At 69.5% G+C, this 47,597-nt stretch carries 42 protein-coding genes, 1 rRNA gene, 1 riboswitch and 1 other annotated feature (2 of these 45 cut by a window edge); of the genes, 13 read left to right on the plus strand and 30 right to left on the minus strand.

Translation table 11 applies throughout. From position 1 onward, the window contains the following. Positions 1–1,068, plus strand: partial view of a methyltransferase gene (locus ACZ4SA_RS24890; RefSeq protein WP_468278349.1) — the 3' portion only. The gene continues 87 nt to the left of window position 1, outside the view; 1,068 of the gene's 1,155 nt are visible here — the last part of the coding sequence; its start codon lies off the left edge, out of view; the stop codon is at positions 1,066–1,068. A gap of 39 nt (positions 1,069–1,107) precedes the next feature. Here ACZ4SA_RS24890 and ACZ4SA_RS24895 read toward each other — a convergent pair whose 3' ends face one another. Beyond that, positions 1,108–1,719 (minus strand): flavin reductase family protein, encoded by a 612-nt coding sequence (locus tag ACZ4SA_RS24895; RefSeq protein WP_468278351.1) that lies wholly within the window; start codon positions 1,717–1,719, stop codon positions 1,108–1,110. Positions 1,720–1,808: 89 nt separating this feature from the next. On the opposite strand from ACZ4SA_RS24895, the gene ACZ4SA_RS24900 reads away from it, so the two are divergent. Together ACZ4SA_RS24900 and lnt are read left to right on the plus strand one after the other, a co-directional pair. Then, positions 1,809–2,267 (plus strand): nuclear transport factor 2 family protein, encoded by a 459-nt coding sequence (locus ACZ4SA_RS24900; protein WP_468278354.1) that lies wholly within the window; start codon positions 1,809–1,811, stop codon positions 2,265–2,267. Positions 2,268–2,369: 102 nt separating this feature from the next. Then, the gene (gene lnt / locus ACZ4SA_RS24905) at positions 2,370–4,067 is read left to right on the plus strand and encodes an apolipoprotein N-acyltransferase (protein WP_468278356.1); all 1,698 of its coding nucleotides are present in this window, start codon (positions 2,370–2,372) and stop codon (positions 4,065–4,067) included. On the opposite strand, the gene ACZ4SA_RS24910 is transcribed toward lnt, so the two are convergent. Then, the gene (locus tag ACZ4SA_RS24910) at positions 3,991–4,896 is read right to left on the minus strand and encodes a Gfo/Idh/MocA family protein (protein ID WP_468278359.1); all 906 of its coding nucleotides are present in this window, start codon (positions 4,894–4,896) and stop codon (positions 3,991–3,993) included. The two genes, lnt and ACZ4SA_RS24910, sit on opposite strands and share 77 nt — an antisense overlap. 213 nt (positions 4,897–5,109) lie before the next feature. Between ACZ4SA_RS24910 and ACZ4SA_RS24915 the strand changes: the two genes are divergently transcribed. Beyond that, on the plus strand, positions 5,110–5,631 hold the full coding sequence (locus ACZ4SA_RS24915) for a DinB family protein (RefSeq protein ID WP_468278452.1): 522 nt from the start codon (positions 5,110–5,112) through the stop codon (positions 5,629–5,631). 38 nt (positions 5,632–5,669) lie between these two features. Here the strand turns inward: ACZ4SA_RS24915 and ACZ4SA_RS24920 are convergent, their stop codons facing one another. The 8 genes from ACZ4SA_RS24920 to ACZ4SA_RS24955 form a co-directional block, all read right to left on the minus strand. Beyond that, positions 5,670–6,143 carry a hypothetical protein gene (locus ACZ4SA_RS24920; RefSeq protein WP_468278361.1) on the minus strand — a complete coding sequence of 158 codons (474 nt, stop codon included), beginning with the start codon at positions 6,141–6,143 and terminating at the stop codon, positions 5,670–5,672. A 360-nt stretch (positions 6,144–6,503) separates the two neighbouring features. Further along, entirely contained in the window at positions 6,504–7,187 is a 684-nt protein-coding gene (gene ung, locus ACZ4SA_RS24925; RefSeq protein ID WP_468278363.1) for a uracil-DNA glycosylase, read from the minus strand. An 82-nt stretch (positions 7,188–7,269) separates the two neighbouring features. Further along, positions 7,270–8,844: an ABC transporter substrate-binding protein gene (locus ACZ4SA_RS24930; protein WP_468278366.1), complete on the minus strand. Its 1,575-nt coding sequence runs from the start codon at positions 8,842–8,844 to the stop codon at positions 7,270–7,272. 127 nt (positions 8,845–8,971) lie between these two features. Beyond that, complete coding sequence (locus ACZ4SA_RS24935; RefSeq protein WP_468278368.1) at positions 8,972–9,754, minus strand: SDR family oxidoreductase; 783 nt, start codon at positions 9,752–9,754, stop codon at positions 8,972–8,974. Positions 9,755–9,771: 17 nt separating this feature from the next. Next, positions 9,772–10,533 (minus strand): 3-oxoacyl-ACP reductase FabG, encoded by a 762-nt coding sequence (gene fabG / locus ACZ4SA_RS24940; RefSeq protein ID WP_468278370.1) that lies wholly within the window; start codon positions 10,531–10,533, stop codon positions 9,772–9,774. A gap of 205 nt (positions 10,534–10,738) precedes the next feature. Beyond that, the gene (locus ACZ4SA_RS24945) at positions 10,739–11,122 is read right to left on the minus strand and encodes a DUF3037 domain-containing protein (RefSeq protein ID WP_468278372.1); all 384 of its coding nucleotides are present in this window, start codon (positions 11,120–11,122) and stop codon (positions 10,739–10,741) included. Next, positions 11,119–11,973 (minus strand): HipA family kinase, encoded by an 855-nt coding sequence (locus ACZ4SA_RS24950; protein WP_468278375.1) that lies wholly within the window; start codon positions 11,971–11,973, stop codon positions 11,119–11,121. The genes ACZ4SA_RS24945 and ACZ4SA_RS24950 overlap by 4 nt, the downstream gene beginning before the upstream one ends. 290 nt (positions 11,974–12,263) lie before the next feature. Continuing rightward, a complete protein-coding gene (locus tag ACZ4SA_RS24955) occupies positions 12,264–14,678 on the minus strand; it encodes a SpoIIE family protein phosphatase (RefSeq protein ID WP_468278454.1) in 2,415 nt (804 codons plus the stop codon). Positions 14,679–16,214: 1,536 nt separating this feature from the next. On the opposite strand from ACZ4SA_RS24955, the gene ACZ4SA_RS24960 reads away from it, so the two are divergent. After that, on the plus strand, positions 16,215–16,685 hold the full coding sequence (locus ACZ4SA_RS24960; protein WP_468278378.1) for a Rieske (2Fe-2S) protein: 471 nt from the start codon (positions 16,215–16,217) through the stop codon (positions 16,683–16,685). Here ACZ4SA_RS24960 and ACZ4SA_RS24965 read toward each other — a convergent pair. Continuing rightward, positions 16,672–17,322 carry a cysteine hydrolase family protein gene (locus tag ACZ4SA_RS24965; protein ID WP_468278380.1) on the minus strand — a complete coding sequence of 217 codons (651 nt, stop codon included), beginning with the start codon at positions 17,320–17,322 and terminating at the stop codon, positions 16,672–16,674. The two genes, ACZ4SA_RS24960 and ACZ4SA_RS24965, sit on opposite strands and share 14 nt — an antisense overlap. A gap of 136 nt (positions 17,323–17,458) precedes the next feature. Here ACZ4SA_RS24965 and ACZ4SA_RS24970 point away from each other — a divergent pair, with 136 nt between their 5' ends. After that, entirely contained in the window at positions 17,459–17,926 is a 468-nt protein-coding gene (locus tag ACZ4SA_RS24970; RefSeq protein WP_468278382.1) for a pyridoxamine 5'-phosphate oxidase family protein, read from the plus strand. Here ACZ4SA_RS24970 and ACZ4SA_RS24975 read toward each other — a convergent pair. After that, positions 17,915–18,835 carry a LysR family transcriptional regulator gene (locus tag ACZ4SA_RS24975; protein WP_468278384.1) on the minus strand — a complete coding sequence of 307 codons (921 nt, stop codon included), beginning with the start codon at positions 18,833–18,835 and terminating at the stop codon, positions 17,915–17,917. The genes ACZ4SA_RS24970 and ACZ4SA_RS24975 overlap by 12 nt on opposite strands. 74 nt (positions 18,836–18,909) lie before the next feature. Between ACZ4SA_RS24975 and ACZ4SA_RS24980 the strand changes: the two genes are divergently transcribed. Continuing rightward, on the plus strand, positions 18,910–19,995 hold the full coding sequence (locus ACZ4SA_RS24980; protein WP_468278386.1) for a DMT family transporter: 1,086 nt from the start codon (positions 18,910–18,912) through the stop codon (positions 19,993–19,995). Here the strand turns inward: ACZ4SA_RS24980 and ACZ4SA_RS24985 are convergent. Further along, positions 19,986–21,317: an aminotransferase class I/II-fold pyridoxal phosphate-dependent enzyme gene (locus tag ACZ4SA_RS24985; RefSeq protein ID WP_468278389.1), complete on the minus strand. Its 1,332-nt coding sequence runs from the start codon at positions 21,315–21,317 to the stop codon at positions 19,986–19,988. The genes ACZ4SA_RS24980 and ACZ4SA_RS24985 overlap by 10 nt on opposite strands. Positions 21,318–21,340: 23 nt before the next feature. On the opposite strand from ACZ4SA_RS24985, the gene ACZ4SA_RS24990 reads away from it, so the two are divergent. Further along, complete coding sequence (locus ACZ4SA_RS24990) at positions 21,341–22,009, plus strand: pyridoxamine 5'-phosphate oxidase family protein (protein WP_468278392.1); 669 nt, start codon at positions 21,341–21,343, stop codon at positions 22,007–22,009. A gap of 86 nt (positions 22,010–22,095) precedes the next feature. Here the strand turns inward: ACZ4SA_RS24990 and ACZ4SA_RS24995 are convergent, their stop codons facing one another. Beyond that, positions 22,096–23,103, minus strand: a complete 1,008-nt coding sequence (locus tag ACZ4SA_RS24995) for a DMT family transporter (RefSeq protein WP_468278395.1) — start codon at positions 23,101–23,103, stop codon at positions 22,096–22,098. A gap of 220 nt (positions 23,104–23,323) precedes the next feature. Then, on the minus strand, positions 23,324–24,334 hold the full coding sequence (locus tag ACZ4SA_RS25000; RefSeq protein ID WP_468278397.1) for an EamA family transporter: 1,011 nt from the start codon (positions 24,332–24,334) through the stop codon (positions 23,324–23,326). A 385-nt stretch (positions 24,335–24,719) separates the two neighbouring features. On the opposite strand from ACZ4SA_RS25000, the gene ACZ4SA_RS25005 reads away from it, so the two are divergent. After that, complete coding sequence (locus ACZ4SA_RS25005; protein ID WP_468278399.1) at positions 24,720–25,148, plus strand: type II toxin-antitoxin system Rv0910 family toxin; 429 nt, start codon at positions 24,720–24,722, stop codon at positions 25,146–25,148. 113 nt (positions 25,149–25,261) lie between these two features. On the opposite strand, the gene ACZ4SA_RS25010 is transcribed toward ACZ4SA_RS25005, so the two are convergent. Next, entirely contained in the window at positions 25,262–25,876 is a 615-nt protein-coding gene (locus ACZ4SA_RS25010) for a PadR family transcriptional regulator (RefSeq protein ID WP_468278402.1), read from the minus strand. 139 nt (positions 25,877–26,015) lie between these two features. Here ACZ4SA_RS25010 and ACZ4SA_RS25015 point away from each other — a divergent pair, with 139 nt between their 5' ends. Beyond that, a complete protein-coding gene (locus tag ACZ4SA_RS25015) occupies positions 26,016–26,837 on the plus strand; it encodes a PhzF family phenazine biosynthesis protein (protein WP_468278405.1) in 822 nt (273 codons plus the stop codon). A gap of 98 nt (positions 26,838–26,935) precedes the next feature. Here the strand turns inward: ACZ4SA_RS25015 and ACZ4SA_RS25020 are convergent, their stop codons facing one another. Next, the gene (locus ACZ4SA_RS25020) at positions 26,936–27,688 is read right to left on the minus strand and encodes a CPBP family intramembrane glutamic endopeptidase (protein ID WP_468278456.1); all 753 of its coding nucleotides are present in this window, start codon (positions 27,686–27,688) and stop codon (positions 26,936–26,938) included. A gap of 254 nt (positions 27,689–27,942) precedes the next feature. Further along, entirely contained in the window at positions 27,943–29,451 is a 1,509-nt protein-coding gene (locus tag ACZ4SA_RS25025) for a glutamate-cysteine ligase family protein (RefSeq protein ID WP_468278408.1), read from the minus strand. Positions 29,452–29,926: 475 nt separating this feature from the next. Here ACZ4SA_RS25025 and ACZ4SA_RS25030 point away from each other — a divergent pair, with 475 nt between their 5' ends. Continuing rightward, entirely contained in the window at positions 29,927–30,517 is a 591-nt protein-coding gene (locus ACZ4SA_RS25030) for a hypothetical protein (RefSeq protein WP_468278411.1), read from the plus strand. A gap of 299 nt (positions 30,518–30,816) precedes the next feature. Continuing rightward, positions 30,817–31,020 carry a DUF5999 family protein gene (locus ACZ4SA_RS25035; RefSeq protein WP_468278414.1) on the plus strand — a complete coding sequence of 68 codons (204 nt, stop codon included), beginning with the start codon at positions 30,817–30,819 and terminating at the stop codon, positions 31,018–31,020. An 82-nt stretch (positions 31,021–31,102) separates the two neighbouring features. Here the strand turns inward: ACZ4SA_RS25035 and gcvP are convergent, their stop codons facing one another. Continuing rightward, positions 31,103–33,988, minus strand: coding sequence for an aminomethyl-transferring glycine dehydrogenase (gene gcvP, locus ACZ4SA_RS25040; RefSeq protein WP_468278417.1), 2,886 nt, complete (start codon positions 33,986–33,988; stop codon positions 31,103–31,105). Between the two features lie 180 nt (positions 33,989–34,168). Next, positions 34,169–34,264: riboswitch (glycine riboswitch) on the minus strand. A gap of 114 nt (positions 34,265–34,378) precedes the next feature. Here gcvP and ACZ4SA_RS25045 point away from each other — a divergent pair. Then, a complete protein-coding gene (locus ACZ4SA_RS25045) occupies positions 34,379–34,762 on the plus strand; it encodes a PRC-barrel domain-containing protein (RefSeq protein WP_468278420.1) in 384 nt (127 codons plus the stop codon). On the opposite strand, the gene ACZ4SA_RS25050 is transcribed toward ACZ4SA_RS25045, so the two are convergent. The 11 genes from ACZ4SA_RS25050 to rrf all read right to left on the minus strand — a co-directional run bounded on the left by ACZ4SA_RS25050 (position 34,672) and on the right by rrf (position 45,044). Then, positions 34,672–36,171 (minus strand): DNA polymerase IV, encoded by a 1,500-nt coding sequence (locus tag ACZ4SA_RS25050; protein WP_468278423.1) that lies wholly within the window; start codon positions 36,169–36,171, stop codon positions 34,672–34,674. The two genes, ACZ4SA_RS25045 and ACZ4SA_RS25050, sit on opposite strands and share 91 nt — an antisense overlap. Positions 36,172–36,220: 49 nt before the next feature. Continuing rightward, positions 36,221–36,766: a MerR family transcriptional regulator gene (locus ACZ4SA_RS25055; protein WP_468278426.1), complete on the minus strand. Its 546-nt coding sequence runs from the start codon at positions 36,764–36,766 to the stop codon at positions 36,221–36,223. Between the two features lie 217 nt (positions 36,767–36,983). Then, positions 36,984–37,457 (minus strand): bifunctional nuclease family protein, encoded by a 474-nt coding sequence (locus tag ACZ4SA_RS25060; RefSeq protein ID WP_026281837.1) that lies wholly within the window; start codon positions 37,455–37,457, stop codon positions 36,984–36,986. A 53-nt stretch (positions 37,458–37,510) separates the two neighbouring features. Next, a complete protein-coding gene (gene ftsR, locus ACZ4SA_RS25065; RefSeq protein ID WP_468278429.1) occupies positions 37,511–38,254 on the minus strand; it encodes a transcriptional regulator FtsR in 744 nt (247 codons plus the stop codon). Between the two features lie 43 nt (positions 38,255–38,297). Continuing rightward, on the minus strand, positions 38,298–39,173 hold the full coding sequence (locus tag ACZ4SA_RS25070; RefSeq protein WP_468278459.1) for an FHA domain-containing protein: 876 nt from the start codon (positions 39,171–39,173) through the stop codon (positions 38,298–38,300). 151 nt (positions 39,174–39,324) lie between these two features. Next, positions 39,325–40,206: a DUF881 domain-containing protein gene (locus ACZ4SA_RS25075; RefSeq protein ID WP_468278432.1), complete on the minus strand. Its 882-nt coding sequence runs from the start codon at positions 40,204–40,206 to the stop codon at positions 39,325–39,327. A 3-nt stretch (positions 40,207–40,209) separates the two neighbouring features. Continuing rightward, positions 40,210–40,542: a small basic family protein gene (locus ACZ4SA_RS25080; RefSeq protein ID WP_023543062.1), complete on the minus strand. Its 333-nt coding sequence runs from the start codon at positions 40,540–40,542 to the stop codon at positions 40,210–40,212. Continuing rightward, positions 40,539–41,465, minus strand: a complete 927-nt coding sequence (locus ACZ4SA_RS25085) for a DUF881 domain-containing protein (protein ID WP_468278435.1) — start codon at positions 41,463–41,465, stop codon at positions 40,539–40,541. Before ACZ4SA_RS25085 ends, ACZ4SA_RS25080 begins: the two co-directional genes overlap by 4 nt. A gap of 97 nt (positions 41,466–41,562) precedes the next feature. Next, positions 41,563–44,058 (minus strand): sugar phosphate nucleotidyltransferase, encoded by a 2,496-nt coding sequence (locus ACZ4SA_RS25090; RefSeq protein ID WP_468278438.1) that lies wholly within the window; start codon positions 44,056–44,058, stop codon positions 41,563–41,565. 113 nt (positions 44,059–44,171) lie between these two features. Further along, entirely contained in the window at positions 44,172–44,780 is a 609-nt protein-coding gene (locus ACZ4SA_RS25095) for a CDP-alcohol phosphatidyltransferase family protein (RefSeq protein ID WP_403871131.1), read from the minus strand. A 147-nt stretch (positions 44,781–44,927) separates the two neighbouring features. After that, positions 44,928–45,044: ribosomal RNA gene (gene rrf, locus ACZ4SA_RS25100) — 5S ribosomal RNA — on the minus strand. Between the two features lie 74 nt (positions 45,045–45,118). Beyond that, positions 45,119–47,597 (minus strand) — a sequence feature (most likely nonfunctional fraction of RNA operon); it runs 1,697 nt beyond the window's last position.

Below are 47,597 nucleotides of genomic sequence, written 5' to 3' on the forward strand. Positions count from 1 at the left end.
GCAGACGAGTACCTGCTGCGACACCTGCACGGCACCGACGACTCCGGGCCGACGGACCTGTCCGGCACAGTGACCGTCGTCGGCGACCGGTGGGGCGCCCTCGCCACCTCGCTCGCGGCGCACCACCCCGTGCAGATCACCGACTCGTTCCTCTGCCAGGAGGCGACCCGCGGCAATCTGGCACGCAACGGCCTCGCCGCAGACTGTGTGCGGTTGCTCACGGCGAGGGACATGCCACCGGAGCGCATCGACGTGCTCCTGGTACGGGTGCCCAAGAGTCTCGCCCTGCTCGAGGACCAGCTGCACCGCCTCGCGCCCTCCCTGCACGCCGGCTCCGTGGTCGTCGGCACGGGCATGGTCACAGAGATCCACACGTCCACGCTCAAGCTGTTCGAGCGCATCATCGGGCCGACCAGGACGTCACTCGCGGCGAAGAAGGCCCGGCTGATCTTCTGCACCCCCGACGCGAAGCCCACCCGCGTCCCCAGCCCGTGGCCGCTGCGGTACGCCCTGCCGTCCGACATCGGCACGCTCGCGGGCCGCACGGTGACGAACCACGCGGGCATCTTCTGCGCGGAGCGCCTCGACATCGGCACCCGCTTCTTCCTGCGCCACCTGCCGCAGCACAGGGGCCCGGAGCGGGTCGTCGACCTCGGCTGCGGCAACGGCGTGGTCGGCACCGCCGCGGCACTGGCCAACCCGGACGCGGACCTGACGTTCGTCGACGAGTCGTACTCCGCGGTGGCCTCCGCGAAGGCCACCTTCCACGACAACGTGCCCGACGGCAGGGCCGAGTTCCTCGTGGGCGACGGGCTGTCCGCCCTTCCCGACGGTTCGGTCGACCGCGTGCTGAACAACCCGCCGTTCCACTCGCACCGGGCGACGACCGACACGGCGGCCCGCCGGATGTTCGCGGACGCGCGCCGCGCGCTGCGCGGGGGCGGCGAACTCTGGGTCGTCGGCAACCGCCACCTCGGGTACCACGTGCGGCTGCGGCGGCTCTTCGGCAACTGCGAAGTGGTCGCCGGTGACCCGAAGTTCGTCGTCCTGCGGGCCGTCGGGACCTGAGGCACCTCAAGTCTCCCAGGAAGGGAACCCGCCGGGCGTTCAGTCCTTGCACTCCTGCCACCGGGCGTACGGGATGCGGGAGATCTCGCGCACCTCGCCGAGCGTGCCCCACTCGTCCTTGCCGAGCCGGGCCAGCGGTGCCAGTCGCGTCACCTCCGGGTGGCCGTCCGCCGTGACGTCCGCGTCGACCGTGGCGTGCACCACCCTGCCGAAGACGACGGTCGAGTCGCCCAGCCGTACGGTGCTGTGCAGTTCGCACTCCAGGGCCACAGGTGACGCCGCGACCCGCGGCGGCTTCACCCGAAGGCTCGGCTCCCTCGCGATGCCGACCGCGTCGAACTCGCTGACACCGCGCGGGAAGTCCGTCGCGGTGGCGTTGATCTGCTCGAACAACGGCTCGGGCGCGAAGTTCACGACGAACGAGCCGGTTTCCTCGATGTTGCGCAACGAGTCCTTGCGCCCGACCGAGGTGAACTGCACGACCGGAGGCGCCACGCAGGAGATCGTGAAAAAGGAGTGCGGGGCGAGGTTGTCGGTGCCTTCCGCGGACGTGGTGGACACCCAGGCGATGGGCCTGGGCACGACGGTGGCGGTCATCAGCCGGTAGAAGGCGTCACGGTCGCAGTGGGCGGGGTCGACATCGATGCGCATGGGTGGAGTATGGCCGGTTGCCGACGCCGGGAGGGTGATGGGTGTGCACGGCTCTTGGCCTGGCACCCCGCCTGCCCGAGACTGACCCGATGACGCAGCGCGTGGATCTCGCGACCGTGATGGACAGGCTGGCCGTCGACGACCTCGTCACCAGCTATGCAGTGGCCGTCGACGACGGCGACTGGGACACCTATCGAGCACTGTTCACCAAGGACGGCCGCGCCGACTACCGCGGCTCGGGCGGGATCGAGGGCCCGGCCGCCGAGGTGGCCGAATGGCTTTCGCGCACGATGCGCCTCTTCACCGTTCGTCAGCACCTCATCGTCAACCGGCGGGTACGCATCCAGGATCTCGGCGGATATCCGGGCGACCGCGCCGAGGTAGGGGCCGACTACATCAATCCGATGCGGCTCGAGTCGGGCGACGACTTCGTCTCGGGCGGTCGCTACGGCTTCGGTCTGGAGCGTACGGACACGGGCTGGCGCCTGCGTTCCGTCGTGATCGAGGAGAAGTGGCGACGGACGGGTGGGATGACGGACGACGCCTGAGGCGCGGGAGGCCCGGGAGGCACACTGTTCGCCCGTGCGGATCCTCGCGCACACTGGTGGTGGACGGCTCGTGGCCCCTTGAGCCGGGCGAGGAGGCGCTCCATGCGAATTCCGGTCGGCGAGCGGGTGCGGCGGACGTGGGATGCGCGCCGGCGCGCGCACGGAGCCGGTCCCGGGCAGACACTGCGGCACGAGCAGGGGCCCCGGCAGCATGCCGAGCAGCCGCCGAGGCTTCTTCGCTCGCGGAGATCCCGCGGTGCCGCAGCCGTCGTTGCCGGGGCCCTGCCGGCGCCGGCCTTCCCGGAGCCGTCGCTGTGGTGGTTCGCCTGTCTGGCCCTGGTGCCATGGATGCTTCTGCTGCGCACGGCGCCGTCTGCCCGCCGTGCGGCGGTGGAGGGATGGCTCGGCGGCGCAGGTTTCATGATCGCCGTGCACCACTGGCTGCTGCCGAGCCTGCATGTGTTCCTTCTGGTGCTGGCCGCGCTGCTGGGGATGCTGTGGGCGCCATGGGGCATGCTGGTGCGGTCGATGCTCGGTGGAACACCGTCTGCGGCCCGGGCGGCGGCCGCCGTCGCGGTCGTCCCCGCCGGCTGGCTGGTGATCGAGCTGGCCCGGTCGTGGGAGGGGCTCGGCGGGCCCTGGGGCCTGCTGGGCGCCAGCCAGTGGGAGGTGTCGCCGGCCCTGCGGCTCGCGTCCGTGGGCGGCGTATGGCTGGTGAGCCTGCTGGTGCTCGCGGTCAATACGGTGGCGGTGCTGCTGGCGGCGGTCCGCAGTGCACGGGTGCCGGCGGTGGCGGGCACGGCCCTGTGCGCGACGACGGTGGCCGCCGCCTGGGTCTGGGCCCCTCAGCCGCAGGAGTCGGGGCAGGCCCGGATCGCGGTGGTCCAGCCCGGCGTCGTCGGTGGCATCGGGAGCGTGGAACGGCGCTTCGACCGGGGCGAGCAGCTCACGCGCGAGCTGGCGGGCCGCGAACTCGACCTGGTGGTGTGGGGCGAGAGCAGCATCGGTGCGGATCTCGGGCTGCGGCCGGACCTCGCGGAGCGCCTCTCGGCTCTGTCGCGTGAGGTGGGGGCACCGGTCCTCGTCAACGTGGACGCGCGGAGCGAGGGCGCGTCGGGCCCGGCCGGTATCTACAAGAGCTCGGTGCTCGTCGGCCCGGAGGGCCTGACCGGGGACCGGTACGACAAGATGCGGCTCGTCCCCTTCGGTGAGTACGTCCCGGCCCGTTCCCTGCTGGGCTGGGTCACGTCGGTCGGCAGGGCCGCGGGTGAGGACCGGCTGCGCGGGCGCACGCCCGTGGTGATGACGCTGCCCGGCGACGACACCGCTCTGCGCCTGGGCCCCCTGGTGTGCTTCGAGTCGGCGTTCCCGGACATGAGCAGGCGGCTGACCCGGGACGGCGCCCAAGTGCTGGTCGCCCAGTCGGCGACCTCGTCCTTCCAGGACAGCTGGGCGCCCGAGCAGCACGCGTCGCTGGCGGCGCTGCGAGCGGCGGAGAGCGGCCGGCCGATGGTTCACGCCACGCTGACCGGTGTGAGCACGGTGCACGCGGCGGGCGGCGAACAGGTCGGCAGTCCGCTCGGCACGGACCGCAGCACCGCAGCGGTGTACACGGTCCCGCTCGTGACCGGCACGACGCTGTATGTCAGGTACGGCGACTGGCCGGTCTACGCCTCGTTGGCGCTGCTTCTGGCGGTGGGCGCCGCGGGGGGCGTGCGTTCCCTCAGGCGGCCTGCTCCAGGGCCTGCCGCACCACCCGCTCGCACAGCTCGTGCGTCCGCAGCGCGTCCTGTGCGCTGAGTACCTTGCCGGTGCCTACGGCGTCGAGGAAGGCGTGCACCGACTGCTCGACGCCCCGCTGGCGGGCCACGGGCACCCAGTCTCCGCGCCGTCGGACGCTGGGCTGGCCCTTGTGGTCGAGGATTTCCGCGAGGTTGCGGACCTCGCGTTTCGACTCCTGCCCGGACACCTCGAGGATCTCCTCGTTCGAGCCGCTCATCCGGTTCATGGTGCCGATGGCCGTGAAGCCGTCGCCGGAGAGCTGCAGGACGACGTGATGCATCAGCCCGTCGACGATCCGCGCCCGCACGTCCGTGTGCTCGACAGGTCCGGGGACCAGGAAGCGCAGTGTGTCGACGACGTGGATGAAGTCGTCGAGGACGAGCGTGCGGGGGTCCTCCGGGAGGCCGACGCGGTTCTTCTGCATCAGGATCAGGTCGCGTGGGTGCTCGATGCACTGGGCGTAGCCGGGGGCGAGCCTGCGGTTGAAGCCGACGGCGAGGCTGGTGCCCCGCTCCTCCGCGAGTGCCACAAGCCGCTCGGAGTCGGCCAGTTCGTACGCGAGGGGCTTGTCGACGTAGGTCGCGACGCCCGCCTCGAGCAGCCGGGTGACGATCTCGGCGTGCGCCGAGGTCGGTGCGTGGACGAAGGCCGCGTCGAGGCCCTCGGCGAGGAGCGCGCCGAGGTCGGCGTGACAGCGCCCGGCGGGGACGTGGTAGGTCTCCGCGGTGCGGATCAGGGTGGCCGGCGTCCGGGTCTGCAGGTGCAGCTCGACTCCGGGCAGGGTGGTGAGCACCGGCAGGTACGCCTTCTGTGCGATGTCGCCGAGCCCGATGCAGCCGACCTTCACTGTGTCTCCCTCGCCCACCCGACCGGCTGGTGATGCGCCGGCTGTCCTTCGTGCGCGCCCGGTTGTCGGTTGCGCCGACTGTGCTCCGGCAGCATACGTGCGCTGTGGGGCGCGCCGGCCGGTGATGCCGTCGAAGGTCTGCGGCACCGATCCTCCGGTCTGCTCCTGGGGATACGGACAAGGCATGGCAGCCCGGGGTGCCGGTGCTCCATGATGATCGTCATGACAACCGACGAACGCACCGAGCCGTCCACGACCGCGTCCGAACTCGACATGCTCACGGGCTTCTTGGACTACCACCGCGAAACTTTGATCATGAAGTGCGAGGGCCTCGACGACGGACAGCTGCGCACGCCGTCACTGGCACCGTCCGGGCTCACGCTCATGGGTCTGGTACGCCATCTGGCCGAGGTCGAACGCTATTGGTTCCGCGAGATCATGGACGACGAGGACCTCCCGGACCTCTACTCCACCGAGCAGGACCAGGACGGGGACTTCCACGTCACGGACCAGGACACCTGGGCCGAGGCGCACGCGACCTGGCTCACCCAGGTCGTGGACGCCCGCAAGGTCACCGCCTCCCACGGACTCGACGACGTGAGCGCCTCGCTCAGCCGAAGCGGCAAGAGGTTCAGCCTGCGCTGGATCCTCACTCACATGATCGAGGAGCACGCGCGACACAACGGCCATGCGGACCTGCTGCGCGAGCACATCGACGGCGCGACGGGAGAGTAACGGGGCCCCACCAGGTCAACCGGAGCCCGGCCAGCCGGTCAGCGGGTCCGCAGCGCGCGCTCCAGCCGGTCGATCGCGGCGCGGACGCCGTGGCCGTACCCGTCGTCCTCCAGGGTGTGCGTCGACGCGCGGGCCCGGTCCAGGTGGCGGCGCGCTTCGGCCGGACGGTGCAGCTTGACGTAGTCCGCCGCGAGGTTGAGATGGAGCGAGGGGTAGAGGGCCCGCACCGCCGAAGCCTGCGGATGCCGGCCCAAGCGCTCCTCGCTCAGCCCGTCGGCCGCCGCCAAGGCACGCAGATCCCACGCCAGCTCGTCCGCGGGGTCGTCCTGCACGTCCGCCATGCAGTGGGCGAGGGTGCAGCGGTGCAGGGCGTCCCCCTGCTCCGCGATCTCCGCCCAGAGCAGGGCGAAGCGGTTACGGGCCTCCTCGCGGTCGCCACCGTGCAGCAGCATCATCGCCTGACCGATCCTGGTCATGACGACATCCTCGGACGCCTCCTGCTGCTCCCTCACTGTGGCCTCCTCGTCGACACGGCGAAGCGGGATGTTCTTGAGCCCGACGCTAGCCGCCGGCGAGGACAATCCCCCACAGGCTCGGGCGCCTGCCCGAGCCTGTCAGCCGGGTGCGCGAAAACGACACGCGAAAAAACGACACGCGAAACGGCACGCGCCGACGGCACGCGAAAAGACGCGGCGCCAGGGCGTGTTTCGAAAGTAGCGTCGTCCGCCCGCAGGGCGGGGCCCGCGGCGTCTGGTGCGTGCAATCGCAAGGCGGAGGATCATCCTCGTACTGGACGTACCTGGATGACTCCGACAACGCAGCGAGTGTGCGTGCCAGACGTCGTGGGCCAGGCGGGACTTTCGAAACACGCCCTAGCCGATGTCGGGGATCCGCCAGTCGACGGGCTCGTGCCCCTGCGCCGCCACCGCCTCGTTGATCTGGGTGAACGGACGGGAGCCGAAGAACTTCTTCGCGGACAGCGGCGAGGGGTGCGCACCCTTCACGACCACGTGCCGCTCCTCGTCGATGAGCGGCAGCTTCTTCTGCGCGTAGTTGCCCCAGAGGACGAAGACCGCCGGGTCGGGCCGGGACGCCACCGCGCGGATCACCGCGTCGGTGAACTTCTCCCAGCCCTTGCCCTTGTGGGAGTTGGCCTCGCCGGCCCGGACGGTCAGCACCGCGTTGAGCAGGAGGACGCCCTGCCGCGCCCACGGCATCAGATAGCCGTTGTCCGGGACGGGGTGCCCCAGCTCGCTCTGCATCTCCTTGTAGATGTTCCGCAGGGAGGGCGGGGTCTTGACGCCCGGGCGCACGGAGAAGCAGAGGCCGTGCCCCTGGCCCTCTCCGTGGTACGGGTCCTGTCCGAGGATCAGCACCTTCACCCGGTCGTACGGCGTGGCCTCGAGCGCTGCGAAGACCTCCGCGCCCGGCGGGTACACCGGCCCGTTCGCCCGCTCCTTCTCGACGAACTCGGTGAGCTCCTTGAAGTAGGGCTTCTGCAGCTCCTCGCCGAGTACGCCGCGCCAGGACTCGGGCAGCATGTCGGTGTCGGTCACGTCAACAACCTCCGGTGAATGGTCAGTTCCGAGATCTCGGATCCGAGATCTCAGAACCTACCCGGCGGCACTGACAGCCCGCCTACCAGCTGGCCTTGCGATGCAGCTCCCAGACCTGCATGACGGTCTGCGGGTCGAGGGCGCGCTCACCGCCGGCGATCTCCTCGCTGGCCGCCACGTACAGCTTGCCCTGCCACAGCGGCAGCAGGCGAACGTCGTCGACGAGGAGCTCCTGCGCCCTCTCGAACTGCTTGGTGACGGCTCCGCGGTCGCTCTCGCGCCGGGACTGCACAAGCTGCTCGGAGATCTCCGGCGCCTCGTACGGGGTGCCGAGGACGTTGTCCGGACCGACGAACGGCGCGATGAAGTTGTCCGGGTCCGGGAAGTCCGGGAACCAGCCTCGGCCGAAGACGGGGTACTGCCCGTTCCGGTAGCCCTTCTGGAACTCCGCCCACGGCTTGCCCTCGAGGCTGATCTTGAAGAGGCCGGTGGCCTCGAGCTGCCGCTTGAGCTCGGCGAACTCCGGTTCCGTGGCGGAACCGTACCGGTCGGTGGTGTACCAGAGCGTCAGCGGGACCGGCTCGGTGATCCCCGCGTCGGTGAGCGTCTCCTCCGCCTTGGTCGCGTTCGGCTCGCCGAACCGGTCGAAGAACTCGGTCGTGTGCCCGGCGATGCCCTTGGGCACCATCGAGTACAGCGGTTCCGCCGTGCCCTTGTACACCTTCTCGACGAGCGCTCCGCGGTCGACGACCTGCGCGATCGCGCGCCGTACGGCCAGCTTGCCGGCGTTCGGGTCGGCGGGGTTGAAGACCAGGTAGCGGATGTCGGCACCGACGGTCTCGACGAGCTGGAGGTGGTCGTTCTCGGGCTTCTTCTCCTGCAGCTCGACGACCTGCTCCGCGGTCAGACCACGGTTTATCGCGTCGATGTCGTGCTCCTTCAGCGCCGTCATCATGACGCCGGAGTCCTGGTAGTAGCGGATGGTGACCGCGTCGTTCTTGATCTTCGCGAAGCCCTTGTAGTTGGCGAAGCGGGTGAGCTCCGCCCGGTCGCCCTTCTTGTACGACTCCAGGGCATACGGGCCGGAGCCCGTCAGCTTGCCGTCCTCGCGGAGCTTGTCGGCCGGGTACTCGGACGGTGGCACGATCGACATGGCCGGGGTGGCCAGGATGAACGGGAACGTGGCGTCGGACGTCTTGAGACGGAACGTGACGATGCGGTCATCGGTCGTCTCGACCTTGTCGAGCGACCCCAGCAGGCCGTTGGGCCCTCCGGCCACGTCGATGGTCCTGATGCGGTCGATGGAGTGCTTGACCGCGGCGGCGTCCAGTTTGTCACCGTTGGTAAAGGTCAGGCCCTCGTGCAGCTCGCATTCGAAGACCTTGTTGCTGGTGTCCGAGAAGCGGCAGTCGGCGGCGTCCGGCTGCGGAGTGGTGCTCCCCGTCGGGAAGCTGACCAGAGTCTGGAAGACGTTCCGGTACAGCTCCCACGAGCCGTCCCAGGCGGCGGCCGGGTCGAGAGTGCTCGGCTCGCTCGTCGTGCCGACGGAGATCTTCTGTTCGCGGTCGGCGTCGTCGTCCGAGAACAGACCGCATCCCGCCAGCAGAGATATGGACGCTAGGGCTGCAGCGGCCTGCAGACAGGTCCGGTAGAACACGTGCACGCTCCTCGTTCAGCCATGGGTCGGCGAACCATACCGCAGCGCCCCGCCGGGTCAATCTGGAGGCCCGGCGGGGCACTTGGATCATTCAGGAACAAACCGCCTCAGGGCGGTCCGTCGGGCGTCAGTGCACGCCCGCATTGAGGAAGATACCGCCGTCGACGACGAGCGTCTGCCCCGTGATCCAGTCCGACTGCGCGGAGGTGAGGAAAGCCGCCGCGCCACCGATGTCCTCGGGCACCCCGAGCCGTCCCAGCGGGTAGGCCGCCGCCGCCTCGGCCTCGCGGCCCTCGTACAGCGCCTCGGCGAACTTCGTCTTGATCACGGCGGGGGCGATGGCGTTGACCCGGACGAGCGGCGCGAACTCGTGCGCCAGCTGGAGGGTCAGATTGAGCATGGCCGCCTTGCTCATCCCATACGCCCCGATGAACGGGGACGCGGAGACGCCGGCGACGGAGGCGATGTTCACGATCGCACCGCCGTTCTCCCCCTGCCATGCCTTCCACGTCTGCTGGGCGAAGCCCAGCGCGGAGATCACGTTGGTCTCGTAGACCTTCCGCGCCACGTTCAGGTCCAGCTCGGCCATGGGGCCGAAGACCGGATTGGTGCCCGCGTTGTTGACGAGGAAGTCGACCCGACCGAACGCCTCCATGGTGCGTTCGACCGCCGCCGCCTGGTGGGCCTCGTCGGCGGCCTTGCCGGCCACCGCGATAGCCCGGTCCGCGCCCAGCCGCTCCACGGCCTCCTTGAGGGCCTCCTCGCCGCGGCCGGTGATGCACACCCGGTCACCGCGGGCGACGAGCGCCTCGGCCACGCCGTATCCGATGCCCCGGCTGCCGCCGGTGATCAGCGCGACCTTGCCGCTGTCGGGCGCCTGCTCCGCCCCTGCTGCCTGTGCTGCTGCCATGTCCGTCGTACCCCGATTCAGTTGAGCGGTCCGCCGGCCACGTACATGACCTGGCCAGAGACGAATCCGGCGTCGTCGCCGGCGAAGAAGGCGATCGCATTTGCGACGTCCTCGGGCCGGCCGACGCGCTGGACGGGGATCTGGGAGGCGGCCGCGGCCTGGAAGTCCTCGAAGCCCATACCCACCCGGGCGGCGGTCTCCGCGGTCATCTCGGTGACGATGAAGCCGGGGGCGACGGCGTTGGCGGTGATGCCGAACTTGCCGAGCTCCTTGGCGAGGGTCTTGGTGAAGCCCTGCAGGCCGGCCTTGACCGCCGCGTAGTTGGCCTGGCCGCGGTTACCGAGCGCCGAGGACGACGAGAGGGAGACGATACGCCCGAAGCCGGCGTCCACCATGTGCTTCTGGCAGGCCTTGGCCATCAGGAACGCGCCCTTGAGGTGCACATTGATCACGGTGTCCCAGTCGGACTCGCTCATCTTGAAGAGCAGGTTGTCGCGGAGCACACCGGCGTTGTTGACGAGGATCGTCGGCGCGCCGAGCTCGGCCGCCACCCGGGCCACCGCGGCCTCCACCTGCCCGGCGTCCGAGACGTCGCAGCCCACCGCCAGGGCCTTGCCGCCGGCCGCGGTGATCTTCTCCACGGTGTCCTTGCAGGCCGCCTCGTCGAGGTCGAGTACGGCTACGGCGCGGCCCTCGGCCGCGAGCCTGACCGCGGTGGCGGCGCCAATGCCGCGTGCGGCTCCGGTCACGACAGCCACACGCTGCTCGGTGGTGGACATTCTGGTTCTCCTCGCCCTTGAAGCCCGTCAACCCTGTGCCGGAGACTGCTCACGGCTCCTATGCTGAGCAACCGCTTAGTACCTTCGGCAGACAGGACGCTAGAAGCCCTGGCACTCGGTGTCAACGGCACTACGGTTCATCGGCGCATGTCACACCGATCGCTTGCGGCCCCCAACGGGTTGGGCAGCCCCTCCTTTTCCCTCCTCATCGCACCAGCAGGTCGAGCAGCCGCTCCACCTCCGCCTCCGGATCGAGCGTGAGCCCGGTGTGCACCGGACCCGGCTGCACGACCGTGGAGCGGGGCGCGATGAGCCACCGGAACCGGCGGCCGGGATCGTCGCGGGCGGCCTGCCCGGCGTCCTCGCCGCCGAGGCAGACGCCTTCGACGGCATGCAGCGCGGCCCGTACGCCGGTCACGTCCGCATGCGGGTCGAGCGCCCTCAGCTTGGTCTCGTCCAGATGGGTACGAGCCGCCACGAAGGACTTCGCGCGGCAGTAGACCACCACGCCTGCGTTGAAGCACTCCCCGCGCTCGACCCGCGGCACCACGCGCAGCAGTGCGTACTCGAAAACGTCGCGGTCGCTCACTGGGCGGTGTCCTTCGTGCTCTGCTTCGTCGGGTGCGGCCAGGGAGCCAGGTGGTCGGTCAGCCAGCCCGGCACCTGGGAGGGCCTGGACTTCGTCGGGGCGCCGAGGGTGATGCGCTCGTGGATGGTGGCGGCGCGCGGCAGCAGAGCCTCCACGTACGCACGGCGCAGGGCGTCCGCCCCGTCGAAGCCCGGCTCGTCGACCAGCCACTCGTCGGGCACGTCCGCGGCGATCCCGGTGAGCAGCTCCTCGGTCACCAGCGGCGCGAGTTCGGCGGCGGCAGCGGCGACATCGGGGCCGAACGGGGCGAGCGCGTGGTCGGAGGCGTCGTACGGCTTGGCGGCGGAGGCGGTGGCGCCCGGCCAGTTGTGGTGCCAGATCATGGTGGCTCCGTGGTCGATCAACCACAGATCCCCGTGCCACACCAGCATGTTGGGGTTGCGCCAGGAGCGGTCCACGTTGTTGACCAGCGCGTCGAACCAGACGACTTTGCCGGCCTGGGCCGGGTCGACCTCGTAGGCGAGCGGGTCGAAGCCGAGCGAGCCGGGCAGGAAGTCCATCCCCAGATTGAGCCCGCCGCTGGCCTTGAGCAGCTCCTGCACCTCCTGGTCGGGCTCGGAGAGACCGATGACGGGGTCGAGCTGGATGGTGACGAGCTCGGGCACCCGCAGCCCCAGCCGTCGCCCGAGCTGTCCGCAGACGACCTCGGCCACCAGGGTCTTGCGGCCCTGCCCGGCCCCGGTGAACTTCATGACGTACGTGCCGAGATCGTCGGCCTCGACGATCCCGGGGAGCGAGCCGCCCTCACGCAAGGGCGTGACATACCGGGTGGCGGTGACTTCTGTCAGCATTTTCCCAAGCTATACGACTGATCGATCTTACTATCCACGGCCGGTGCCAGAAACGCATGACGCGCTGAGCGGCCACGCTCAGCCCTGGGAAGAATCTGGGGAGCTTCCACTGGCATGCTGCTCACCCCCCCTTCCCAGCATTCCGTCGATGGCGGTGAGGCTCCCGCGGCCCCGGCCCGGAGCGCTTCGTGTTCCTCCTCGGTGGCGTCGCGCCGTGCGCGGCTGGACAGGTCCCCGGCTCGGGTCCTGCTCCGGCCCGGCGGTGGTGCGGCTGCCCGCCGCCCGTCGGTTCACGACTCCAGCAGTGGCTGCTCGGTCCAGACGGTCTTTCCCTCGCGGGTGTAGCGCGTGCCCCAGCGCTCGGTCAGCTGGGCCACCAGGAACAGGCCACGCCCGCCCTCGTCAGTGGTGCGTGCCCGGCGCAGATGGGGTGAGGTGTGGCTGGTGTCGGTGACCTCGCAGATCAGAGATCGTTCGCGGATGAGTCGCAGGGTCACGGGGCCGGTGGCGTACCGGTAGGCGTTGGTGACCAGTTCGCTGGCGACCAGCTCTGTGGTGAAGGCCAGGTGCTCCAGGCCCCATTCGGTCAGCCGGGCTGTCGTCAGGCTTCTGGCCTGAGCGGCGGAGCTCGGGTCCAGCGGGAGCCGCCAGGAGGCGACGTTCTGCGGGGGCAGTACGCGGGTACGGGCGATGAGCAGGGCGATGTCGTCGGCGGGGTGAGCTGGTACGAGGGAGTCGATCACCGCCTGACAGGTGCGTTCCAGGGGGTCGGCAGGGCGGGTGAGCGCCGCGCACAGCCGTGTCAGGCCCGCATCGAGGTCGGTGTGGCGTTCACCGATGAGTCCGTTGGTGTAGAGGGTGAGCAGGCTGCCCTCGGCCAGTTCGACGTCCCGGGCCTCGAACGGCAAGCCGCCCAGGCCGAGGGGTGGGCCGGCGGGCAGCTCGAGCAGGCTCACCTGTCCTTCCGGGGTCGTCACCACCGGCGGTGGGTGGCCGGCACGCGCCACGGAGCACAGCCGGGAGACCGGGTCGTAGAGGGCATAGAGGCAGGTGGCGCCGATGACCTGCTCGCCCACGGGCTGTTCACCGACTGTTTCCTGTTCGGCCGCCAACAGGTTGACCAGGTCGTCCAGGCGGGAGAGAACCTCGTCCGGTTCCAGGTCCAGACTCGCGAGGGTGTGTACGGCAGTGCGCAGCCGGCCCATGGTGGCGGCGGCGTGGAGACCGTGGCCGACCACGTCGCCGACCACGAGCGCAACCCTGGCCCCCGAGAGGGGGATGACATCGAACCAGTCGCCGCCCAGCCCCGAGGCGGCGCCGGCCGGGACGTAGCGGGGGGCCACCTCGACGGCCGGCCGGCGGGGAACCGCCTTCGGGAGAAGGCTGCGTTGCAGGGTGAGCGCGGTCTGCTGCTGCTGGGTGTAGCGCCGGGCGTTGTCGATGCAGACGGCGGCGCGCGAGGCGAGTTCCTGGGCCAGCGTCAGGTCGTCCGCTTCGAACGGGTCGGGGCGCCGCGAGCGCCACAGGCTCATCGCGCCCAGCACCAGGCCACGTGCGATCAGGGGGGCAACGATCAGGGAATGGACACCTGGGTCGGGAAGGAGCTCACCCCGGCGCGGTTCCACGACGAATCGGTCGGGCGGAAGAACGGCCTCCAGAATTGCCCGTCCGTCGGCCAGGCACCTGGCTTGTGGGGTGTCCGGTGCGAACTCGACGGGTTCCCCTTCCGGCTGAGGGGGTTCGGGCTGCCGGCCCAGGACGCTGCGAACCGCCACCCGTACGACGGAATCCGTGAGGCCCTGGGCCGGCTCCTCACCGCGCGTCACCGGTTGCGACAGGTCCACGGACACATGGTCGGCCAGCTGAGGGGCCATCACATCAGCGAGCTCCCGGGCCGTCTCCCCCACATCGAGCGTGGTTCCGATGCGGGCGCCGGCCTGGGCGAGAAGCGCCAGCCGAAGTCGAGCCCGATGGCGTTCGGTGACGTCCTCGATGGTCTCGGCCACTCCCAGAACCCGGCCGGACGGATCCTCCAGCCGGAAGGCCGATACGGACGCGGCCCGCTCTCGTGTCGGATTGCGCTCCAGGCGCGTGTACTGCTCGGTGGAGACCAGCGATCTTCCGGTCTGCAGCACCCGGCGCACCCGGTCCACGGCATTCCGCGCGTCCTCCGCCACCAGCAACGCACCGGTGGGCATCCCCGGGAACGAGGCGGCCGGAACGCCGGTGAACCGTTCGACCGCGCGGTTGACCCGGAGAATCGTCATCTCGGGACTGTGGACGACGAGCCCGATCGGGCACCGGCGGAACAGCCCGTCGAGGACCGCGCGGTCCCGCTGCCACTCGAGGATCTCCTCCGCCGGCGCCCCGACGAGGAACCACTCGCGGACACCGCCGTCGCGCAGAAGCGCACGTACTCTGAACCCCATCTCCACGAGTTGCCCGCTGCGATGCCGTACCGCCAGTACGCCGAACCAGCCTCCGGCCCTCTCGCACATCGCCGCGGCCTCCCGGGCGGCCGGCCGGCCGCGAGGATCGATCAGGACTTCACGTGCCCGACGGCCGATCACCTCTGACTCCGGGTGGCCGAGCAGTTCCTCGGCCCGCCGGCTCCATCCGACCACGGTTCCCTGGTCGTCGAGCACCGCCGAGGCGGCCAGGTGCAGAGCGAATGGATCACCCCGGCTCTCGCTGAGCACCGTCATCCGATGGCCCACAGCTGGACACCACCTCTCTCGGCTACCGATGCTCTCCCGGTGGTACTGGCGCGCGCCCGGACCGGCCTGGCCCAGCCCCGACCGTTCGCTTCGCCGCCCACGAGCCCGACGCAGAAGCCCGGGGAGATGCCATCCGAGCCTATTGAACCCGGTCGGGCACAGCGAGCTGCCGGGCGCTGTGTCACGGCGTGGCGGCCATCACCCGGCCGGGCCTTCCGGGCGCGAGGCGATCACGGTGTCACCCTCGCGGCCGGCCCTCGGGCTCCGGCACACCCGTTCTGCTCGGTGTTGGACCGCTCGGCGGCGAGGCGCTGGCGCTGGCGCTGGCGGACGGACTGACCGAAGGACTTGCGGGAGGGGTCGCCCCGGGGGAGGACGCCGGCGGGCTGGGGCGGCCGTTGGAAGGACGGGGTGTCGGACTGGCCTTCACGGGTGGCGGCGTGCTGGTGGCGGCGGGAGCCGGCGATTCCCGGGGAGTGGCCGTCGCGGGAGGACGCCGAGTCCCGGCAGTGCTCCGGTCCCTGACGCCACCTCCTCTGGCCGGGCGCGTTGCCGGACGTTCCGGTGAACGTGAGGCCGTCGGAGATTCGGTGACGTGGACGTCGGGCTCGTCGGGAGATGCCTGTTCCGGGCTCGGCAGTGCCCGTGGGGGGGCGGCGGAGTCCTGGGGCAGCAGCGACGCGGCGGTCAGGCCGCCGAGCATGGCGAAGGTGGCCGCGGCAAGCGATCGACCACCGTACTTCTTCAGCCGCGACGGAAGGCGGCGCCGGGCTACGGGCACATCGGCTGAGGAAGTGGTGGAGCAGACGGCGTCGGGGGACTCGAAGGAGCCCGGTCCCTCGCTGAAGAGGACATCCCACACCGCCGCGTCGGCTGCCGGAGCACCGCCGCTCCGATCGCTCGACGGTGCCGTGTCGGACTCGTACGCCCCGCACTCGGGGCACGTCACGGTGCCGTTGAGGCTGCGGCGGCAGGGAAAGCAGTAGTCCATGCGCTCGGCCGATCAGTGCGTGGGGCGCTGGAAGGAACCGTGCTCAGCCGACCGGGCCTGGCAGCAGTCACCGGCGGCCGGAAGGCGATGCCCGGTCTCATTCGAAAGAATCCTTGGCATGTGCGAACCTCACTCACTCACCGGTCTGCAGGTGGGTCACCGGCTACCGGGGAAAACGGGACCGGGTGAGTCGCCGTTCAAGCATTGACTGAAACGTGGGATACGCAACTCCCTTGAGGTTGTGGCTGGTCATGCCCCTGCCCCGCTTCGGTGTGCGAGCCCGCAGCCACGGGTCCGTCCGAGCCGGCTGCGTCACTTGCTGGGGCTGAGCGTCCTCTGCGGCGTGAGGATCGCGGACCCGGCCCGAATCGCGCAGGCGAGCAAGCGGCGTCAGGTCCCGGGCCGTTCGGTCCGACGAGAAAGCCGGTCGGGCTCATGAGAAAACTGTGAAGGCCTGAACGGCCTTGCCGCGGGCCGCGTACAACATCACGAACCGGCCGGTACGAGGGTCGGACAGTGGAGAGGGAGCCAGCATGACCGGATCGCAGGGGACCGCGCGGACCGTGGCGCGTCGTACCGTCGTCGCCGCGGTGGGCGGGGCCGGTCTCACCGTCGCGCTGACCGCGTGCGGCGGCTCGGACGACTCGGTGCAGACCGGGTCCGACAAGCCCGCGGGAGACGGCGGCGCGGCCGGCTCCGGAGGGAGCACGGGCGGCGGGGGAGGCACCGTGCTCGCCAAGACCGCCGACATCCCGGAGGGCGGCGGCAAGGTCGTCGGGGACGTGGTGATCACGCAGCCGGTGGCGGGCGAGTTCAAGGCCTTTTCGTCGAAGTGCACCCACCAGGGCTGCGCGGTCAAGGACATCTCGAACGGCACGATCAACTGCCCGTGCCACAACAGCCAGTTCGACGCGTCCGACGGCAGCGTCAAGGCGGGTCCCGCGACCGCGCCGCTGCCGCCCACCTCGATCGCGGTGGAGGGGGACTCGATCAAGCTCGCGTAACGCGGCGGTGCCCCTTCCAGCAGGTCAGAACCTCCTCGGTGGTGACGATCGTCGCCACGAGCGACAGGGTGTTGCGGATCATCGCGGGGGTGTAGTCGGCGGGCACCCCCGCGATGGCGTCCGCCACGACGACCGCGGTGTAGCCGAGGTTCACCGCGTCGAAGACCGCGCAGGGCACGGCGATGTTCGCCGAGACGCCGGTGACGACGAGGGTGCGGCAGCCGAGGTTGCGCAGCAGCGGGTCGACGTCCGTGCCGGCGAGGGGCGAGAGCCCGTGCAATCTGCGCACGACGATGTCCTCGGGCGCCACCTCGATCGGCGGGGCCACGCGTACCGCCGCCGTGCCGGTGTGCTGCTGCACCGGGAGCCGTTCCGTGGCCCTGAACAGCCGTGCGTTGCGGTTGGATCCTCTGCCGTCGGGGCGCCGCTCGGCCACCGCGTGCAGCACCTGTGCGCCGGCGTCGTGGGCCGCGCCGACCAGCCGGGCGACGTTGCGGAGCGAGCCGGACGAGCCGGCCTGAGCAGCGAGTTCCGGCAGGGCGCTGTCCTTTCCGACGACACCCTCCTGGCATTCGACGGTGAGGAGCGCGGTGGTGGACGCGTCGAGCTGTTCCATGAGCTGCTCGAAGGACGGCATGGGGCCTCCTGGTTCTCGCGTCCGGTCGGCGCGGAGGCGCGACGGTAGCCGCCATTGCGCGCCGAAGGAAGACACACCATGCTTATCGGCAGATCTTTCTGACGAATGATCAGTTCGCCGAGCCGGAGGGCCGCAGATGACCGCCGCACAGCGCCGGGGCCGTCGCATCATGATGACTCCGGGCGAACTCGACGCGTTCTTGACCGAGCAGCGCACCTGCCGTGTCGCCACCGTCTCCCCCGACGGGCGCCCGCACGTGAGCGCTCTGTGGTTCGTCTGGGACGGCACGTCACTGTGGCTCTACTCCCTGACCCGCAGCCGCCGCTGGGCGGATCTGCGCCGTGACCCCCGCATCGCGGTGGTGGTCGACGACGGCGAGGAGTACGGGGAGCTGCGGGGCGTCGAGCTGTCGGGCGCCGCCGTGTCCGTCGGAGAGTCCCCCCGCACCGGCGAGGACTGCCCCGAACTGGCCGTGCCGGAGGCGCTGTTCGCCGCGAAGAACTTCGGCCTCGACACCATGCCGCACGACGGCCGGCACGCCTGGCTGCGGCTCACCCCGGACGCGATCGCGTCCTGGGACTTCCGCAAGCTGTCAGCCCTCTGACCCCTCTGACCCCTCTGCCCCCGCGGCCCTGCGCAGCGCCTCGACCGCCGCCCTGATCGACGGCCTGCGGTCGGCGTCGGTGCGCCACACCGCGTACACGTGGCGGCGCATCGTCTGCCGTACGGGAACGAGCGCGACGCCGTCGGGAACCGGCCCGCGGCCGAGCCGCGGCGCGACGCAGACACCGAGACCGGCGGCGATCAGAGCCAGTTGCGTGTGGTGCTCGCCCGCCAGATGGGAGATCCGCGGCTCGATGCCCTTGGAACGCAGCGTGAAGACCAGCCACTCGTGGCAGAACTCGCCCTCCGGCCAGGAGACCCATTCGTCCTCCGCGAACTCCTCGAGATCGACCTCCGCACGGTCGGCGAGGGGATGACCGGAGGGCATGGCGATGTCGGGGGCGTCGTCGAGCAGTTGCGCCTGCGCCAGTCCGCCGGGCACCGGCAGCCGCTTGTTGCTCCAGTCGAGCACCACGGCGAGGTCGAGGTCCCCGCGGATGACCGCTCTGATGCTCTGCTCCGGCTCCAACTCCCGTGACAGCACCCGCAGTTCCGGATGCTTCCGCCGCAGGGAGGACACCGCCGCCGGGAAGAGCCCGCGGGCGGCGGTCGGGAACGCCCCGATGCTGACCTCTCCCACCACCTGGCCGCGCCGGGCTTCGATGTCGGACTGCGCGAGCTCGACCTGGGACAGGATGCGCGCGGCATGGTCGGCGAGGAGCCGGCCGGCGTCGGTGAGGCGCACGCCCCGCCCGTTCTTCGCCAGCAGCTGCTGACCGACCTCCCGTTCCAGCTTCGCCATCTGCTGGGAGACGGCAGAGGTGGTGACGTGCAGCCCGTCGGCTGCCGCGCCGACCGATCCGTGGCGGGCGAGGGCGTCCAGCGTGCGCAGGCGCTCCAGATTCAACATGTAAGCAATGCTAAGCGATAGGGTCCAGAAATTCTCGCTTGTCCTACGAGATGGGACCGGCGATCGTAAGCACCATGAGCACCGCAGCCGCCGGGGCGGACAGCATCCGTCCCCGCACCCCGACCACATCCCCGACACCTGTCGCCCCGCGCCGGAGGGTCCTCGACTGGCGCATCCGGTTCGCCGTGCTTTCGGCGGTCTGGGGCTTCAGCTTCCTTCTCATCAAGGTCGGCACCGAGGCGTACGCCCCCTTTCAGGTCACGTTCGGCCGTCTCCTCTTCGGCACGGCGGTGCTCGCCGTCGCCATGGCCGTCCGCCGCGAACGGCTGCCCCGGGGCCTGCGCACCTGGGGGCATCTGACCGTCGCGGCGTTCCTCCTCAATGCCCTGCCGTTCTCGCTCTTCGCCTACGCCGAGCTCACGATCCCCTCGACGCTCGCCGGTATCTGCAACGCCACCTCGCCCCTGTGGGGCATGGCTCTCTCCCTCGTGGCGCTCTCCGAGGACCGGCCGACCCGACGCCGGGTCGCCGGACTCGGCCTCGGCTTCCTGGGGGTGCTCACCGTCCTCGGCGCCTGGCAGGGCTTCTCCGGGCTGGACTTCGGCGGTACGGCGATGGCGCTGCTCGCGTCGCTCAGCTACCCGATCGGCTGGATCTACGTGCGCCGCACCCTGGCGGGGACCGGAAGCTCGACCCTGTCGCTGACCGGCGCCCAGCTGGGCCTGGCGACGGTGCAACTCGCTGTGGTGACCCCGCTGTTCACCACGGTCCCCACCGCCTTCCCGCTCGTCCCGCTGCTCTCCGTGGTCGTTCTCGGGGCGCTCGGCACAGGGCTTGCGTTGCTGATCCAGTACGGACTGGTCACCGAGGTCGGCCCGACGACGGCGCAGATGGTCACGTACTTCATCCCTGTCATCGCGACGGCGGCGGGCGTCGCACTCCTCGACGAACACCTGGCATGGAACACTCCGGTGGGGGCGCTGATCGTCCTGGCGGGCGCGGCCCTGACCCAGAGCCGGACGAAGTCCGCGGTACCGGCGCCCGAGGCGGAGCGGGCCGCACAGGCGCCGCCCAGGGCCGGGCACGAGCGTCTCGCCGCTGGGCAGGAGCCTCTCGCTGCCGGGCAGAAGTGCCTCGCCGCCGGGCGGACTCAGCCGTAACTGCGGGCCGGCATCGGGCCGACCGCCGAGGCGACCGCTTCGGCGAGCGGCTCGATGTCGGCCTGCCGCAGGTTCGACACGGTCAGCCGCACCCCCGGCGGCGAGGACAGCCGAAAGCGCGCTCCCGGGGCGACCGCCCATCCCGCATGCAGCAGCCGCGTCACGGCCCCCGTCTCGTCAGGGACGGGCACCCAGACGTTCATGCCGCTGCGCCCCCGGGCCTGGACGCCCCTGCGCGCCAGCGCGTCGATGAGGTCGTCGCGGCGCTCGCCGTAGGCGCGGGCGACGGCACGGGGGTCGACGGCGTTCGAGGCCCACAGGTGGGCGACGCTGTGTTGCAGCAGCCGGCTGACCCAACCGGGGCCGAGGCCCAGTCGCCCCAGCACGCGGTCGACGGTGACGTCGTCGCCGGTGAGGACGGCGACACGGAGGTCCGGCCCGTATCCCTTGGCGGCGGACCGCACGAACGCCCAGTGGTTCGTGACCCCTGCGAGTGGGTGCAGCGGCTGGTCGACGATGGCGTACCCGTGGTCGTCCTCGATCAGCAGCGTGCCGGGGAACCGGGCGAGCACGGTGCGCAATTCGTCCGCGCGGCGGCGGCTCAGGACCGCGCCGGTCGGGTTCTGCGCGCGGTCCGTGACGACGAGCGCCCGGGCTCCGGCGCTCAGCGCGCGCTCCACCTCCCCCGGCAGCGGGCCGTCGTCGTCGAGCGCGACGGGCAGGACCTTGAGGCCCAGGGCCGACACGAGATCCAGCAGGCTCCCCCAGCCCGGGTCCTCGACGGCGACCGCGTCGCCCGCCCTGAGGTGCGCGGCGAGGACACGTTCGATGGCGTCCAGCGATCCGGAGGTGGCGGCAAGAGGCCCTGCGGGGACGCCGTCGGCGTCGAACGCGGCGCGCGCGAGCCGCACGAACTCGGCGTCGAGCGGCTCATTCCCGTAGAGGCCGGGCTCCTTCGCATGCAGCCGCGCGGCGGCGGCGAGCGCATCGCCCAGCCCCGGCAGCAGCGTGACATCAGGGTTGCCGTCGCCGAGATCCCGTACGCCGGGGTGCACGTCGACACGGATGGATCCGCGGGCGGTACTGGCCGGCCGGGGGCGGACACGGCTACCCCTGCGACCGGCGGTCTCGATCACTCCGCGCTCACGCAGGGTGCGGTAGGCGGCCGCGACGGTGTTCGGATTGACCCCGAGCTCGGTCGCCAACTCCCGCATGGGCGGCAGCAGTTGGCCCGGCTTGAGGTCACCTGCGCCCACTGCGCGCTCGACGCTCGCGGCAATCTCCGATGCACGCCGCCCGACGATCCGATACTCTCCTAGCACAAACCACATTATGCACTAGTGCAATGGAGAACGCAATGCAGGAGACCGCGGAAGCCTACGAGCCGACAGAGCGCACGATCCCGACCCGCGCCCGGGAGCGCGCTTCGTACGACCGCGAACTGGTGCACTCGATACTCGACACGGCCTACATCTGCCACCTCGGATTCGTCCGCGACGGCACGCCGGTCGTCCTGCCGACACTGTTCGCCCGCGTCGACGAGCGGCTGTACGTCCACGGGTCGACGGGCTCGCGCCCCCTGCGCATGGCGGGCGAGACGGATCCAGGCCTGCCGGTGTGCGTGACGGTGACCCACGTCGACGGTCTCGTGCTGGCGCGTTCCGCCTTCCACCACTCGCTCAACTACCGGTCCGTCGTGGTCCACGGCACCGCCCGGCAGGTCACCGACCCGCCGGAGAAGCGCACGGCGCTCGACGCGCTGGTCGACCACGCGATCCCCGGCCGCTCCGCCGACTCCCGCCCGGCGAATGCCAAGGAACTCGCGGCGACGGCCGTGCTCCGCATCGACCTGACCGAGGTCTCGGCCAAGACCCGCACGGGCGGCCCGAACGACGACCCTGCGGATCTCTCGCTCCCCCACTGGGCGGGCGTCGTCCCCGTTGCCCTCACAACCGCCTCCCCGGTCCCTTCGCCCGACCTGGCCCCGAGCACGCCGCTCCCCAGGTATCTCTGAGGCGGGGGCAAGGGGCGGGGGCGGCGGCGCCCCGGTTCCAAGAAGCGCCGGGGCCCCGTTCCGAAAGACGACGCCTCAAGGGCACGTCACGCGGGCGACAACGCCCGCCTCCGTCCCGCCGCTCCCCGCGTCTCCGCCGCCGCCAGCCCCGCCACCGCCGTGAGCAGCAGCAGCGTGCCCGCCACCGTCGCCGCCGTCAGGCGCTCGTCGAGCAGTGTCACCGCGATGACCGCCGCGCTCACCGGCTCCAGCAGCATGATCACCGACACCGTCGTCGCCCGGACGACCGCCGCGCCCGCGAAGTAGAGGGCGTAGGCCAGCGCGGTCGGCACGGCGGCAACGTACGCCAGCAGCCCGACGACCCGCGCCAGTTCCGCCGCGTGCGGCAGCAGACCCTCGCCGATCGCCATCGGCAGCAGGCCCACGGACCCGATCGCGAACGCCCACACCGTCGTCGACAGCGAGTCGCCGCCGCCACCGCCCCTGCCGAGCCACCGCGTCAGCAGCGTGATCGCGGCGTATCCGGCGGCGGACAGGACGGCGAGCAGGACGCCCACGGGCCGCACGTCTCCACCCTCGCCGCCGAGGACGAGCACACCGAGCCCGGCCAGCGCGCCCAGGACGGCCAGGGTCCCGCCCCGGCCCAGCCGCTCGCCCATCGTCAGTCGTGCGCCGACCGCGATGAGGACGGGGCCCGCGCCCAGTGTCACGACCGTGCCGACGGCGAGGCCCGTCGCCTCGACGGCCGCGAAGTAGGCACTCTGGAAGACCGTGAGGCCGACACCCGTGCCGAGGATGCGCACCAGCCGTCGGCGGCGCGGCTCGGCAACGGGAGCAAGACCCCCGACGCCGACCGACGTGGAGCGCCGCCGCGCCCGCAGCCAGAACACCGGAAGCAGTAGCACCAGCCCGCCCACGCACCGCCAGAACGACAGCGCGAGCGGACCGAGGTCGCTGACCTCGAAGGCGAGGGACGCGGCAGCGCCGGCGGTCCCCCACGCGAACCCGGCGAAGATCAGATAGACGAGACCCCGCCCGACGGTCGGTCCGGCGAAGCCGCCACCGGACGCGTCGACGGACGCGCCGGCAGACATGTGGGCAGCAGAAGGTGAAGCGGACGTTGCAGGGCAACAGGAAGAGGAACTCGACACGTGACTTCTCCGCGTGAAGATCTGGACGGCTGATCGCTCGGCTCAGTCACGCGGGCAGCACCAACATGCTCGGGATCAACCCGAGCCCGGCCTTCGTCAAGGAGACGGCCGCCCGCGTTACGCGGCGGGCGGCGGAAGTACGGTCGAATGCATGCTCGCCACCCTACGGCGCCCGCCGGCCGGCGGACAACTCACCAGGCTCCGCACCGTCACCGGCCACCGCGGGGACGACCTCCGGCCCGCCGGCCGCCACCGGTCCGGTCGGCGCCTTCGGCGCCTGGGACTGGGCGATGAACGCGCCGACGAGGACGACCGCGCCTCCGATGATCTGCGGCGCCGAGAGATGCTCGTGCAGCAGCACCCACGCCAGGACAGTCGCGACGACCGCCTCCAGGCAGGCCACCACGCCGGCGACCTGCGGCGACAACCTGCGTACCGAGACGACACCCGTCATGTACGCGAGCACGGTGGCGATCAGAACGACCCACCCCAGCAGAAGCACCGCCGGCAGCTCGGTGCCACCCATGTCCGCGCCACCGGCCAGCAGTGACCAGTCCATGCCCCAGGGCCGTGCCACGACCGTGAGCACTGTAGCGCCGATGAGGAGCCCGTACGCGATCACGCCGAGCGGGTCGGGCGCGTCCTCGCGGTCGCCGCCGTGGTCGGAGAGGACGAAGTACCCCACCTGGCAGCAGGCGGCGCCGAGGGCAAGCAGCAGGCCGAGCGCGTCGAAACTCAGACCGGCCCAGACCTCGACCACACACGCGAGGCCGGCGACCGCGAGGACGACGCCCAGCGCGGCCGCCCTTGTCACGGGGCGGCGCTGGACGAAGCGGACCCAGCCGAGCACGAGAGCGGGGGCCAGATACTCGATGAGCAACGCGACACCGACCGGGATGCGCGAGATGGCCGCGAAGTAGCAGGCCTGGACACCGGCCACCGCCAGAAGCCCGAAACCCGCCAGCAACGCCGGCCTGCGCCGGAGCAGACTCCGGTGGCGCCAGGCCACCGGCAGCATGACGAGCGCGGCTCCGGCGACGCGTAGCCATACGACATGGAGCGGGTCGAGCCCCGCCTCGATCAGCGGCTTGGCCGCGACGCCCGATCCGCCGAACGCGAAGGCCGAGCCCAGGGCGAGTCCCAGGCCGGCGCTCCTTCCCTGAGACGCTTGCATCGGCACATCATGTCAGCGTCGGTCAGGACCGTCACCCCTGTGACACATGTCGAGACGGCTCCGAGATCCGCCCCGCGAGCAGCGGCGCCTCGACACCCGCCCGCCGCAGCACCTCGACCGCCCGGGACCGGGGGGTCGGCGGCCACGCACGCCGGCACATCCATGCCCGTGGCCCGGCGGTCACCGCTCCTGCGCGCCCTGGTAGCGCGCCCGCCACGGGCAGCCACGGCGCGGGCGACCACCGGCGCCCGGTCGGCACCCGGACCGGGCCCGCCCCGGACCTCGCCCGCACCGGCAGAGAAGCTGATTGTTCGTCAGTATTGAATGTTTCCGCACTCGCAGCTACGGTCCGCGACACCGTAACCCGACACGAAGGGGTGGTCGCATGGCCGAAGTCAGCGCGGAAGCGCGCATCGAGGCACCGCCCGCGAAGGTCTGGGCCCAGCTGACCGACTTCGCCTCGTACGGCCGGTGGAACACCACCCACACCAGCTTCCCGAAGGGCGTGCCGGACCCCTTGGAGACCGGTGCCACCTTCGCGGAGAACATGAAGCTGATGGGCTTTCCCGCCGAGGTGACCTGGACCGTCGAGGAGTTGGAGGCGGAGCGCGTGCTCGCCATCACGGGCAAGGGCCCGATGTCCGTCGTCGTCGGCACCCGCTACTCGCTCACCCCGGTCGGCGACGCGACGGACGTACGCATAGACGGCGAGTTCACGGGCGCGGCCGTATCGCTGATGGCCGGCAAGTTGACGGACTCGGCGACGGCCGCGCTCAATGAGTCGCTCCGCAAACTCGGCGGCCTGGTCGCCTGAGCCGCCCGCCCGCCGCCGCCCCCCTACCCCGTGACGACCCACACGTGACGACCACGAGGCGACCCACGACGAAGGACCCCGCTATCACGCGGGGCCCTTCGAAACCGTACGGCTCAGTGCTCGTCGGCGAGGATCAGGTAGAGCTTCTTACGAGCCTCGTTGATGACGGCGACGGCCTTCTGCCGCTGCTCGACGCTGCCCGTCTTCCAGACCTGACCGAAGGCCTCCATGAGGCCGAAACCGGCCTGCCGGATCTCGTTGACCGTCTCCCAGTCGACGCCGCGCCCGGCCTCCTCCCACGGAGCCTCAGGACCCGACTCGGCCTCGGCGCGCCCGGTGTCGGTCAGCGTGAACAGCTTCTTGCCGCCCTCGCTCTCACTGATGATCAGACCCTCGTCCTCCAGCAGCTGGAGTGTCGGATAGACGGAGCCCGGGCTGGGCTTCCACGCACCGCCGCTGCGCTCACCGATCTCCTGGATCATCTCGTAACCGTGCATCGGGCGGTCCTTGAGCAGGGCCAGGATCGAGGCACGCACGTCGCCGCGCCGCGCCCTTCCCCGCCCGCCACCGCGACCGCGGCCGCCGCCGAAGGGTCCGCCGAACGGCGGCCCCCAGGGCCCGAACGCGGCCCGCCGGCCCTCGGACTCACCCGGACCGTGATGGCCGGGCCCGCAGTGCCCATGACCGCGGCCGTGCTCGTGTTCCGGTCCGTTTCCATGTGAACGCATCGCTTACGCTCCTTCCATCGTTGACCAGTCGCGATGCGTCAACGATATATCGGAAGCCGCATCCGGGCAAGGCCCCAGCGATCCAGCGACCCCGAATTGGCCTTGGCCTGCGGCTTCGCCCACGCCCTACGGTCGCTCCATGCGGATTCGAATCGTCGATGCCTTCACCGACCGCCCCTTCGCCGGCAACCCCGCCGGAGTCCTGCTGCTGGACTCCGACCGCTTCCCCACCGATTCCTGGCTCCAGCAGGTGGCCACGGAGGTGAACCTCTCGGAGACCGCCTTCGCCCACCCCCTGCCCGCCGGCGACGACGCGGACTGGGCACTGCGCTGGTTCACCCCGGCCACTGAGGTCGACATGTGCGGCCATGCCACGCTCGCCACCGCGCACGTCCTGCGCACCACGGGGGCGGCTACCGGCACGGTGCGCTTCGCCGCACGCTGCGGAACCCTGACCGCCACCGCGGACGAGGCGGGGGCACTCACCCTCGACTTCCCCACCTCCCCGTTGACTCCCGTCGACGTCCCGCCCGCACTGGCCGAGGCCCTCGGCGCGAAGGTGATCTCGGCCCACGACACCGGCCCGCACGTCGGAGACCTTCTGGTCGAGCTGGCCGACGAGCGGTCCGTACGCGGCCTGCGGCCCGACTTCGCCGCGCTGGTGGCGCTCTCCGAGCGCGGCATCATCACGACCGCCGCGGCCGAGGACCCCTCCACTCCCTACGACTTCGTCTCACGCGGCTTCTTCCCCCGCGTCGGGATCGACGAGGATCCCGTCACCGGCAGCGCCCACACGGCGCTCGCGCCCTTCTGGTCGGCCCGCCTCGGCCGTACCGAACTGACCGGCCTGCAGGCATCGGCCCGCTCCGGCCTCGTCCGCACCTCTCTGCGCGGCGACCGCACGCTGCTGACCGGCCAAGCGGTGACCGTGATCGACGGCGAGCTGCTCACCGCGCCCTGACGCAAGAACGCGCCGGGGACGTGCGGGCATCCGCTCGTACGTCCCCGGCGCGTTCGAGCCGGCCGCTCAGACAGTCCGTCGCTCAGGCAGCCGGTCGTTCAGACGGTGGGCAGCCAGTCCACCTTCCCCGCCAGCAGCCCGTACCCGACGAAGGCGACGATGTCGAGCAGGGCGTGCGCCGCCACCAGCGGGCCCACCCGCCCCCACCGCCGGTACAGCAGCACGAAGACGACGCCCATCACCATGTTGCCGATGAACCCGCCGATGCCCTGATAGAGGTGGTACGAGCCGCGCAGCACGGAGCTCGCGACCAGGGCCGCCATGGGTGTCCACCCCAACTGACCGAGCCGGCGCAGCAGATAGCCGACGACGATCACTTCCTCGAGCACGGAGTTCTGGACCGCCGAGAGAATGAGCACCGGGTACTTCCACCACACATCGGGAAGCGACTCGGGCACCACGGTGAGGTTGAAGCCCGATGCCCGCGCCAGGAGGTAGAAGGCCAGCCCGGCGCTGCCGATGCCCGCGGCGACGAGGGCGCCGCGCCCGAGGTCGGACCACGGTCTGCTCCGGTCGAATCCGATGGCAGGGAGCCCGGCGCGTTCACGGATCAGCAGATGCGCGACAAGCGCCACCGGCACCAGCGCCGTGGCGATCCCGAAAAGCTGCCAGGCGAGATCCAGCCATGGCCGTCCGGGAGCGAACGATCCGTTGAGCGTCGCCGCCTGATCCTTCAGGCCCCCGGGCTTTGTCAGCGATCCGATAAAGCTGATCAGTGACGACACCGCACTGGCACCGAGGGACAGTGCGAGCACGAGCACCGTCTCCGCCCGGAGGATCCTTCGTGACATCGCGGCCTGGGGAATGGATTCGGCCACACCTCCCGCCTCCGCCTGCACTCCTGCCTCCAGTTGCTCATCACGCCTTCTCCCCCCTCGATCACGCTTGATCACGTTCCATCGCACTCGAGGAGAAGCACCACCGCATGGGACGTCACAGCTTGCCCGACGACGGTACGGCGGACGCAGCCAGGTCCCCTCCACGCCCGGCGCGACAGGCGTGGACGTCTCGGGTCAGGAGTGGGTCCCCGAGCGGACGGCCCAGTTCAGGAGTGGGTCCCCGGGAACCCCACCGGCCATGTGTGCACCGGCTGCCCCCCACGCATCAGCTCGCAGTAGCGGCGCGTCATCGCTGCCAGCGCCGCCTCCCGCCGCAGCCCCGCCTCGCGCGCCCGGTGATAGGTGTCCGCCTGCCAGGAGGCACCGTTCATCCGGCGGCGGCACCGCTCCTCGATGACGCCCAGATACCGGTCGCGGTCGGCGGGGGCCACGTTCCACGCGTCGAGTCCCGCCGCGGCGAGCGGCAGCAACTCGTCACGGACGAGCTTGACGACAGGTACGCCGGTGACCCCACCGCGGCCCGGACGCGGCCACTGGAGGTCGGAGTCGATGCCATGGCGGCACGCGGTCTCGAAGTTCTCGGCTGCCGCGGCGAACGGCAGTCGCGTCCACACCGGGCGGGCCTCCTCGGCCAGGGCACGGACCAGGCCGTAGTAGAAGGCCGCGTTGGCGATGACGTCGGTCACGGTCGGGCCCGCCGGCAGTACGCGGTTCTCCACACGCAGATGCGGGACGCCGTCGGCCACGTCGTACACCGGCCGGTTCCACCGGTAGATGGTGCCGTTGTGCAGAACCAGCTCCTGGAACCGCGGCACTCCCCCCTCGTCCAACACCCGCAGCGGATCCTCGTCGCCGCAGATGGGCAGCAGCGCGGGGTAGTAGCGGAGGTTCTCCTCGAAGAGGTCGTACGCGGAGTCGACCCAGCGCTCACCGAACCACGTCCGCGGCCGTACGCCCTGGGCCTGCAACTCGGGCGGGCGGGTGTCCGTGGCCTGCTGGAAGAGCGGGGGGCGCGACTCACGCCACAGCTCCTTGCCGAACAGGAACGGCGAGTTGGCGCCGACAGCGACCTGCACGGCCGCCACCGCCTGCGCGGCGTTCCACACATCGGCGAAGCGGCCCGGCGTGACCTGGAGATGCAACTGTACGGAGGTGCAGGCCGCTTCGGGCGCGATCGACGCGGACGTGCACGTCAACTGCTCCACACCGTCGATGTCGAGGGTGAACTCCTCGCCCCGCGCGGCCACGATCTGATCGTTGAGCAGCTTGTAACGGTCTACGTCGGAGAGGTTCGCGGAGACCAGGTCCTGCTGCGTGAGCGTCGGAAGAATTCCGATCATCACGATGCCGGAACCGATCTCCTGCGCCTTGCGGTCCGCATATCCGAGCCCGGTGTGCAACTCCTCCGCCAGCTGATCGAGGACACGGCCGCCCAGACGGTGCGGGACGATATTTACTTCCAGATTGAACATGCCGAGCTCGGTCTGGAAATCCGGACTCGCGATACGGGAGAGCACCTCGGCATTCATCATCCGCGGCATGCCGTCTTCGCCGGTGAGATTCAGCTCTATCTCGAGCCCCATCAGATTCTTGGGCCGATCGAACCTCTTCTCCTCCAGCAGCCGCCCCAGCCCTGCCAGGCACTGCTGCAGCTTCCGCCGGTACCGCTGCCGATCGGACAGGTCGAACGCGCCTGCCGCGACCTTCTCCCCCATCGAAGGGTCCCTCCTCGAGTGGGCACCACGCAGCGCCGACCGCCACGTCACGGACGATGATGCCCAGACTCTTTGATCCATAACGTCACGCTCACGGTCCGCGCCCGATAGTCTGGAACAGAGCACCCAGCAGGCACATTCCACGGGCATACTGCATTGGGCAGTTTCCTGCATCCGAGGGCGACGATAAATACAGGTCTGTTTCGGCCGACCGCGCCGCGGTCGGCGTCGCAGGCCGAAGCCCTGCCGGGACGGAAAACCAGGTGAAAAGGCCCTCGGAAACGGGCTGATTTCGGCCTTGCTCGAAATACCCGCGACGGGTAGCGGAAACATTACGTGAACACGCGTCGTATAAACTCCGCGAGGGCAGAGAGTTGGGATCCGGTGTCTTCCGGCCGCTCGCCGCCCCGCACGCCGACAGCGCCGTCCGCACCTTCACGCATCACCGTGTCTCCCCAGTGAGAGGCGACCCATCATGCCGCTGCATGTCCCCCCGGCTCCCGCGCCTGCCCTGCGCAGCGTTCTCGCGGCACTCGGTTCACCCCTGGCCGTCCGCGAGGCCCGTACCCCTGCTCTGAGGTCCGTCCAGGGACCCCTGAGCGCCGAACTGCCTCTGCCGGTCCATGTGATGGACCGGATCGCGCCGAGCGGCAGTGCCCCGTACACCCGACTCGCCGGCTGGCGCTTCCTGATCCGCAGCGGCGAACGTGCCGTGGCCGCCGCGGACAGCGTGCTCACACCGGACGGCTGGACCTTCTCGCACTTCTTCGAAGGCCCCTATCTCGACTCGACCGAACGGGCCCTGCGACAGGCTGAGTCCATGGGACCCCATTTCCAGCCGAGGCTGCTGTCGGTGCCCGAGCTCTACATGCTCACCCTCTGGCTGCACGGCGACCCGCAGGCCGACGCCGCGGCCGGCACCCTTCAGCCGTCCGACGTCCTGGTCCCACTGGCTCCGGCACCGCCGGGCATCGCAGCCCACCGGCCGTGCCAGGTCGCCGACCTGCTGCCCGTCCTGACGATGCGACTGACACCGACGCCGCTGCTCGACTCGCCCGCCGCCTGACGAGGACCCACCGGCACGCCCCGCGACCGCGAGGTCGCGGGGCGTACTGATGTGCCAGGCATGGCCCGTTGTGACTAGCCCGCCCGGGCCACTGCGAACCACCCGAAAGGACAGCCGATTCAACTGAACCGCCCGCGCGGGTGGTACGTCATCAATGAGTAGGAAGAGCTGCCGTGAAATCCCTGCGGATCGACGCCCGTGGGGGAACACTGGGACCGGACCGAGAGATACGGGGGGCGGCCATGAACACTTCATCGAGCCGCAGGACACTCACCACATCGCAGCGAAAGAACCCATCCATGTGCCAGCACCAGCCGACCTGTCCCACATCCGACTCCGCCGACCGTGAGGCCGCACGTCTGGTGGCGCACCATCCGGAACAGGGTTGGAGCCTGCTGTGCAACGGCGTGCTCCTCTTCGAGGACACCGGCGAACTGCTGCCCGACGGCCGGATCATCGCCCCGCGCCGACCGCGCGAGACGGACGTGATGACGGCCGCCTAGAGCCGTCCGGACAGACACGACTAGGGGCCGGCCCGGAGAAGCTCTCCGCACCGGCCCCCACGCATATGCCCTTGCGCCCGCGTCAGTTGTCGTACTCGTCGAGCGGCGGGCAGGAGCAGACGAGGTTGCGGTCGCCGAACGCACCGTCGATACGGCGCACCGGCGGCCAGTACTTGTCGGCGGCGCTCACCCCGGCCGGGAAGACGGCCTCCTCACGACTGTAGGCGTGGTCCCATTCGCCGCCGAGCGCGGCCGCCGTGTGAGGGGCGTTGCGCAGCGGGTTGTCGTCGGCGGGCCACTCGCCCGAGGCGACCTTCTCGATCTCGGTACGGATCGCGATCATCGTGTCGCAGAAACGGTCGAGCTCGGTCAGGTCCTCGCTCTCGGTGGGCTCGATCATCAGCGTGCCGGCCACCGGGAAGGACATCGTCGGCGCGTGGAAGCCGTAGTCGATGAGCCGCTTGGCGATGTCGTCGACGCTGACACCCGTCGCCTTCGACAGCGGACGCAGGTCGACGATGCACTCGTGGGCGACGAGACCTGCCGGGCCGGTGTAGAGGACCGGGTAGTGCGGCTCGAGGCGCTTGGCGATGTAGTTGGCCGCGAGGACCGCGACCTGCGTGGCGCGCTTGAGACCCTCGCCGCCCATCAGACGCACGTACGCCCAGGAGATCGGCAGGATGCCCGCGGAACCCCACGGGGCCGCGGAGATCGGGCCGACCCCGGTCTCGGGGCCCGCCGTCGGCTGCAGCGGGTGGTTCGGCAGGTACGGGGCGAGGTGCGCGCGCACACCGACCGGGCCGACACCCGGTCCTCCGCCGCCGTGCGGGATGCAGAAGGTCTTGTGCAGGTTCAGGTGCGAGACGTCGCCGCCGAAACGGCCCGGCTTCGCAAGACCCACCAGCGCGTTGAGGTTGGCGCCATCGACGTACACCTGACCGCCGGCGTCGTGCACCTGGGCGCAGATGTCGGCGACGTGCTCCTCGAAGACGCCGTGCGTCGACGGGTAGGTGATCATCAGCACGGCAAGCTCGTCGCGGTACTGCTCGATCTTGGCCCGCAGATCCTCGGCGTCGATCTCGCCGTCGTCGGCGGTCTTGACCACGACGACCTTCATACCGGCCATCACGGCGCTGGCGGCGTTGGTGCCGTGCGCGGAGGACGGGATCAGGCAGACGGTGCGCTGTTCGTCGCCGTTGGCGCGGTGGTAGGCGCGGACGGCCAGCAGACCGGCCAGCTCGCCCTGCGACCCGGCGTTGGGCTGAATGGAGACCTTGTCGTAGCCCGTGACCTCTGCGAGGCGCTCCTCCAGCTCACGGATGAGGGTCAGATAGCCCTGCGCCTGCTCGACCGGCGCGAAGGGGTGGATCTGGCCGAACTCGGGCCAGGTCACCGGCTCCATCTCGGTCGTCGCGTTCAGCTTCATGGTGCAGGAGCCGAGCGGGATCATGCCGCGGTCCAGCGCGTAGTCGCGGTCGGCGAGCCTGCGCAGGTAGCGCAGCATCGCGGTCTCCGAGCGGTGCTCGTGGAAGACCGGGTGCGTGAGGTACTCGTCCCCGCGCAGCAGGGCGGCGGGCAGTGCGTCCGCGCCGGCGGCGTCCAGAGCCTCGACGTCGCCGGCGACCCCGAAGGCGGACCAGACAGCCGTCAGCTGCTCACGGCCGGTGGTCTCGTCACAGGCGAGGGAGACATGGTCGGCGTCGACGAGGTGCAGGTTGACCCCGCCCTCGCCGGCGGCGGCCACGACGTCGACGGCCCGGCCCGGCACACGGACGGTCAGGGTGTCGAAGTAGGAGCCGTGCACGACCTCGATGCCGCCGGCCCGCAGGCCCTCGGCGAGAATCGCGGCGTAACGGTGGGTGCGCCAGGCGATCGCCCGCAGCCCCTCCGGGCCGTGGTAGACGGCGTACATGCCTGCCATGACGGCGAGCAGCACCTGCGCGGTGCAGATGTTGCTGGTGGCCTTCTCACGGCGGATGTGCTGCTCACGGGTCTGCAGCGCCAAGCGGTAGGCCCGGTTGCCGTCCGCGTCGACGGAGACGCCGACCAGTCGGCCGGGCAGGCTCCGGGCGAACTTGTCGCGCACGGCCATGTAGCCGGCGTGCGGGCCGCCGAAGCCCATCGGGACGCCGAAGCGCTGCGTCGTACCCACGGCGATGTCCGCGCCGAGCTCGCCGGGCGAGGTGAGCAGGGTGAGGGCGAGCAGATCGGCGGCGACGGTGACGATCGCGCCGAGCTCGTGCGCCTGCTCGATCACGGGCTTCAGGTCGCGAACGGCACCGGAGGCGCCCGGGTACTGCAGCAGCACGCCGAAGACGCCGCGCTCCGCGATCTCGGCGGGGATGCCGTCGCTCAGGTCGGCGGTGACGACCTCGACGCCGGTCGGCTCGGCGCGGGTCTCGATCACGGCGATGGTCTGCGGCATGGTGTCGGCGTCGATCAGGAAGACGCCGGTCTTCACCTTGCCGACGCGGCGGGCCAGCGCCATGGCCTCCGCGGCGGCGGTGCCCTCGTCGAGGAGCGAGGCGCCGGAGGTGGGCAGGCCGGTCAGGTCCGCGACGACGGTCTGGAAGTTGAGCAGCGCCTCGAGCCGGCCCTGCGAGATCTCGGGCTGGTAGGGCGTGTACGCCGTGTACCAGGCCGGGTTCTCCATGACGTTCCGCAGGACGACCGGCGGGGTGAAGGTGCCGTAGTAGCCGAGCCCGATCATGGGGGCCAGCACCTGGTTGCGGTCCGCCAGGGAGCGCAGCTCGGCGAGCACGTCGGCCTCGGTGCGGGCGTCCGGCAGGTCGAGGGCCTCCGCGCTCTTGATCACCTCCGGTACGGCGGCGGCGGTGAGGTCGTCGAGCGAGCCGTAGCCCACCTGCGCGAGCATCTTGGCCTGGGCACCTGCGTCAGGCCCGATGTGGCGCCGCTCGAAGGGGGTGCCACGCTCCAGCTGGGAGAGCGGAATGCGGTTGGCGGTCATGGTGGGAGGCCTCCTGGTCTTCGCGACCTGCGAGGGGCATCACGGCGCGGATGCCCGGACGGCCTCCCCCTCTGTCATCTCAACCTGAGAGCTTCACCGGGCGTCGCGGAGCGACCTCCCGGCTTTCACCGTCGGTGAGAGCGGATGCCGTCCGACGCCCGCCCTGCTTTCCAGAGTGACCTCGTCCGTGCGGTACAGGTGCCTGAGAGATTCCGGGGAGGATTTGCTCCTTCGGCGCCTCCGGTCTTCACCGGAGAACTCTCCCGCACAGGGTCAGCAGCCGTTTGCCAGGGTACCAGCGCCGCTTGGGAACGATCGCTCGAGTGGCCGACACTCGAAATGTGCCCTTCTGTAGTCATGAGAGAGCAGGCGCGACCAGTTGGAGGGACCGTGCAGACCGACATCGATCCGCGCAGCCTGATAGGCCGCAAGGCGTTCGACCGCAACGGCACGAAGCTCGGAACGGTCGACGAGGTGTACCTGGACGACGCCACCGGAGTACCCGAGTGGGCGGCCGTGCGGACAGGCCTGTTCAGCAGGGACGCTTTCGTCCCCCTCGAACCGAGCGAGCTCGTCGACAACACCCTGCGCGTCCCTTACGAGCGCTCGCTGATCAAAGACGCTCCGGACTTCGGCGTGGGCCGCCATCTCTCCCCCGAGCAGGAACTCCAGCTCTACCACCACTACGGACTCGACCTCTCCGGCCCGCCCCCGACGCCCGCTCCCGCCTCGGGCGACCGCTCCTTCGGCCGCGTCGCCGGCCAGGAGGACTGACCCGCCCGGCCCTCGTCCGGCGGCGAATCCGGCGGCCCGGTCAGCGGCAGAGGGTCCGCGGGCTCCAGCTCCTCGTCGTCCACACGGAACGTGCGGACCCGGCCCGGTGGCGACCATGGTTCCTCGAAGCGCACGGTGACCCGCCCCACCCCGCTGCCCTGCACCCACCCGTGCCCGTGCCGCGCATGGCGTACGTCCTGGCCTGCGGCCCAGCGCCGCTCGACCGGGCCGGGAAGAGCCGGGCCAGGCCCCAGGACCTCTGCCGCCGCATCGGACGGAGCCGGGGCGGCGTCGGCGGCGGACGCCGCCCCGGACGGGACGGCCGCAGACTCCTCCGCCGCGGCCTGCGCGAACAGATCCTCCTGGGTGTAGTCCGCGAGTCCCGTGACGCCCACCCCGAGCAGCCGCACCCCGCCCGTGGTGTCCACTGCCTCCAGCAGCCGCCCCGCAGCCTCCCGCACGACCGCCGCATCGTCGGTCGGCCCCCGCAGCGTTTCCGACCGTGTCAGCGTCGAGAAGTCGTACCGGCGGACCTTGAGCACAATGGTCCGGCCCGAGTGCCCGGTCGCTCTCAGCCGCTCCACGCACCGGTCGGCGAGCCGGTCCACCTCGGTGCGCACCCGCACCCGGTCGTGCAGGTCCACATCGAAGGTGTCCTCGACCGACACCGACTTCGCGTCCCGCTCGGCGACCACCGGGCGGTCGTCGTGCCCCAGCGCCATCCGGAACAGCGACGCCCCGTGCGCCCTGCCCAGCAGCCGTACGAGCTCGTCCTCACCCGCCTCGGCCAGATCCGCGACCGTGGTCATACCGGCCCGCCGCAGGTGCTCACCCGTGGCGGGCCCTACACCCGGCAGGGTCCGCACTGGCATCGGCCCCAGCAGCTCGCGCTCGGTGCCCGGCTCGATGACGACCAGGCCGTCCGGCTTGGCCTGCTCCGAGGCGATCTTGGCGAGCATCTTGGAACCGGCCAGCCCCACGGACCCCGTCAGGCCCGTGACCGCCCGTATGTCGACGCGCAGCCGCTCGCCTGCCGCACGGGCCGACACGGCGTCGACCGCGGCCTCCCCGGCTTCGAGGTCGACGAACGCCTCGTCGAGGCTCAGCGGCTCCACCAGAGGCGACAGGCGCCCCAAAAGGTGCATGACCTGCTCGCTCACGGAGCGGTAGAGGGAGAAGCGCGGGACGAGATAGGCCGCGTTCGGTGCGAGACGCCGCGCCTGCGCCATCGGCATGGCCGAATGCACCCCGAAACGCCGGGCCTCATAGGAGGCGGTGGCGACCACACCGCGCGGACCGAGACCGCCGACGACCACCGGCTTGCCGCGCAGTGACGGCTTCGCCGCCTGCTCGGCGGCGGCGAAGAAAGCATCCATGTCGAGATGCAGGATCGTCGGGGCGGTTCTCACACCTTCGATGCTCCCCTACACCACTGACAACGGGGAGCTCCGGGCACGGTCAGACGGCCCGGTCGCGTCTGCGTCTGGCCAGCTCGTCCGCGGGGTTGTGACCGACCAGGGTCTCCCCCGTGTCGATCCGTTCGCCGTGAAGCTGCGAGAGCGCCGTCTCGACGTCCCGCCACACGACGCCCACCGCGATCCCGAAGACGCCCTGTCCGCCTTGGAGCAGCCCGACCACCTCGTCGGGCGACGAGCATTCGTAGACGGTCGCGCCGTCGCTCATGAGCGTCATCCGCTCGAGGTCCCTGAATCCACGGGCCCGCAGGTGCTGCACGGCGGCGCGGATGTTCTGCAGCGCTACACCGGTGTCCAGGAAGCGCTTGACGATCTTGAGGACGACGACGTCGCGGAAGCTGTAGAGCCGCTGCGTTCCGGAGCCGTATGCCGGTCGCACGCTGGGCTCGACCAGGCCTGTGCGCGCCCAGTAGTCGAGCTGCCGGTAGGTGATGCCGGCGGCCGCGCACGCGGTCGGCCCCCGGTAGCCGATGGTGTCGGTGGAGGGCCCGGCTGCGCTGTCGCGAAGCGGGTACGGCCCGTCTTCCACCGGACTGGGTCCGAGGCCGCCCCCAGCCGTACTGCCGCCGCTGCTTCTCACACGCCGACCTCCGTCCTTGACCTGCCACCTCGAAGGTAGGGAGTCACCAGGGGTGCGTCAACGATCGCCACACTCGGCACGCCGAGTGATAATCACCCTGAGAGTGGTTTCTCGTGCCCCGCCCCGGGGAAAGGCTACTCGAATACGCCGACGCCGAGCGGGCGGGTCACTGGCTACTGGAACCGAAGTCCTCGGGCGAGATCTGGTCGAGGAACTCGCGGAACTTCTCCACCTCGTCCTCCTGCTCGTCCGGAATCGCGATCCCCGCATCGTCCAGCACCCCGTCGCTGCCGTAGATCGGCGTACCGGTGCGCAGGGCGAGCGCTATCGCGTCGGACGGCCTGGCACTGACCTCGACCCCGCTGGCGAAGACCAGCTCCGCGTAGAAGACGCCTTCTCGCAGGTCGGTGATACGGACCTCGGTGAGCTCCTGACCCACTGCCTCCAGCACGTCCTTGAAGAGGTCATGGGTCAGCGGCCTGGCAGGGGCCATGCCCTGCTGCGCGAAGGCAATGGCGGTCGCCTCCCCCGGACCGATCCAGATGGGGAGGTACCTATCGCCTCCCACTTCACGCAGGAGCACGATCGGTTGGTTCGAGGGCATTTCGACCCGGACACCCACAACGTCGAGCTCGTTCACACAGTAACCCTAGGACGTGCGCGACCGGTTTGGGTAGTCGGGCTGGTCCAAGATCAGTGGAGCCGCACTCCGAGGGCGGTCTGCACCAGTGCCGCGTGGAGTCTCACGGACAGTGTCACGAGCTCCCGGGCGGTCGCCTCGGCATGTGCCCTGGTCTGCGGATTACGGTGTCGGCGCAGCGGCGCGACGATCTGCTCCACCAGCCCGGCGTCCCGTTCCGCGGACGCCTTCATGGCGCGAAGATGCCGAGGCTCGAGACCGAATCTGCCCAGGTCCGCGACCAACCGGGCGACGGTCGCCGCCTCGGACTCATAGGCCCCGTCCTCGTCCGGCGCGAGCAGGCCGAACGACTCCCACTCCGCGAGCTCCTCCTCTGACACGTCCGCGGCCGCCAGCAGAGCCGCTCGCCCGATACGGGCCGCGGTGGGCCGCTCGCTCTCCGGCTCCCAGGTGCCGTCGAGGAGCTCCCGGTGCGCTCCCTGCGCCGGCAGCTGGACCTGCTCCCCTCGCTCGAGGGCGTCCAGCTGCTCACGGATCACCTTCAGGGGAAGGTAGTGGTCACGCTGCATCCGCAGCACCAAAGCCAGCCGCTCCACGTCCTGGGCGCTGAACTTGCGGTACCCCGAGGGCGTACGGCTCGGCTCGACGAGTCCCTCCGCCTCCAGGAAACGGATCTTGGAGATCGTCACTTCCGGGAACTCGTCGCGCAGCCGGCCGAGCACCGCTCCGATGCTCATCGACCGCTCGCCCGCAGTGGCGGTGCCGTTGCCGGCACCGCCCGTCGGTGTTCGCAGCATGTACCTTCCCTGGAGGTCCCCCCGGACAAAGTCCGGGAGAGGGTCACACAGCCCGCTGGCTTGCGTAGAAGACCAGCCGGTACTTGCCGATCTGCACCTCGTCACCATTGGCCAGGACCGCGGAATCGATCCGCTCACGGTTCACGTAGGTGCCGTTCAGGCTGCCGACGTCGGAGACGGTGAAGCCGCCGTCCGCACCCCGGCGGAACTCGACGTGGCGCCTCGAGACGGTCACGTCGTCGAGGAAGATGTCGCTCTGCGGGTGACGGCCGGCCGTGGTCAGCTCACCGTCCAGCAGGAAGCGGCTGCCCGAGTTGGGACCGCGGCGGACCACCATGAGCGCCGAGCCGAGCGGCAGGGCCTCGACGGCGGCCTGGGCCTCGGGCGAGAGCGAGGGGATGGCCGTCTGGCCCGTGACCTCGGAATCGTAGGCCTCGATACCGGAGATGGAGATCGTCGACGTCGTCTCCGACGCCCGCTCGGCGGGAGCACCGCCCCGCAGCGGCGCGCCGCAGTTGGAGCAGAACCGACCGGCCTCGGTGTTCCGGTGGCCGCACCTCGTACAAACCGGCAAACCCGCCATGGACGGATCCTCCTGCCGCGGCTGTCCCGCGTGGGGATTGGTCGCATACGGGTCGGAGGCAAACCCTCCACCCGTACTTGAGGTTGATGGTTCCCCGAAACCTATGCCTCCGGCACCGGCAGGGTCAACAGACGACGCGCCCTGTCCGCCCGAATTGTCACCACCAGGCACCTCGTCCCGGAACAGCGGCCGCTCGGCCCCCTGCTCCTCACTCTGGCCATGGCGCGGCGCGCGATGCCGGGCATTGCCGTCCTCGCGTGCACTCTTGCCGAACAACTTCGCAAACAACTTCACGGGCGTTTCCCCTTGACCGAAATAGACCCGCCCGTGGGGCAGGACGACGAACCCTCAACCAACACACCTGCCGACCCGGACACCCTCACAACGTCCGTACGCACCAGACAGTTTCCACCACGCAGCACATATGTGATGCGTCGACCCCCTGCAATCTTCTGCCCTGGTCCGGCAGACCCCATGTTCCCCCGATTCACTGCGAGGACGACCGAGCGTAGTCAGGCCGCTCCGCCGGTCGCAAGGCGTCCACAGTGATCTTCTCCGAACGCACCACAGTGGCCGTGGCCTGCTCCTTCTCCAAGGTCTGCACCACACCGCCCGGGATGTTCAGGGCGGGCTCCAGGTCCTGCGGCTTGCCGATCACCTTGAAGGTGTACGGCGCGGTGATCCGCTTCCCGTCCACCGCGATGTCACCGGCGGTTCCCGAGAAGAAGGTGTCCGCGACGACCCTGGTTCCGTCGACCTGAATCGCCTCCGCGCCGGCCGCCCGAAGCTCCTGGATCGTGTCGAGGAGCATGTCCGACTCCACGGTCCCGGACGGGTCCTGGATCGTGAGCGTGATGCCGGGCCCCTCGGCCGCGACCGTGCCGGCGAGGACGCCGAGCTGCTGTTCCTTCTGCAGTGTCTGCTTGCGCGCCTCTTCCGCCTGGTCCGAGCTGTTCTCCAACTCGGTGCGCTGGTCCTCGAGACGCTGCTTCTCGTCCTCGAGCCGCTGAGTGCGGTTGTCGAGCTCGTCGAGGATGCGAACGAGGTCTTCCTGGCGTGCGCCGCGCAGCGCGCTCTCGTCGCTGTTGGAGCGGACCTGGATGGCCAGGCCCAGACCGAGGACGAACAGCAGAACGGCGACGATCAGTTGGGCCCGGGTCACCCGCGGCGGCCACACCGCCGCGCGCAGCCGTTCACGGCCGGTCTGCGGCGCCGCCTCCGACGCGGCGGGCTCCGGCGCGTCGGCTTCCGGCGACGGGGCGGCAGGCTGTGACTGCGGCTGCTGGGGCTGGGGCTGGGGCTGGGGCTGGGGCTGGGGCTCCTGAGGCTGCGGAGTCTCGTCCTTCGGAAGGTTCTCTTCGTTGTTCATCCGTCACGCCCGGAAGACATGCCGGCGGATCGCCGCGGCGTTGGAGAAGATCCGGATGCCGAACACGACGACCACACCGGTGGACAACTGCGCGCCGACGCCCAACTTGTCGCCCAGGAAGACGATCAGCGCGGCCACCACGACGTTCGACAGGAAGGAGACGACGAACACCTTGTCGACGAAGATCCCGTCGAGCATGGCCCGCAGACCGCCGAACACGGCGTCGAGCGCGGCGACGACCGCGATCGGCAGATAGGGCTCGACCACCGCCGGCACTTCGGGCCGGACCAACAGCCCGACCACGACTCCCACGACGAGGCCCAGTACGGCGATCACGATGTGCCCTTCTCTGTGTCGGCCGCCCCCGGCCCGCCACCGTTCCCGGCGTCGGCGGTCTTCGGCTCTGCTGTTCGTACGATCAAGCTCGGGGCCGCAGGCAGACGAACCGTCTCCTCGTCGGAAATGCTGGACCGGATACCGAAGTCCTCTTTCAGGATCTGCAGATACTGGCCGTCGGTACTGTCCTGGAAAGCGGTGCGCAGCTTGGTCCCGTCCCCCACCGCCTGCACCGTGTACGGCGGCACCAGCGGCCTGTTGTCGACCAGTATGGCCTCGCCTGCCGCCCTGATCGCGGACAGGGCCGTCAGCCGCTGCCCGTTGATCGCGATCGCCTCCGCACCGGACTCCCACAGCCCGTTGACGACCCGCTGCATGTCGCGGTCCCGTACCCGGCCCGTGTCGGAGAAGCCACTGCTCTCCCGCGGGCCGCCACCGCCCTGATCGGTGTTCTTGGCGTCGTCCACGACGAGTTTCACGCCCGGCCCCTGCACCTCGGTGGCCCCGGCGAGCAGCGAGACGAGCTCCCCCTGCTCCCCGCCCTGCGTTTTGAGGGCCTTGCGCTGCCGCTCCTCCACGTCGGAACGCAGCGCCTCGACCTCCCGCTCCAGCTCGTCGGCGGTGCCGGTCTGCGCCTCGACGCGGTCGATCAGCTCCTCGCGTTCCTTCGCAAGCACCGGTGCCGAAATCTGCGCCTCAGCAGCACCGAGGGTGACGACCACGGCCGCCAGCACCAAGCCCGCGGCCAGCCCGAGCTTGGCCCTCAGCGTCCGCGGCGGACCGCCGGCCTCGGCCCTGCGGGCCGACGCCTCTGCGTACCCGTCGTCGAGACTGTGCTCCATGACGTTCGTCAGCAGCGACATGGACGCGTCGGGGCGCGCGGGCGGAGAACCTGTGCTCCGAACGGGGGGCTGCTGCGGCATGCCGCACATCGTCGCATGTCGCAGCCGCTACCGCCGAATGGCCCCACCGGTGTGCCGACAGCGGCCTGCGGGCAACTGCCGGCACACCGGTCCGGCCTCAGTGACCTGCGCTGTCCACGACCGCCGACCACTCGTCGAGCAACGCCTGTGCCGATGCGTCGTCCGGCCCTTCCGCCCACAGATGGGTGACCGCCTCCGACGGATCGGGCAGCACCATCACCCAACGGCCGTCGGTCTCGACCACCCGCACACCGTCGGTGGTGTCGACGTGCCGGTCTCCCGCGGCCTCGACGACCCGCCGCATGACGAGCCCCTTGACGGCCCACGGCGTCGCGAGATCCCGCTTCAGGACGTGGGCGCGCGGGATCCGGGCGTCGATCTGGCTCAGCGTGAGCTGCGTGCGCGCGACCAGCCCGACGAGCCGGACGAAGGCGGCCGCACCGTCGAAGACGCTGCTGAACTCCGGCACGATGAAGCCGCCGCGGCCGTCACCACCGAAGATCGTGGTCTCCTCCCTGCCCACCCGCGTCAGGTCGTCAGGAGAGGTGGTCGTCCACTCCACCTGGGTGCCGTGATAGGCCGCGACCTGCTCGGCGATCCTCGTCGTCGTCACCGGCAGCGCCACCCCACCGCTGCGCCGCTCCGCAGCGACCAGGTCGAGCATCACCAGCAACGCACGATCGTCCTCGACGATCCGTCCACGCTCGTCCACGAGAGAGAGCCGCTCGCCGACCGGGTCGAACCGGACGCCGAAGGCCGCCCGTGCGGAAGCCACGATCTCGCCGAGCCTGACCAGACCCGACCGCCTGGTGTCGGCGGACTCCGTGGGCCGTGCCTCGTCCAGTCCGGGGTTGATCGTCAGGGCGTCGACCCCGAGGCGTCCGAGGAGGCTGGGCAGCACCAGACCGGCGCTGCCGTTGGACGCGTCGATGACGACCTTCAGCCCCGATTCGGCGATCCCCGAGGTGTCCACGTTGCGCAGCAGGGAGCCCGTGTAGGAGTCGAAGACGCTCGAGGGGAAGTACAGGTCGCCGATCTCGCCCGGGAAGGCACGCCGGTACTCCTGGCGTGCGTAGACGCGGTCCAGCTTCCGCTGCCCTCCCTGTGAGAGGTCCGCTCCCCGTTCGTCGAAGAACATGATGTCGACGGAGTCCGGCACCCCCGGCGAGGTCCGGATCATGATGCCGCCCGCACTTCCGCGTGCGGTCTGCTGGCGGGCGACGGGCAGGGGCACGTTCTCCAGGTCCCGTACGTCGATGGCGCTGGCCTGCAGCGCCGAGATCACGGCCCGCTTCAGCGCTCGCGCACCTCGGGAGTGGTCACGAGCCGTGGTGACCGTGGCGCCCTTCTTGAGCGTGGTGGCGTACGCGCCGGCCAGCCGCACCGCGACCTCCGGGGTGATCTCCACGTTGAGGATCCCGGAGACGCCCCGCGCGCCGAAGAGATGCGCCTGGCCCCGCGATTCCCAGATCACCGAGGTGTTGACGAACGCGCCGGCCTCGACCGTCTTGAACGGGTAGACGCGGACGTTGCCCTGAACGATCGATTCTTCTCCGACCAGGCATTCGTCGCCGATCACGGCGCCGTCCTCGATACGGGCGGCCCTCATGATGTCCGTGTTCTTGCCGATGACACACCCGCGGAGATTGCTCTGCGGCCCGATGTAGACGTTGTCGTGGACGACCGCCTTGTGGAGGAAGGCGCCGCTCTTGACGACGACGTTCGAGCCGATGACGGTGTGCTCCCGGAGCTCCGCACCGGCTTCGACCTTCGCGTAGTCACCGATGTACACCGGGGCACGCAGCACGGCGTCCGGATGCACGTCCGCGCCTTCGGCGACCCACACACCGGGCGAGATCTCGAATCCGTCGAGCTCGACGTCCACCTTGCGTTCCAGGACGTCGGCCTGGGCCTTCACATAGCTCTCGTGGGTACCGACATCCTCCCAGTAGCCCTCGGCGACATAGCCGTAGATCGGCTTGCCTTCCTTCATGAGCTGGGGGAAGACATCGCCGGACCAGTCCACCGGCACGTCGGCCTCGACGTAGTCGAATACCTCGGGCTCCATGACGTAGATGCCGGTGTTCACGGTGTCGGAGAAAACCTGGCCCCACGTCGGCTTCTCGAGGAAGCGCTCGACCTTCCCTTCTTCGTCGACGATCGTGATGCCGAATTCCAGAGGATTCGGGACCCGTGTCAGACAGACGGTGACCAAGGCGCCTTTCTCCTTGTGGAAGGAGATGAGGTCGGTCAGGTCGAAGTCGGTGAGGGCGTCACCGGAAATCACGAGGAACGCATCGTCCTTGAGTGCTTCCTCAGCGTTCTTCACACTGCCAGCAGTGCCGAGTGGCTTCTCCTCGTTGGCGTAGGTGAGCTCCATTCCGAGCTCTTCGCCGTCACCGAAGTAGTTCTTGACCAGTGAGGCGAGAAATTGCACGGTTACGACGGTCTCGGTGAGCCCGTGCCGCTTGAGCAGCCTGAGAACATGCTCCATGATCGGCCGGTTGGCCACCGGCAGAAGTGGCTTGGGCATGCTCGAGGTCATGGGGCGAAGTCGGGTTCCTTCGCCACCAGCCATCACGACGGCCTTCATGTCGGAAGCGTCCTCCTTGAAGAGTCGACGGTCTTGCCGACTTCACTCGTCGAAAGAGACCACTGGTGACACGCGCGCGGCCGGCGACACTGCGCGGTACCACACCGACGAGGTCAATCGGCCATTGCGTCCGCCTTGACGAGACGGCGGACCTGGACCACATACAGGATCCCTGCCCACCAGTACAGAGTTGTACCCCATCCCGCGAACGCCCATCCGAAAATCGCCGCGAGTGACGCAAGCCACCCGGTTCCGTCACTCAGGAGCAGCAAGGGGAACGCGTACATGAGATTGAAGGTGGCAGCCTTGCCCAGGAAGTTCACCTGGGGCGGTGGATAGCCATGGCGACGGAGGATCCCCACCATCACCAACAGCATCAGTTCACGCGCCAATAGCGCGGCCGTCAACCAGAGCGGCAGAATCTCCCGCCAGGTCAGTCCGACCAGGGTCGAGAGGATGTAGAGCCGGTCGGCCGCCGGGTCGAGGATTCGGCCGAGACTGCTGATCTGGTTCCACCGGCGGGCCAGCTTGCCGTCCAGATAGTCGCTGACGCCGCTGAGCATCAGAACCAGCAAAGCCCAGCCGTCGCTCTTGGGCCCCCCGAACTCGGGACGGAGAATCAGCCACAGGAACAGCGGCACGCCGACGAGACGCGCCATGCTGAGGATGTTGGGGATGGTGAGTACCCGGTTCGTCTGAACGCGGGTCTCCTGGACCTCCACCCGGGGGCCTCCTGTGTGGAACGTGCCGACGATGCCCCATGACCTTACCTGCAGCTACCGTCGGCCTGTACAGGGGGTGCCAGCAGTAGCCGGGTAAACGCGGAAAAGCCCCGCACCTCGAGGGTGCGGGGCTTTCCCACAATAATTGTTCGGCGGCGTCCTACTCTCCCACAGGGTCCCCCCTGCAGTACCATCGGCGCTGAAAGGCTTAGCTTCCGGGTTCGGAATGTAACCGGGCGTTTCCCTAACGCAATGACCACCGAAACACTATGAAGTTGAACTCAAGCCGGCAAGGCGAATTCGTTACTTCAGAACTAACACAGTGGACGCGAGCAACTGAGGACAAGCCCTCGGCCTATTAGTACCGGTCAACTCCACCCATTACTGGGCTTCCATATCCGGCCTATCAACCCAGTCGTCTACTGGGAGCCTTACCCTCTCAAGGAGGTGGGAGTCCTCATCTCGAAGCAGGCTTCCCGCTTAGATGCTTTCAGCGGTTATCCTTTCCGAACGTAGCCAACCAGCCATGCCCTTGGCAGGACAACTGGCACACCAGAGGTTCGTCCGTCCCGGTCCTCTCGTACTAGGGACAGCCCTTCTCAAGACTCCTACGCGCACAGCGGATAGGGACCGAACTGTCTCACGACGTTCTAAACCCAGCTCGCGTACCGCTTTAATGGGCGAACAGCCCAACCCTTGGGACCGACTCCAGCCCCAGGATGCGACGAGCCGACATCGAGGTGCCAAACCATCCCGTCGATATGGACTCTTGGGGAAGATCAGCCTGTTATCCCCGGGGTACCTTTTATCCGTTGAGCGACGGCGCTTCCACAAGCCACCGCCGGATCACTAGTCCCGACTTTCGTCCCTGCTCGACCCGTCGGTCTCACAGTCAAGCTCCCTTGTGCACTTACACTCAACACCTGATTGCCAACCAGGCTGAGGGAACCTTTGGGCGCCTCCGTTACCCTTTGGGAGGCAACCGCCCCAGTTAAACTACCCATCAGACACTGTCCCTGATCCGGATCACGGACCCAGGTTAGACATCCAGCACGACCAGAGTGGTATTTCAACGGCGACTCCACCTGAACTGGCGTCCAAGCTTCACAGTCTCCCACCTATCCTACACAAGCCGAACCGAACACCAATATCAAACTGTAGTAAAGGTCCCGGGGTCTTTCCGTCCTGCTGCGCGAAACGAGCATCTTTACTCGTAGTGCAATTTCACCGGGCCTATGGTTGAGACAGTCGAGAAGTCGTTACGCCATTCGTGCAGGTCGGAACTTACCCGACAAGGAATTTCGCTACCTTAGGATGGTTATAGTTACCACCGCCGTTTACTGGCGCTTAAGTTCTCAGCTTCGCAACCCCGAAAGGTCACTAACCGGTCCCCTTAACGTTCCAGCACCGGGCAGGCGTCAGTCCGTATACATCGCCTTACGGCTTCGCACGGACCTGTGTTTTTAGTAAACAGTCGCTTCTCGCTGGTCTCTGCGGCCACCCCCAGCTCGAGGAGCACGTCCTCTCACCAGAAATGGCCCCCCTTCTCCCGAAGTTACGGGGGCATTTTGCCGAGTTCCTTAACCATAGTTCACCCGAACGCCTCGGTATTCTCTACCTGACCACCTGAGTCGGTTTAGGGTACGGGCCGCCATGAAACTCGCTAGAGGCTTTTCTCGACAGCATAGGATCATCCACTTCACCACAATCGGCTCGGCATCAGGTCTCAGACTCCATGCACGACGGATTTACCTACCGTGCGTCCTACACCCTTACCCCGGGACAACCACCGCCCGGGCTGGACTACCTTCCTGCGTCACCCCATCGCTTACCTACTACCACCTTGGATCAGCGGCTCCACCACTCCGACCTCGTCCGAAGACTCAGCCGGCGGCTTCACGGCCTTAGCATTAATGGGCTCGATACTGGGCGTTTCAAAGCGGGTACCGGAATATCAACCGGTTGTCCATCGACTACGCCTGTCGGCCTCGCCTTAGGTCCCGACTTACCCTGGGCAGATCAGCTTGACCCAGGAACCCTTAGTCAATCGGCGCACACGTTTCTCACGTGTGTATCGCTACTCATGCCTGCATTCTCACTCGTGAACCGTCCACAACTCGCTTCCGCGGCTGCTTCACCCGGCACACGACGCTCCCCTACCCATCCCAGCGGGCGTTGGCCCTCATGCTGGAATGACACGACTTCGGCGGTACGCTTGAGCCCCGCTACATTGTCGGCGCGGAATCACTTGACCAGTGAGCTATTACGCACTCTTTCAAGGGTGGCTGCTTCTAAGCCAACCTCCTGGTTGTCTCTGCGACTCCACATCCTTTCCCACTTAGCGTACGCTTAGGGGCCTTAGTCGATGCTCTGGGCTGTTTCCCTCTCGACCATGGAGCTTATCCCCCACAGTCTCACTGCCGCGCTCTCACTTACCGGCATTCGGAGTTTGGCTAAGGTCAGTAACCCGGTAGGGCCCATCGCCTATCCAGTGCTCTACCTCCGGCAAGAAACACACGACGCTGCACCTAAATGCATTTCGGGGAGAACCAGCTATCACGGAGTTTGATTGGCCTTTCACCCCTAACCACAGGTCATCCCCCAGGTTTTCAACCCTGGTGGGTTCGGTCCTCCACGAAGTCTTACCTCCGCTTCAACCTGCCCATGGCTAGATCACTCCGCTTCGGGTCTTGAGCGCGCTACTGAACCGCCCTGTTCGGACTCGCTTTCGCTACGGCTTCCCCACACGGGTTAACCTCGCAACACACCGCAAACTCGCAGGCTCATTCTTCAAAAGGCACGCAGTCACGACTGACA

It is taken from the genome of Streptomyces sp. NPDC027962 (assembly GCF_055566095.1).

Excerpts from the sequence above, each read along its gene's own strand:
- ACZ4SA_RS24965 (WP_468278380.1), bottom strand. The coding sequence starts at position 17,322 with ATGCCGTCCTTCGAGCAGCTCATGGAACAGCTCGACGCGTCCACCACC.
- ACZ4SA_RS24935 (WP_468278368.1), bottom strand. The coding sequence starts at position 9,754 with ATGGCAGCAGCACAGGCAGCAGGGGCGGAGCAGGCGCCCGACAGCGGC.
- ftsR (WP_468278429.1), bottom strand. The coding sequence starts at position 38,254 with ATGCTGCGAACACCGACGGGCGGTGCCGGCAACGGCACCGCCACTGCG.
- ACZ4SA_RS25030 (WP_468278411.1), top strand. The coding sequence starts at position 29,927 with ATGCCGCTGCATGTCCCCCCGGCTCCCGCGCCTGCCCTGCGCAGCGTT.
- ACZ4SA_RS25090 (WP_468278438.1), bottom strand. The coding sequence starts at position 44,058 with ATGAAGGCCGTCGTGATGGCTGGTGGCGAAGGAACCCGACTTCGCCCC.
- gcvP (WP_468278417.1), bottom strand. The coding sequence starts at position 33,988 with ATGACCGCCAACCGCATTCCGCTCTCCCAGCTGGAGCGTGGCACCCCC.
- ACZ4SA_RS25075 (WP_468278432.1), bottom strand. The coding sequence starts at position 40,206 with ATGAACAACGAAGAGAACCTTCCGAAGGACGAGACTCCGCAGCCTCAG.
- ACZ4SA_RS25025 (WP_468278408.1), bottom strand. The coding sequence starts at position 29,451 with ATGGGGGAGAAGGTCGCGGCAGGCGCGTTCGACCTGTCCGATCGGCAG.
- ACZ4SA_RS24970 (WP_468278382.1), top strand. The coding sequence starts at position 17,459 with ATGACCGCCGCACAGCGCCGGGGCCGTCGCATCATGATGACTCCGGGC.
- ACZ4SA_RS24980 (WP_468278386.1), top strand. The coding sequence starts at position 18,910 with ATGAGCACCGCAGCCGCCGGGGCGGACAGCATCCGTCCCCGCACCCCG.
- ACZ4SA_RS25020 (WP_468278456.1), bottom strand. The coding sequence starts at position 27,688 with ATGTCACGAAGGATCCTCCGGGCGGAGACGGTGCTCGTGCTCGCACTG.
- ACZ4SA_RS25005 (WP_468278399.1), top strand. The coding sequence starts at position 24,720 with ATGGCCGAAGTCAGCGCGGAAGCGCGCATCGAGGCACCGCCCGCGAAG.
- ACZ4SA_RS25000 (WP_468278397.1), bottom strand. The coding sequence starts at position 24,334 with ATGCAAGCGTCTCAGGGAAGGAGCGCCGGCCTGGGACTCGCCCTGGGC.
- ACZ4SA_RS24955 (WP_468278454.1), bottom strand. The coding sequence starts at position 14,678 with ATGACGGTGCTCAGCGAGAGCCGGGGTGATCCATTCGCTCTGCACCTG.
- ACZ4SA_RS25085 (WP_468278435.1), bottom strand. The coding sequence starts at position 41,465 with ATGCCGCAGCAGCCCCCCGTTCGGAGCACAGGTTCTCCGCCCGCGCGC.
- ACZ4SA_RS25015 (WP_468278405.1), top strand. The coding sequence starts at position 26,016 with ATGCGGATTCGAATCGTCGATGCCTTCACCGACCGCCCCTTCGCCGGC.
- ACZ4SA_RS24950 (WP_468278375.1), bottom strand. The coding sequence starts at position 11,973 with ATGCTGACAGAAGTCACCGCCACCCGGTATGTCACGCCCTTGCGTGAG.
- ACZ4SA_RS24990 (WP_468278392.1), top strand. The coding sequence starts at position 21,341 with ATGGAGAACGCAATGCAGGAGACCGCGGAAGCCTACGAGCCGACAGAG.
- ACZ4SA_RS25010 (WP_468278402.1), bottom strand. The coding sequence starts at position 25,876 with ATGCGTTCACATGGAAACGGACCGGAACACGAGCACGGCCGCGGTCAT.
- ACZ4SA_RS24915 (WP_468278452.1), top strand. The coding sequence starts at position 5,110 with ATGATCGTCATGACAACCGACGAACGCACCGAGCCGTCCACGACCGCG.
- ACZ4SA_RS24975 (WP_468278384.1), bottom strand. The coding sequence starts at position 18,835 with ATGTTGAATCTGGAGCGCCTGCGCACGCTGGACGCCCTCGCCCGCCAC.
- ACZ4SA_RS24895 (WP_468278351.1), bottom strand. The coding sequence starts at position 1,719 with ATGCGCATCGATGTCGACCCCGCCCACTGCGACCGTGACGCCTTCTAC.
- ACZ4SA_RS24995 (WP_468278395.1), bottom strand. The coding sequence starts at position 23,103 with ATGTCTGCCGGCGCGTCCGTCGACGCGTCCGGTGGCGGCTTCGCCGGA.
- ACZ4SA_RS24960 (WP_468278378.1), top strand. The coding sequence starts at position 16,215 with ATGACCGGATCGCAGGGGACCGCGCGGACCGTGGCGCGTCGTACCGTC.
- lnt (WP_468278356.1), top strand. The coding sequence starts at position 2,370 with ATGCGAATTCCGGTCGGCGAGCGGGTGCGGCGGACGTGGGATGCGCGC.
- ACZ4SA_RS24900 (WP_468278354.1), top strand. The coding sequence starts at position 1,809 with ATGACGCAGCGCGTGGATCTCGCGACCGTGATGGACAGGCTGGCCGTC.
- ACZ4SA_RS25035 (WP_468278414.1), top strand. The coding sequence starts at position 30,817 with ATGTGCCAGCACCAGCCGACCTGTCCCACATCCGACTCCGCCGACCGT.
- fabG (WP_468278370.1), bottom strand. The coding sequence starts at position 10,533 with ATGTCCACCACCGAGCAGCGTGTGGCTGTCGTGACCGGAGCCGCACGC.